This is a genomic window from Bacillus basilensis (genome assembly GCF_050630465.1).
GTDB lineage: Bacteria > Bacillota > Bacilli > Bacillales > Bacillaceae_G > Bacillus_A > Bacillus_A basilensis.
Genome location: NZ_JBNTQO010000004.1, coordinates 1 through 56,870 on the forward strand (window position 1 = coordinate 1; position 56,870 = coordinate 56,870).

Genomic DNA, 56,870 nt, shown 5'->3' on the forward strand with positions numbered 1-56,870 from the left:
GCGGAAGTAGTTCAGTGGTAGAATACAACCTTGCCAAGGTTGGGGTCGCGGGTTCGAATCCCGTCTTCCGCTCCAATTTTCAATATGACATGCCGGGGTGGCGGAACAGGCAGACGCACAGGACTTAAAATCCTGCGGTGGGTGACCACCGTGCGGGTTCGACCCCCGCCCTCGGCACCATATGCGCCCGTAGCTCAATTGGATAGAGCGTTTGACTACGGATCAAGAGGTTAGGGGTTCGACTCCTCTCGGGCGCGCTTTTATTAACGGGAAGTGGCTCAGCTTGGTAGAGCACCTGGTTTGGGACCAGGGGGTCGCAGGTTCAAATCCTGTCTTCCCGATATTCCCAAAAACATGGGGCCTTAGCTCAGCTGGGAGAGCGCCTGCCTTGCACGCAGGAGGTCAGCGGTTCGATCCCGCTAGGCTCCACTTTATTTATTATATGTCTCGGAGGTATACCCAAGTTCGGCTGAAGGGATCGGTCTTGAAAACCGACAGGCGGTGAGAATCGCGCGGGGGTTCGAATCCCTCTACCTCCTCCATTTTCTTTAATGGTTTAGACATAAATAATAAAATATTTCTTTTTTCCTTCATGGAGGTATACCCAAGTTCGGCTGAAGGGATCGGTCTTGAAAACCGACAGGCGGCGAGAGTCGCGCGGGGGTTCGAATCCCTCTACCTCCTCCATTTTTTTAAAAAATATTATATTGTCGCGGGGTGGAGCAGCACGGTAGCTCGTCGGGCTCATAACCCGAAGGTCGCAGGTTCAAATCCTGTCCCCGCAACCAAATGGTCCCGTGGTGTAGTGGTTAACATGCCTGCCTGTCACGCAGGAGATCGCCGGTTCGACCCCGGTCGGGACCGCCATTTATGTTGGCTCGGTAGCTCAGTCGGTAGAGCAGAGGACTGAAAATCCTCGTGTCGGCGGTTCGATTCCGTCCCGAGCCACCATTTTTTTTATGCCGACTTAGCTCAATTGGTAGAGCAACTGACTTGTAATCAGTAGGTTGGGGGTTCAAGTCCTCTAGTCGGCATCCTTTAGGGGCATAGTTTAAAGGTAGAACTGAGGTCTCCAAAACCTCCAGTGTGGGTTCGATTCCTACTGCCCCTGTAAAGTATATGGGCCTATAGCTCAGCTGGTTAGAGCGCACGCCTGATAAGCGTGAGGTCGATGGTTCGAGTCCATTTAGGCCCACCATATATTATTCCGCAGTAGCTCAGTGGTAGAGCTATCGGCTGTTAACCGATCGGTCGTAGGTTCGAGTCCTACCTGCGGAGCCATGGCCCGTTGGTCAAGTGGTTAAGACACCGCCCTTTCACGGCGGTAACACGGGTTCGAATCCCGTACGGGTCATAAAAAAAGAGTCAGCACATTGCTGACTCTTTTTTATTGTGTGTTAATCCTCTTTTATCTACTGATTTTCCTGAAATAAATAAAGGGATTTAGGAAAAACTATGGTATGTATAAAAAGGAGGAGACAAAAATGACACGAGTGAGAGACCTTATGAGTACTCATATTGTACATTGTACACCGCTAGACAACGTATACGAGGCTGCTGTAAAGATGAAAGAAGAATCGATTGGATTGATTCCGGTTGTTGAAAATGAGCAAGTTGTTGGGCTTGTTACAGACCGAGATTTAGTGGTTAGAGGCATTGCTGAGAAACATCCTGGATCTAATAAAATTACAAATGTAATGACAACAAATATTGTTTCAGTTTCTCCAGATGATTCCATTGAAAAAGCTACAGAGTTAATGGCACAGTATCAAATTAGACGATTACCAGTAGTTGAGAGTGGTCAACTTGTTGGAATGCTAGCATTAGGTGATTTAGCTACAAGAGAATCGGCAGATGATCAAGCGGGATTTGCTTTAAGTGAAATCTCGGAGCATACGGAATGAAGAGAGACTTTAATTAGTGGGATAAGTTACGTATAAAAATCAGATGCATTATTCTAGTATATATGGATTAAGCTAATATGTTAGCATGATGTATCTGAGACATTATATAATAAGTATACGGTTAGTAATTTCGACAGTTTATTTAAATTTGTCATTCCTAATTTTAAATAAGAGAAAAAATGATATACTGATAGATATAAGCGTTATGATAGATTTCGAATATAACAATATTTATTATTAACGATGTAATAATGGATTAATATTTCCTATGTAGACAAAAGGGAAGGGGAATTATATGAGGGCTGTACAGCGCGATCCGAATTGGAATTTGGTTACAGATACATATATAGAACCAAATAATTTCGCTGAATTATTTTCTTTGCTTGTACCTTGTCATCCAAAAGGTGAAGGGAAAGAACGAACTATATTAGTGTGGAAAGAAAAAGAATTTTATAAAGAAGAAAATTTAGCGGCATTTATCGTATATGGAATGAATAAAGCAAAGAATTTACCGCAGTTTCATAAAGATGAAATTCCAACTTTAGTACGTATTCTTCGCTTATGTCAAGAGATTGGTTGGTATGAAGAAGCAAATACTTTTATGGTAAATCAAGGACTAGCTGAGTTTGTTTACACTTCATTGGAATATGAAACGTGGGATCTTTTGACGCAAGCGGTTGCTTTAAACTATTTAATTATTAAATATCGTATTGGTGAATTGACTGATGGGGATGTAGAAATTTGGGATAGAGTTAAATTTAATGAGAAATGTATAAAGGATTGTAAACATCTATTATCCCATAAAGAAGTATTGGAATTTACATTCTTTTATATGTGTAAGAGAGCTAAATTCCTATCAAAGGAACAATTAAATAGTGATATGATGAGTCTAGCGATGTATTGTAATACTTTTGTGTATGATTTATATACACATGACTTATTACGGAAATATCGTAAGTGTACAGACTTCCTAGCATATTATGGACCTAGTCAAGCGGTATTAGCTTGTCAAAGAGCTGTACTTTCTCAAATTTCAGATCGATTAGACCCATTAAAGACTACTCATGTAGATGATTATTTATATGTAATGAAAGATATGATGGAGCATATGACGATAGGAATAATGGATCGATATGATCATTTTATCGGAAAGTTATTATCATATGTGCCATTTTTCGAAATGATTCAAGTTCCACAGCATGCATATTATTGTGAAGAATTACTGTATATTTGTAAGGGCATTGAATATAAAGAAGAAATATTACGCAATTATATATTTATACAATTACATGATTGTCTGCCATCATTCTTTAAACTATTTCTTAAAAATAAGCGTTATGCAACGATTCATGATATTCTGTTCTATTGGTGCGATGATGAACAAAGGATGAGCTTGGAGAAAAAATATAATCTTAGCTTTATTTATGAAAAATATGCTTGTGGGTAAAGAGCATTTTCTATATAAATTAAAAAGGATCTCACATAAACGTGAGATCCTTTTTTTGTTAGTAAAGCAAGGAGAATGTGATTAAGACGAGAAATAACATTCCATAAAGGAAAACTTGTGCCGTATTGCTTCCTTGTATACCAAAAAAAGTATTTATTTTTTTATATAAATTCAATATATATTTTAGCGGATTATCTTTGAAAGATTGGTACACAGTGTCTCCTCTTTCTAAGCTTCTTGTTCGTGTTTTTTGTTATTAGGGACATGAATGTATCTAGCTATGAATAGTAAAACAGCCATAAAGAACACAGGAAATACGGTAGATAAATAAAAACCATTACTAATAATATTTGTTATTAGGGCACTTAATAGAAAGATGGCATTATAAATATGTGCAATTTTTTGTTTTAGTTTAACTTGAAAGGATTCCATCATAATTTCTAAAGCGACAAAAGCAATGATAATAGATAAAAATACAGTATTTGTATTGTAAATGATTAAACAACAGATTAAACCTAAAAAGGCTAAGTATTCAATTATGAGAGGTATATTGATATTGCGTGGCATACAATTTACCTAACTAAATATGGCAGTGGGTTTACTGCATTTGTTTTTTCAAAATTCCATTCTCCATTGTGTAATTCAAAATGAAGATGTTGCCCGTATGAATGACCTGTGTTTCCCATATGACCTACTAATTGTCCAGCCTGTACTTGATCACCAGCTTGTACAGTGCGATCTTTCATATGAGCATAGACTGTTGTATATAGTTTCCCGTTTAGTTGATGAGCGATGAACACAACATTGCCATAGCTAGCTGAATAATATGATTTCACAACTTTACCTGCAGCCGCAGCTTGGATAGAGACATTACCCTGAGCTGCAATATCTATCCCATAATGCATTTGTTCCCAGCGCATATCAAAGGTTGAGCTAATTCTTCCTTGAGTAGGGAATTTGAAAACTGCTGGAATGGAAGTAGGTTGAGCTGTTTGATTTTGTGATTGCGTTTGATTTTGCACCACATAATGCTTTGCTACATATCCGTATCCTGTGCCAAAACGAATTTTATACCAAGTTCCGACAGTTTCCACTACTTGTATTTGTGTACCATTTTGTAATGAACCAAGTAGTGCACTACTTGTACTAGCATTGCTACGTACATTAAGTTTAGGTGTTGCAACTGTGTATTTCGTATTATTTTGAACTGTGATGCCTTTTACTAAAGGCTGTGAACCATTAGACACGAACGCCTTTTGTACGTAACCTGTTTTGCCATTATGTAAAATTTTATACCACTCACCTTGTTCTTCTTGAATGGTAACGAATTTCCCATTTGGTAATACATCTAAAATTGAAGATTCTAAATTAGGTTCAGAACGAACGTTTAATGCATTGGCATTAACAATGTATTGATTATTAGATTGAAGTTTGTTTTTTAGTAGAATAGCATCTTTTTGTACGTAACCTACTTTATTATTAACAGATACTTTATACCAGCTATTAGTTGTTTCGAGTATGTTTACTTTCGTATTAAAGCGAATTGTATCAATTGATGAGCTATTTGCGTTATCTTGTGTATGTAAGGCTACTTGATCGACTTTGACATATCCAGTTTTCACGTTAGATAATTGTTCAGCGTTGGCTGTTTGTACAGTTGTTTCTCCCATAGAAGGAAGTAAAGAGGCAATTGCGACAGTAGTTGCTGTTAAAGCAGTAGCTTTCATATTCATATAATAGAGACCTCCTCTAGTTGTATAGTTGTAATTTTATTATAGTATAAAGATATAATATAGTGGGTGTATTCACATAAATGTAATATGAAATCAATAAAAAAATAAATTTTTTGAGGATAATGATTCCTTATTATCCAATTAATTGGGATGATAATTTCTAAGATAGAATATAAATATTGTATAGTTTTATTATTTTGTTGACAATTGAGAAAATTAAAACAGTTGATGATGTCTTATTACGGTGTTATACTGACAGTGATAATTTCATAGTTTGCTAGGAGAGCTGGTGTTGCCAGCTGAGAGTAGGCCGTAAGCCTTTGATCCTTTTCATTACCTGATCTAGATTATGCTAGCGTAGGGAAGCAATTCGGACACTAATAATGAGTCCCCGTTTCTTTGCGTATAGAAACGGGGCTTTTTTATTTGAAAATTTCATATTGAAACCACTAGGGGTGCTTGTTGTGCTGAGAGAGGAATAATCCTTAACCCTTACAGACCTGATCTAGGTAATACTAGCGAAGGGAAGTGGAGCAACGAATAAATTATAATTTTATTTGCTGTAACCACTTCTTATTTAGAAGTGGTTTTTTATTTAGATATATAGATTGAAAGGGGATAGAGAAATGAAATTTTGCGATAGATTATTAGAAACTGTACAACCAGTTTGGGAGATGAGTCATAATCATCCGTTTGTAGTAGGTATGGGAGATGGCACGTTAGAAAAAGATAAGTTTCAGTATTATATTATTCAAGATTATTTATATTTGTTAGATTATGCAAAGCTATATGCGATTGGTGTTGTAAAAGCAACGAATCCACAAGTAATGGGGAAATTTGCTGAACAAATTGATGGCATATTAAATGGAGAAATGACAATCCATAAACAATATGCAAAAAGACTTGATATTTCTATAGAGGAGATAGAATCTGCCAAACCATCTGCTAAAAATTTAGCCTATACAAATTACATGATGTCTGTATCTCAAAATGGCACACTTGCGGAATTAATAGCAGCACTTCTTCCATGTATGTGGAGCTACTGGGAAATTGGAAAGCGTTTAAACGATATTCCTGGAGCAAGAGATCATGAGTTCTTTGGTGAGTGGATTCAAGGATATAGTTCGGAAGAATACGGTAACCTTTGTATTTGGTTAATAGATTTATTAAATGAAATGGCAGTTGGAAAGTCTGACAAAGAGCTAGATCGATTAGAGGAGATTTTCCTATATTCCAGTCGATTTGAATATTTATTCTGGGATATGTCCTATCGTAAGGAGATGTGGGGATTTGAGGAGCAAGAACATACTACAGTTTCATAATGTTTCTTTTCATTATGATGAGAAACCAATCATCAATGAATTAAATGCTTCTATACGAGATAAAGAGTTTGTAAGTATTATCGGACCGAGTGGATGCGGGAAAAGTACTTTATTTCGCCTTATTACAGGTTTAGAAGAAGCAAGTACGGGACAGATAGAGCTGACAGAAACAAAGAGCCATCCTGTAGGATATATGCCCCAAAAAGATATGCTCCTGCCATGGAGAACGATTATTGAGAATGCTGCCCTGCCGCTAGAGTGCCAAGGTGTACAGAAGAAAGAAGCACAAATAAAGGCAAAGGAACTGTTACATAAATTTGGCTTACAAGGGTATGAGACAAAATATCCGAAAGATTTATCTGGCGGTATGAGACAACGCGTATCTTTTATTCGAACTTTATTAACAGGCGGGGAGATATTGCTGTTAGATGAACCGTTTAGCGCGTTGGATGCTTTAACGAAGGCATCTTTGCAAGAATGGCTGTTTGAACAATGGAAAGAGTGGGAAAAAACAATTTTATTTATTACTCATGATGTGGAAGAAGCATTATTTCTTTCTAATCGAATTTTCGTTGTAGAAAATCAACCGATAACTACTTTAACCGAGAAGATTGTACCGCTTGATTGTAATCGGACAAGAAAAGATTTATATAAGCCTGAAGTGTTAGCGCTTAAAGATGAGCTTCTTAGTATGTTACAAAGGCAGGTACTCGTATGATGAACCGGTTGAAGGAACTATTACCTGCCCTTACACTTTCTAGTATTTTACTTGTCATGTGGGAAATAGGCGCAAGAGTTGTAGATGAGATGTACATTTTACCGTCACCGTCTGCAATTGTAATGAAGATATGGAAACTAAAAGATATATTATTTACGGTTCATTTGCCGGCAACATTAAATGTCGTTTTAATAGGGGTGGCTATTTCTATCGTACTTGGGGTAGGGCTAGCGATGTTAATGAATGCGAGTAATTGGATGGAGAGAGCATTTTATCCATTATTAGTTGCCTCACAAACGATTCCGATTACAGCGCTTGCTCCACTCTTCGTTTTATGGTTTGGATATACGATTTGGAGTAAGGTTGTTGTTACGGTTTTAATTACGTTTTTTCCAATTGCGGTCAATACGTATGATGGACTACGTAGTACAAAAATAGAATGGGAGGAGCTCTTAGTTACGTATGGAGCAACGAAAAAAGATGTTTTTCTTAAATTAAAGTTACCATCTGCTCTTCCTTATTTTTTCTCAGCTTTAAAAATTGCAGTTCCGCTTAGTGTGATTGGGGCAGCAATTGGTGAATGGCTCGGTGCACAAGCCGGGTTAGGATATTTCAGTAAAAGGATGATGACGCAATTAGACGGAGCGGGTGTATTTGCACCCATTGTATTGTTATCATTATTAGCTATTTCCTTTGTCATCCTTATTTCGATTTTAGAAAAGAAATTTATTAGTTGGAGGAAGCATTCATGAAATTTTTAAAACGCATCTTTGTGTTTACATTATTAGTTGCAATGATTGCTGGATGTTCTAGTAATTCAGCATCAGATAAGGGTAAGAAAGAAAAAGAAATAACGGTCATGCTTGATTGGTACCCAAATGCGGTACATAGCTTTATTTATGCGGCAATTGAAAAAGGCTACTTTAAAGAAGAAGGAGTAAAGGTGAATATTAAATTCCCTTCCAATCCGACTGATCCATTAACTTTAGCAGCGGCAGGAAAAGTAACGGTTGGCTTGTATTATCAACCAGATGTTGTTATGGCAAGAGCAAATGAACAAATTCCAGTGAAATCAATTGGAGCTGTCGTACGTTCCCCGTTAAATCATGTTGTATCACTGAAATCAGCAGGCATTCAATCACCGAAAGATTTAGAAGGAAAAACAGTAGGATATTCGGGGACACCTTTAAGTGAGATGTATTTAAAAACGATGGTAAAAGAAGCTGGTGGTAATCCAGATACAGTGAAAGTAGTCGATGTTGGCTTTGATTTAGTACCAGCGTTAATTACGAAAAAAGTAGATGCAGTAACAGGAGCATACATTAACCATGAAGTACCTGTTATGCGACATGAAGGCCATGAACCAGCGTACTTTAATCCAGCTGATTATGGTGTGCCAAACTATCATGAGCTTGTATTTGTAACAGGTGATAAAACGTTGAAAAAAGATAAGGAAGCGTTGCAAGCTTTCTTACGTGGTACGAAAAAAGGTTATGAATTCATGAAGAAAAATCCAGATGAAGCATTAAATATTTTATTAAATCATCAAGAAAAAGAAAACTTCCCGCTTGTACCAGAAGTTGAAAAAGAAAGTATGAAAATTTTATTAGAGAAGATGGAAACGAAAGATGAGCCATTCCTATCGGATTCAAAAGAGTCATGGGAGAAACAAAATAAATGGCTGAAAGATAAAGGGATGACGAAAGAAATCGTTCCAGCTGAGGAATTATTCGAAAACATTTTAAAGTAGGCGAATGAATATGAAAAATGAGCTTCATGTAATCTCAAATGGTCACATGTCATTCGAAGAGCTAGTGAATGTAGCAATGCAAATTGAGAGTGAGATTGATTATTTACATGTTCGTGAGCGTGAGAAAAGTACGAAGGAATTGTATGAAGGTGTGGAAAGTCTTTTGAAGAAAGGCTTTCCCGCATCGAAGATAGTAATAAATGATCGAATTGATATTGCTATTTTATTAAATATTCCGCGTGTGCAGCTAGGATATCGAAGCGCAGATGTAAGGTCAGTGAAAGAAAAGTTTTCTTATTTGCATGTCGGTTATTCTGTGCATTCTTTAGAAGAGGCGATCGATGCATTTAAGAATGGAGCGGATTCACTCGTCTATGGTCATGTATTTCCGACAGATTGTAAAAAAGGTGTGCCAGCGAGAGGGCTTGAAGAAGTTTCAGCCATTGCAAAGTGTTTATCCATACCGATTACAGCAATTGGAGGAATCACCACGGAAAACACAGGGGATGTTCTTACTAATGGTGTCAGTGGTATTGCTGTTATGTCTGGAATTATAAGTAGTAGTAACCCATATAGCAAAGCGAAATCTTATAAGGAATCAATAAGAAAGTGGGCGGAAAAACATGTGTAAGAAGTATGATGTAGCGATAATTGGCGGAGGTGTAATAGGTAGTTCAGTTGCACATTTTCTAGCAGAACGAGGGCATAAAGTAGCGATTGTAGAGAAGCAACAGATTGCATCTGAAGCCTCGAAAGCAGCTGCTGGTTTACTTGGGGTTCAGGCAGAATGGGATGCGTATGATCCGTTATTTGAACTTGCTAGAGAAAGCCGTGCTATATTTCCACAACTTGCAGCAGTTTTACGTGAAAAAACAGGCATCGATATTGGGTATGAAGAAAAAGGCATTTATCGCATTGCTCAAAATGAAGATGAGAAGGAAAGAATTCTTCATATTATGGATTGGCAGCAGAAAACAGGTGAAGATTCCTATTTTCTAACGGGAGAAAAATTGCGGGAAAAAGAGCCATTTCTATCTGAATCCATTATAGGTGCGGTATATTATCCGAAAGATGGTCATGTTATTGCACCAGAGCTTACAAAAGCATTTGCACACTCTGCAGCAATTTCCGGTACTGATATATATGAACAAACAGAAGTATTTGATATTCGTATTGAAAATGATAACGTAACAGGAATTGTTACAAGCGAAGGTATTATTGCGTGCGAGAAAGTTGTGATTGCAGGTGGTTCATGGAGCACGAAGTTACTAGGTTATTTTCACCGCGAATGGGGTACATATCCAGTTAAAGGAGAAGTAGTAGCGGTAAGAAGTAGAAAATCACTTTTAAATGCGCCTATTTTCCAAGAAAGATTTTATATTGCACCAAAGCGCGGTGGACGGTACGTAATTGGAGCAACGATGAAGTCTCATACGTTTAATAAAACTGTGCAACCAGAAAGTATTACTTCTATATTAGAGCGTGCTTATACAATATTGCCGGCTTTAAAAGAAGCGGAATGGGAAAGTGCATGGGCAGGATTAAGGCCACAATCAAATCACGAAGCTCCTTATATGGGAGAGCATGAAGAAATAAAAGGTTTATATGCTTGCACGGGCCATTATCGAAACGGCATTTTATTAAGTCCTGTTTCTGGTCAATATATGGCGGATTTAATAGAAGGAAAGCAGGAGAATCACTTGTTAGATTCATTGCTTTCTAAAAGAGTTTAGAAAGGGGATGGAAGTTTGAATTTAAAAATTAATGGTAATCAAATTGAAGTGCCAGCGAGTGTGAAAACAGTAGCTGAACTACTTACACATTTAGAGTTAGATAACAGAATTGTTGTAGTTGAGCGTAATAAAGATATTTTACAAAAAGATAATCATACAGATACATCTGTTTTTGATGGAGACCAAATTGAGATTGTAACTTTCGTAGGAGGCGGTTGATTATGTTAAACATTGGACCATTGTCATTTCAGTCTAGACTTTTATTAGGAACAGGGAAATTCCCTGATTTTGACGTACAGCAAAAAGCAATTGACGTTTCTGAAGCTGAAATTTTAACGTTTGCAGTACGTCGTATGGATATATTTGATGCAAAGCAACCTAATTTATTAGAGAAGCTTGATGTGAAAAAATATACGTTATTACCGAATACAGCCGGAGCGAAAAATGCTGAAGAAGCTGTTCGTATTGCAAAATTAGCGAAAGCTTCAGGACTTTGTGACATGATCAAAGTAGAGGTTATTGGTGATGATAGAACGTTATTACCTGATCCAATAGAAACATTAAAGGCATCTGAAATGTTACTAGAAGAAGGATTTATCGTACTTCCTTACACATCTGATGATGTTGTATTAGCCCGCAAATTACAAGAACTTGGCGTGCATGCGATTATGCCAGGAGCATCACCAATCGGATCAGGGCTTGGTATTGTAAATCCGTTAAATTTAAGCTTCATTATTGAACAAGCGACAGTACCAGTTATCGTTGACGCTGGTATCGGTAGCCCAGCTGACGCGGCATTCGCGATGGAATTAGGAGCGGATGGTGTGTTATTAAATACGGCTGTATCAGGAGCAAAAGATCCTATTAAAATGGCATACGCAATGAAATTAGGTATCAAAGCAGGTCGCATAGGCTTTGAAGCAGGTCGTATCGCACGTAAACGCTGTGCAACTGCAAGTAGTCCTTTAGAAGGAATGAGTGTAGTTGAATAATCGATATTCTCGCCAAGAACTATTTTCTCCCATTGGGGAAGAAGGACAGCAAAAGATAAGAGAAAAGCATGTGCTTATTATTGGCGCAGGCGCATTAGGTAGTGCAAATGCAGAAATGTTTGTAAGAGCTGGTGTTGGGAAGGTAACAATTGTTGACCGTGATTATGTCGATTGGAGTAATTTACAAAGGCAGCAATTGTATGCAGAGAGTGATGTGAAAAATAATCTTCCGAAGGCTGTAGCGGCGAAGAAACGTCTAGAAGAGATTAATAGTGAAGTAAGAGTAGAAGCACTCGTTCAAGATGTAACAGCTGAGGAATTAGAAGAGCTTGTTACAAATGTTGATGTAATCATTGATGCAACTGATAATTTCGAAACGCGTTTCATTGTAAATGATATAGCGCAAAAATATTCTATTCCATGGATTTACGGGGCTTGTGTAGGGAGTTACGGACTTTCTTACACAATTCTTCCTAGTAAAACACCATGTTTATCATGTTTATTACAATCGATTCCGCTTGGCGGTGCGACATGTGATACAGCGGGCATTATATCACCTGCTGTATCTCTCGTCGTTTCTCATCAAGTAACGGAAGCTCTTAAACTATTAGTGGAAGATTACGAATCACTTCGAGAGGGACTTGCGTCGTTTGATGTATGGAAGAATGAATATTCATGTATGAATGTGCAAAAGCTTCGTAAACACAATTGTCCTTCATGCGGGGAGAATGCATTATATCCGTATTTAAATAAAGAAAATACATCGAAAACAGCAGTTTTATGCGGACGAAATACAGTTCAAATTAGACCACCTCATAAAGGGGAAATGGATTTTGAACAATATAAGGGGCTGCTGGAAGGTCGCGTTACGGATTTAAATGTAAATCCATATTTACTATCATTTTCTGTTGAAGAAAAGAGATTAGTTGCCTTCAAAGATGGTCGTGTACTTGTACATGGAACGAAAGATATAAGCGAAGCAAAGACGATTTATCATCGCTATTTTGGTTAGAAAAGGATGAGTGGGATGAAAGTGAATAAAGCTTTAACAATTGCAGGATCTGATAGCGGAGGCGGTGCTGGCATTCAAGCGGATTTAAAAACATTCCAAGAGCTTGGTGTATATGGGATGACGGCTATTACGGTAATTACTGCTCAAAACACGCTTGGCGTTCAAGGGGTATATCCTGTTCCATTAGAAGGTATTACGGAACAGCTGAATTCAATTGGTACGGATTTAACACCAGATGCTGTGAAACTAGGAATGTTATTTAGTAGCGAAATCATTCAAATTGTAGCAGAACATATTAATAAATTTGGCTGGAATAATATTGTGCTAGACCCTGTTATGATTGCTAAGGGTGGAGCATCATTATTACAACAAGAAGCAGTACAAGCATTAAAGGAATATTTATTACCAGTAGCAACTGTTATAACACCGAATGTTCCGGAAGCAGAAGTGTTAACTGGGCTGGAAATTCATAACGTTGAAGATAGTAAAGAGGCTGCAAAAGTACTTCATGAATTAGGTGCGAAATATGTACTCATGAAGGGCGGACATGCAGAATATCAAGGTAATGAAGTAATTGATTTACTCTTTGATGGAGAAGATTTTATTGAATTTAGAAGTGAGCGAATTCCTTCAAAGCAAACACACGGAAGCGGCTGTACATTTGCGTCAGCAGTTACAGCTGGACTTGCGAAAGGATACTCGATGGAAGAGGCAGTTCAAGAGGCTAAACAATTTATTAGTATAGCAATTGAAGAACCGTTGAATATTGGAAGTGGTCATGGACCGACGAATCACTTTGCATACAAATTGAATAAAGCATAAGCATGAATAATAGAAAAGTCAGTTTTATAACTGGCTTTTTTTCTGTTTACTTTTTCCAAATACAGGAGTAATATATCAGCCAGAATACATTTTTGTAATACGCTGAGTCCAATTCTATGGAGCGGAGGAACCAATTTGTGCAGTGTCACTAGGGGTGAATCTTTCAATTTTGAAAGTAGGGCTACTCTCAAAGTCCGAATCCGACAGCTAACTTCGTAAGCGTCTTGAGAGAGGACGGTGCCATGATGGATACATCACTTCATCGATCTGATTAGTATAGGGGAATATCAATCTATGTTTGAGTTCTTTTATGCTAAGGAGGATGAGGTATATGGAACTAACACTTATTTGTGTTGGAGAAGAAAGCAAGGTAAATAGTTTAATAGATTTAGTAGCTTTTCAACATGAGTTAATTATTTTTACAGCAAATGAAGAGATAGCGGCTGAAGTTAGGAATTGTGGATTTGATTGGACGTATAGTTGTAGTAAGAAGCAGGATTTTACTAGTATTTGTGAGTGTATTAAGAAGGTGATTCTGCTAGGGGATGAGCTTCCAATCGTTAGCTTCTTTACAGAACACATTCGTTTTTCTTTCCAAGCGCCTATTACTGTTGTTACAAAAAATAAACGATATCCAGCGAGGCTCTATGAAACAATTGGAGCTACATTTGTCGTGTTTACGAATTGTGATAATATTTCTTTTTTATGTTTTGAATAAGGCGGGGGAGAAGAAAATGAAGGTGTTATTATTAGGAGATATAGCGAATCGTTGGGCAGTATCGGTAGAGCGAGTTCAAGAATTGGTGGTGCTCGATCCTATTTTTCCAAGGCCCTATATCATATTACCATCAAAAGACGCTTTATATTTAAAATCAGATGTTATCGAATATGAGCAGCTACATGCAGAATTGTCACAAGTTTATATTCGCGGGAGAAATTTACGTGCTTTTTTACGAGGGGAATAAATAGTGTATAAAAAAAGAGCGAATGCGAAGTGCAACAAGCTATGCACTTCATGTCATTCGCTCTTTTTATTTCGTATTTAAAAGGTTATTTCTGTGAAAAAGAAAGAAAAGACGAGAAAACAGATGAAAGAATATTAATAACACTAAATGTAAGCGTTTAAACAGATGGATATTTTCTTATTTTCAGTAATTTGCCTCTTTACAAGTTAAATATAGAGGAGTATATTTACTCTCATAAATCATTCATAAAATTTCCAAAAAAACCTAAAATCGCTGAGTTCCAGAAATGGAGCGGGGGAACCAATTTTGTGCATCGTCACTTGGGGTGAATCTTTCAGTTTTGAAAGTAGGGCTACTCTTTAGGCCCGAATCCGACAGCTAACCTCGTAAGCGTTTAGAGAGGAGGTTTACTTTGTGTTGTTCATTTCGAACACTAAGTAGAGCTTAGTGTTCTTTTTTTGATAATCTAATGGTAAATTTTTACAATGGGAAGAGGGATAGCTATGTTAGATGTTGTAATGATCGGGATTTTTGTTGTGTTAGTCGCATCGATGGCAAGTCTTGCAAGTTGGTCAGATAAAGTTGTGAAAGAAGGGAAGCAATCATGACGATTGCCTTATCGGTTATTGTTGCAGTAATTACGTTGTACTTAGTGTATGCATTATTAAATCCGGAAAAGTTTTAATTAGGGGGAGTCATTCATTATGATCTGGGTCGCAGTTGTTATTACAATGCTATTGTTTATTCTTGTGGCAAAGCCAACGGGAATTTATTTAGAGAAAGCCTTTCAAGGTAGTAAAAAGCTAGATAAAGTATTCGGGCCTTTTGAAAAACTTATTTTTAAAATTGCGGGTGTAAAAGAATACAATCAAACGTGGAAACAGTACGCATTATCATTAGTTTTATTAAATGGATTTATGATTGTTGTAGTATATTTCATTTTCAGATTACAAGGAGTATTGCCATTAAATCCAGCACACATTGAAGGAATGGAGCCTACGCTCGCTTTTAATACAGCAATTAGTTTTATGGCTGATACAAACTTACAGCATTATAGCGGTGAAAATGGTTTATCTTATTTATCACAATTAATCGGAATTACATTCTTAATGTTTGCAGCACCGGCAACGACTTTAGCGCTCGTTATGGCATTTATAAGAGGACTGGCTGGAAAAGAACTCGGTAACTTTTTCGTTGATTTTACGAGAGCGTTAACGAGAGTTTTTCTTCCTATCGCATGTATTGCGGCACTAGCGTTTGTTGCACTTGGCGTACCACAAACGTTAGACGGAGCAGTTACGGCACAAACGATTGATGGCGCGAAGCAAAGTATTTTACGTGGGCCAGTTGCATCATTCGTTTCAATTAAGGAACTTGGGAATAACGGTGGTGGATTTTTCGGGGCAAACTCTACACATCCTTTTGAAAACCCAGGACAAATGAGTAATATTTTGCAAATGATGCTTATGATGTTATTGCCAACAGCACTACCATTCACGTACGGACGAATGGTAGGAAATAAAAAACAAGGACGTATTCTTTTCGTTTCACTATTCATGGTGTTTTTACTAGGGTTTATAACGATTACGACATCTGAACTAAACGGGAATCCGGCATTAAATGGAATGGGTATTGAACACGTACAAGGAAGTACAGAAGGAAAAGAAGTAAGGTTCGGAACAGTATTTTCTTCCCTTTATGCGACTGTAACGACAGCTGCTGAAACAGGGGCTGTTAATACGATGCATGATACGTTAACACCAATTGGTGGGTTAGTTCCACTTGTAAATATGATGTTAAATACAGTATATGGCGGCGTTGGAGCAGGTTTTGTGAACATTATTATGTATGCGATTATCGCAGTCTTTATATCTGGATTGATGGTCGGACGGACACCAGAGTTTTTAGGTAAGAAAATTGAAGGTAAGGAAATGAAGTTAATTGCGGTAACGATACTATTTCATCCACTGCTTATTTTAGGATTTTCAGCATTAGCTCTTTCAACAAGTTTAGGAACGGATGCTATTTCTCATTCCGGTTTCCACGGTTTGACGCAAGTGGTATATGAATATACATCGTCAGCTGCGAATAACGGATCTGGATTTGAAGGATTAGCGGATAATACACCGTTTTGGAATATTACAACTGGTTTAGTTATGTTTTTAGGTCGCTATTTCAGTTTAATTACGATGCTAGCTGTCGCAGCTTCATTGAAAGAAAAGACGGTTGTACCAGAAACAGTCGGAACGTTCCGTACGGATAATAGTTTATTTGGCGGCATTTTCATCGGAACAATTGTAATTGTCGGTGCATTAACATTCTTCCCGATGTTAGTACTCGGTCCAATTGCAGAATTTCTTACATTGAAGTAATGGAGGGTAAATGATGAGACTGGTAGTAGTAAAAGAAAAAAGAGTAAATCAGTCACAAATACATGCTGTAGAAGATGAGGTTAGACAAGTGAAAGCGATGGATCGTGATATCGTGACACATGCGATGAAACAATCCTTTGCGAAATTGAGTCCGAAAGTCATGATAAAGAATCCAATTATGTTTGTTGTGGAAATTGGATTTATCATTACGTTCATTTTATCGTTTCTTCCAAGTGGTTCTAGTAGTGTACCAGGATGGTTTAATATAACAGTTTCTCTCATTCTATTATTTACAGTTTTATTTGCTAACTTTGCAGAAGCTTTAGCGGAAGGTCGGGGGAAAGCGCAAGCCGATTCCTTAAAACAGTCGAAGAAAGATGTATTTGCAAATGTTGTAAAAGAAAATGGAGACACCGTTCAAGTTTCAGCAACTGATCTTAGAAAAGGTGACGTTGTTATTGTAAAACAAGGAGAAATGATTCCAAGTGATGGGGAAGTAATAAAAGGATTAGCGTCTGTCGATGAATCTGCGATTACAGGGGAATCAGCTCCTGTAATAAAAGAAGCCGGAGGTGATTTTTGCTCCGTAACAGGCGGTACGATGGTTGTAAGTGATGAGATTACGATTGTCATTACGAGTAATCCTGGGGAATCATTTATTGATAAAATGATTTCGTTAGTAGAAGGGGCTTCTCGTCAAAAAACGCCGAATGAGATTGCTTTAAATACAGTATTAACGAGTTTAACGCTTATTTTCTTAATCGTTGTTGTGACGCTGCCGATTTTTACAAATTACTTAGGATTTCAAATTGATACAGCTGTACTTGTAGCGTTGTTAGTTTGTTTAATTCCAACGACAATTGGTGGATTATTATCGGCAATTGGTATTGCCGGGATGGACCGCGTGACAAAGTTTAATGTGTTAGCGATGTCGGGTAAAGCAGTGGAAGCTGCGGGTGATATTAATACAATTATTTTAGATAAAACGGGTACGATTACTTTCGGGAACCGAATGGCTCATACATTATTACCTGTAGGAAATGAAACGATTGAGCAAGTTGGAAAGTGGGCTGCTATTAGCTCAGTTTTAGATGAAACACCAGAAGGTCGATCAGTTATAGAATATGTAAAAACGAAGTCTATATCATATAATCGAGAAATTGCAGAAAAAGGTGAATTTGTTCCATTTAAAGCAGAAACGAGAATGAGTGGTGTTGATTTACAGGACGGAACGAAAGTGAGAAAAGGTGCTGTAGGTAGCGTAATTGAATGGGTTCAGTCACAAGGTGGCACGATTCCGAAAGATGTAAATCAAAAAGCAGATTTCATTTCAAAAGAGGGCGGAACACCACTTGTAGTTGCAGTAAATAATCGTATTTACGGTTTAATCTATTTAAAAGATACAGTAAAACCTGGCATGCGTGAACGTTTTGAACAGTTGCGTCAAATGGGGATTAAAACGGTTATGTGTACAGGGGATAACCCATTAACAGCAGCAACAATTGCAAAAGAAGCAGGGGTAGATGAATTCGTTGCCGAGTGTAAACCAGAAGATAAAATTTCTGTTATTAAAGCAGAGCAAGATAAAGGGAAACTTGTAGCGATGACAGGTGATGGTACAAATGATGCGCCGGCATTAGCGCAGGCTGACGTTGGATTAGCAATGAATAGCGGAACGACAGCTGCAAAAGAAGCAGCAAATATGATTGATTTAGATTCGAACCCAACAAAAATTATTGAGGTTGTAGGAATCGGTAAGCAATTGTTAATGACACGTGGTGCGTTAACGACGTTTAGTATTGCAAATGATATCGCGAAATATTTCGCTATTATTCCAGCGATGTTTACACTTGCAATTCCGCAAATGGAAGCATTGAACATTATGAAATTAACATCACCACTGTCAGCGATTTTATCAGCATTAATATTTAATGCAGTTATTATTCCATTACTCATTCCATTGGCGATGAAAGGTATCGCATATAAACCGATGAGTTCGAATGCACTACTTGGCCGAAACCTACTTATTTATGGGCTGGGCGGAGTGATTGTACCGTTTATTGGAATTAAAGTAATTGATATGATTGTCGGTTTGTTCATATAAGGAAGAGGGGAAAAAGATGGCGAAGAAACAAAGTATACTATCACCGATTATACGTATTACTTTTACATTTTTAGTGTTGTGCGGCCTTGTATATCCGCTTATTGTTACTGGTATTGCGCAAGCAGTAATGAAGGATAATGCGGATGGAAGTCTAATATATAATGATAAAAATGAAGTGATTGGTTCTAAATTAATCGGTCAAAATTTCACAGATCCACGTTATTTTCATGGACGTGTCTCTAGTATTGAATATAAAGCAGAAGCGTCTGGTTCAAATAACTATGCACCGTCTAATCCAGATTTAGAGAAACGAGTAGAGAAAAGTATTGAAGATTGGAAGAAACAAAATCCCACTGTTCCGGTTACAGAAGTGCCAATCGATTTAGTGACAAATTCAGGTTCAGGGCTTGATCCTGACATTAGTCCGAAGGCAGCTTCCGTACAGGTAGAGCGCATCTCGAAATTAACGAATATTTCGAAAGAAATGCTGGATCAATTGATTAAAGATCAAACGGAAGATGCGGCACTTGGCTTATTTGGAGAAAACCGCGTGAACGTTTTAAAGTTAAATTTAGAATTACAGAAATTAATGAAATAGTAACAGTGCTACCTCAATCTAACGGATTGAGGTAGCGTTGTTTCGAAAGAAAGGTTGTGAATGTTTTGTATGCGGATGACTATAAACCAACTTTTCAAAGGCGAACACCAGAAGAGTATTTAGAATATATTCGTCAGCAAAATCGCGGGAAGTTAAAGTTATATGTGGGGGCTGCTCCAGGAGTAGGGAAAAGTTATAAAATGCTCTTTGATGCAAGAGAGATGAAAAAAGATGGTATGGATATTGTAATTGGTTTAATTGAAACGCACGGAAGAAAAGAGACGGAAGAAGCAATTGCAGATTTAGAAAAGGTTTCTTTAAAAGAAATACAGTATAAAGGAAAAATATTTTATGAACTTGATGTGGAAGAAATTATAAAACGTGCACCGCAAGTAGTCGTAGTTGATGAACTGGCACATAGTAATATACCAGGTTCCAAACATAAAAAACGTTACATGGATGTGCAAGAATTGCTAGAGGCTGGTATATCCGTATTATCAGCGTTTAATATTCAGCATTTAGAAAGTGTTCATGATATTGTAGCTCAAATTACGAATATAAAAGTACGAGAACGAATTCCAGATTTTATTTTGCAAAAGGCGAATGAAATTCAGCTCGTTGATGCAACACCTGAGGTATTAAGGAAGAGATTAATAGATGGAAAGATATATAAGGAAGAAAAAATTCAGCAAAGCTTACAAAATTTCTTTACGCTTAATAATCTAGGGGCACTCAGAGAGTTATCGCTTCGTGAAGTTGCTGATGATATGGAAGAGAAAATTAGCCAAACAGTAATAGAACCGAATGGCGTAAAAGAAAAAATTCTTGTTTGTGTACAATATAGCTCAACAGCGGAGAAATTAATAAGACGAGGATGGCGCATGGCTGATCGGTTAAACGCTGAATTGTATGTATTAAATGTTGAAAGAGAAAATATAGACTCTCTTTCAGCTGGTAAAAAGCAAACAATTGAAGAATGGAAGGCGCTCACGAATCAATTTGATGCGAGTTTTGTGTTAGAAGAGGCAAAAGGGAGAAAGCCAGCGGATGTTATTATTGAAGTCGCGAAAAGATTACAAGTAACGCAAATTTTACTGGGGCAATCGGCAAGAACAAGGTGGGAAGAAATAAGAAAAGGCTCGATTGTAAATGAGATTATGAGACAAACGAAGTATATTGATATTCATATTGTTGCGGATCAACGAGCGTAAAATAGAGACCATCTTAGGTCTCTATTTTACTTTTTGTGTGGCGGGGAAGCGTAGCATTTTCATTGCATATAAGATTATGATTAGAAACATAATTGCACCTAGGAAGAAAATCCAAAAGTAATTTTGATTAAATAAAAGAAATCCACCTACAAGTGGCCCTGTGCTCATACCGAAATAGCGGATGAAGTTGTACATACCGATAGCAGTTGCGCGTTCTTGTACGAATTCTTCCGTTAATAAAGTAGTGTGAGTTGGCATAGACAGTCCCATACTAAAACCGTATAAAGAGGTAACGATAATGATGAATGGGATGTTGAAGCTATATGTGAAAGAGAATAAAGTGACACATATAATATTGAAGAAACTAGTAATGAATAAAGCTTGCTTTGTTGTGAGAAGTTTTTGCAAAAGTTTATAGCAATAACTTCCTAACATGATGGAAAGGGACATTGGTATAAACATAAGACCGATTTCACTTGCAGTTAGGTGAAATGAATTTGTTAAAATGCTTGGTAAAAAAACGAGAAAGCAAAAGTAAATACAAAATTGAATAAAGCCAATAAGAGTAATAGAAAATCCAGTTGTATTTTTTAAGATAAGCCAGTAATTCTTTTTTGCTTGCGGTTGCTTCATTACAGTTGGTTTTGTTTCTGGAAGTAGTGAAATGTTTATAATTAATAAGAGAATGCCAAGTATAGATAAAAACAGAAATACGGATAAGTGGCCATTTATACTGCCGAGATAACCACCAATTAGAGGGCCAACCGCAGGTGCGAGAGCAAGTAACATTTGATAGAGGCTCATTGCTTCTCCGCGTTCTTTTCCTTCAAATAAATCACCAATAATCGTTGCTGCGACTACAGGTATAGCTGCTATTCCTATAGCTTGAACAGCTCTAAAAAATAGAAATAAATAAACGTTCGCCGAAAAAGCACATCCAATTGAACCAATTGTACTAATGACTAAACTAGGGATAAGGACAGATTTTCTCCCTTTTGTATCAATTAAAGGTCCATAGAAGAGCTGCATAATCGCAAGAACGAATGTGAAAATTGAAACTGTTACATTTACAAGATAAAGAGAAGTGTGAAAAGAAGCTTGAATCATAGGCAAGATAGGTGTGTAAATATTTTGAGCGAAGGAACCGAGTAAGGCACTAATACAGATAACATATAAAATGAAATTTAGTTTGGATTTTTTCATTGTGTTAACCTCCTTTTTATTTTGTTTCCTTGGAAACTAAATTTATTTTAACATGTTTTTCTCACTTGTAAATATGAAAAAATGATTTTAAAATGGTATATAGTGAAATTGTTTCTTTGGAAACTTAGGGGGCGAACGGATTGGATTATGCAACGAAGCAAATGGAAATACTTTCGGACATTCGTACACTTTTGCATAAAAAAGAAGAACATTTGAAAGGACAAAATGAGAAGTTTCTTCGTGAGACAGGTGTAAGTGGTATGTCTTTATCTGAGTTACATGTGATCGAGTGTATCGGGAAAAATGGTCTGATGAATGTAACGGCAATTACGACAGAAATGGGAATAACGAAGGGCGCAATCTCTAAAATTTGTACAAAGTTGTTTCAAAAGCAATTCGTTGAGAAGATACAAATGTTAGATAATCAAAAAGAAATTTTTTTCCGCTTAACGGAAAGCGGAAATGAAATATATAAAGCTCATGATAAATTGCATAAACAAGCTGAAGAAAAGTGGCTGTTACTTTTAGATGGATATACGAAAGAAGAGCAAGACTTTATTCAAAGGTTTATAAAGGATGTCTCCGATCATTTGGAAATATAATTGGAAGAAAAAACTCCTTCATTTCAAGCCGTTTGAATATAATTTCTAAAAGAACTCATATATAATAGAAAAAGATACTTAACATAGTGAATAATTAAAGAGTCAATATATAAAGAGGAGAGAATAACATGCTTGAAAATACGGGGTTAGTATTAGAAGGCGGCGGTATGCGTGGTGTATATACGGGCGGGATACTAGAATACTTTATGGAACAAGATTTATATTTTCCATATGTAGTCGGTGTATCAGCTGGTGCTTGTCATGCAGCGTCGTATCTTTCCAGACAAAGAAATAGAAATAAAACGGTCAATATTGACTATGTATCACATCCGAAGTATTTATCGTATAAAAACTTATGGAGAAAACGTCAGTTATTTGATATGGATTTCATTTTTCATGAAATACCAGAAAAGCATGTGCCGTTTGATTTTGAAACATATTTTAATAGTCCCGAACGCTTTCTTGTAGGAACAACGGATTGTGAAACAGGACAGTCTGTTTATTTTGAAAAAGAGGGAACGAATGATGATGCGCTAAATTTATTACAAGCGTCTAGCTCATTACCTTTCATTGCACCAGTAGTAAATTACCGTGGTAAGCAATTATTAGATGGCGGGATTTCTGATCCAATTCCAGTTCGAAAAGCACAGGAGGATGGATTTAAAAAATCAGTCGTTATTTTGACGAGAAATCATGGTTATGCAAAAAAGAAATCAAAATTTGGCTGGGTTGCAGCGAAAGCATATAAAAAATATCCGAACCTTGTTAACACGATGCTGAGTCGTTATGAAGTGTATAATGAAACACTTCACTACATTGAAAAAGAAGAGCAAGCGGGTAATTTATTTGTTATTCGTCCAGAAGTGCCGCTTCAAGTAGATCGTATGGAAAAAGATGCGATAAAACTACAAAGTTTATATGAGCAAGGCTATGAAGATGCAAAGAGACAGTTTGCAGATTTGCAGGCGTTTTTGCAAAAATAATAAAAAGGCTGTGGAGAAGAATTTCTCTGCAGTCTTTTTATTATTGGTTTTAATTATAAATATTGGTTATGCGCGTTTTTGTTATGGTATATTATGGATAAAAGTATGTGGAGAGGTGATACATATGGAAAATGTATATAAAGGACTTAGATATACTGGATTTACTATATTGCTTATTTTTGGTGGGGTATTTTTACTACGCTGGTTCGTTCACGATGAAATGCTACTGGATCAGCTTATTGGGTGTAGTGTAGGGATGATAATGGTTATTTCATCAGTTTTTATTCAAAAGTATAGTAATGAATTACAGGTGAATGAGAAGTGTTAAAAGTAATTCGTGTGATTATTGTAAAAGGAAAGTAGAGCATCGAAATTCGATGCTCTATTTTTTTATGTATAAAAAAATCCCTCAAAAAGAGGAATTTTAATGTGGTAAGAAAATCAATTGATAAGCAAACAAAATTCCAAATACATATACAAGTGGGTGAACAGAACGGAATTTACCTTTTGCCACTTTCATAAGTGGGTATGAAATAAATCCAAGTGCGATACCTGTTGCGATACTTGATGTAAGTGGCATGCTTAAGATTACTAAGAATGCTGGGAATGCTTCATCAAATGCGTCCCAATCGATGTGGCGAACTGAACCCATCATAAGACTACCAACGATAATTAATGATGGTGCAGTAATAGCTGATACACCAGAAACGGCACTTACTAATGGTCCGAAGAATGCTGCTAGTGCGAATAGAACAGCTACTGTAACTGTTGTTAAACCAGTACGACCACCAGCTGCAACACCAGCAGAAGATTCAATGTAAGCTGTTGATGGTGTTGTTCCGAACATAGAACCGATTGTTGCTGAGAATGAGTCAGATAGAAGAGCACGTCCAGCTTTTGGAAGCTTTCCGTCTTTCATAAATCCACCTTGTTGAGCAACGCCAAGTAATGTACCTGTTGTATCGAATAGTGTAACAAGGAAGAATGAGAATACAACGCCGTATAATCCGTAGTTAATTACGTCAGATACAGCAGTGATTGGATTTGAAACGATAATTCCTTCTGGTAATCCTGGCATTGATGTAACACCGTTTGAGAATGTTAATTGTCCTGTGAAGAAAGCAATAACACCAGTTAATAGCATACCGATAAATAGTGCGCCATTTACATTTAAAGACATAAGGACAATTGTAATTCCAAGTCCAGCTAATGCTAGTAGTACTGGAGCAGAGTGAAGGTCACCAAGCCCAACTAAGTTTGCTTCATTTTTTGTAACGATACCTGTTAAACGTAAACCGATAAAGGCGATGAAAAGACCGATACCAGCAGTAATTGCATGTTTTAAGTTTTCAGGAATTGCTTCCATTAATTTTGTACGGAAAGATGTGAATGATAACAAAATTAAAATCATACCTGCTACGAATACAGCAGAGAATGCAATTGCGAAAGTCATGCCTTCATGAGCTTTTACAACAGAGTAAGAGAAGTAAGCATTTAATCCCATACCTGGTGCAATTGCGATTGGTAAGTTTGTAAAGATTGCCATAAATAATGTTCCGACAACAGCAGCGATAATTGTTGCTGTAAATGCTTGTTCAAATGGAACACCTGCATCCCCAAGGATAACAGGGTTTACCACAATGATATATGCCATTGTTAAGAAGGTAATAATACCTGCCATAATTTCAGTTTTAATAGAAGTTTTATGTTTTGAAAGGTTAAACATATAAACATCCTTTCTGTTTACGAATAATTTTCACAACAGTTATATATAATATTCGCTTTTTAACTATTTTGCAATAGTTTTACATAAAAAGTTTACAACAATTCATATTTTGTGTCTTAAATTCGAATATTAATCGTAACATGATGTGTGAATTTCAGGTTTTATTATGCACATGATAAGGAAAAGGAGTTGAAAGAAGCTATGCCGCAGCAAAAAAACTTTGTAACAATGCCTGCACAACATCAAAATAAACAGCCTGGCATTGAATCATTAATGAATCCTCTACCACAGTTTGAAGATCCCAATTATAAAGGAAGCGAAAAGTTAAAAGGAAAGAACGTATTAATTACAGGTGGAGATAGTGGAATTGGACGAGCTGTTTCCATTGCTTTTGCGAAAGAGGGGGCAAATATTGCGATTGCGTATTTAGATGAGGAGGGAGATGCAAATGAGACGAAACAATATGTTGAGAAAGAAGGCGTAAAGTGTGTATTGTTGCCAGGTGATTTAAGTAATGAACAGCATTGTAAAGATATTGTGCAAGAGACCATACAGCAGTTAGGCAGCTTAAATGTTTTAGTAAATAATGTCGCGCAGCAATATCCGCAGCAAGGATTAGAATATATTACAGCGGAACAGTTAGAAAAAACGTTTCGTATTAATATTTTTTCTTATTTTCACGTTGCGAAAGCAGCACTTTCTCATTTAAAGCAAGGGGATGTCATTATAAATACGGCATCTATCGTTGCGTATGAAGGAAATGAAACGTTAATTGATTATTCCGCAACGAAAGGAGCGATCGTAGCTTTTACAAGATCACTTTCTCAATCGTTAGTGCAAAAAGGGATTCGTGTAAATGGTGTTGCGCCGGGGCCAATTTGGACACCACTTATCCCATCAAGCTTTGATGAGAAGAAAGTATCACAGTTCGGGAGCAATGTTCCGATGCAGAGGCCTGGTCAACCATATGAATTAGCGCCAGCATACGTATACTTAGCGTCTGGGGATTCATCCTATGTTACGGGGCAGATGATACATGTAAATGGGGGAGTTATTGTAAATGGATAGTTTTCATTTATAAGAGCAAAGTAAAGTTAATTCCACTTATTATAGTGAGCGCTAGGGGGGATATAGATGAAAAAGTTATGTTTCGTCATACTATTATTTTTCATCCTACCGGTTAGTGCTTTTGCTGATACAGATCATTTAATATTAGTGAATCTTACGACAAACCAGTTGTCTTTTTTTGAAAATGGAAATTATACAAAAACATTCCCCGTAACAACTGGAAGAGATCGTACACCTACGCCTGAAGGTAATTTTTGTATTATAACTAAATATAAAAATAAAGAATACCATCGAAAAAAAATAGCTGGGGGTGCACCAAATAACCCTCTTGGTACGAGATGGCTTGGGCTAGATAAGAATGAATATGCGATTCATGGGACAAATCGGGAATGGACGATTGGAAGTAGGGAATCAAATGGGTGTATTCGCATGCATGACAGGGATATACAGTGGTTATATGATCGAGTCCAATTACAAACAAAAGTAATCATTTCTCGTTTTCATACGAGCCCTGAATATGAAGCAAATAAGCTTGGTTACCGCGTTGTGAGTTGGAGTGGTCGTAAAGTAAAAGAAGAGCAAATTGGCATGCTTACGTTAGTAGACCGTGCCGATATATATTGGCAAGAACCAAATGGGCAGCTAACGAAAGTGAAAACAGTATTACCAAACGAAAGATATGCAGTGTACTCAAAACGAAAAGATGGAATATATTATATAGGAAACAATTTGTATATTGTGGATGAAACAGGAGGAAAAATTCGTTATGAACAAATTCCTTCTTCGACTTTAAGTAATATATATAAACGGAAATATAATGTTCCGTAATGGCTACCGTATTATAGACGGTAGCTTATTTCTACTTTGAGTTTAACTGCAACTATTGTATTTTGCTGAATATAATACAGTACAGATAGGGGGCGGTTACATTATGAAAAGTGAATTTGCGTTTAAAGTTTTCTTAGTAACGACCTGTTTATTTATCGTGTATTTGTATGCGTTTCTCGTATTTTCGTTTTATGTTCCATATGTTGATTTAATATTGTTCTTCGGATTTATTTGGGCGTTTGTTAAGGCAAGGGAAGGGGAGAAGAGTATATATCGGCGTATTACCTTATGCGGGACGGCCGTTCTCGTTATTTTGTACTTTTTTATTATGCATGATTTTTGGAGGGGAATGTAAAAAGCATACGATTACTCGTATGCTTTTACATCTGTTAATGATGGAAGAGAGGAAATGGCTCCGTAATTTGTACATGTGAGAGCACCTACTTTATTTGCAAAGGAGATAAACGTTGTTAAATCTTCAAAATTATGAAGAAACATTTGTTCACTTTTAGCAATTTGGTATAACATTGCTCCAACGAAAGCATCACCAGCGCCAGTAGTATCAACTTGTTGAATAGAGATAGAAGGTACAATAGTTTGCTTATCCTTTGTTGCAAGAAGAGTACCGTCTTTTCCGAGTGTAATAGCTACGGCTTTCGCACCATGATTTAATAATTTGAGTGCAGATTGTTGTAAATCACTCTCTTTAGAAAGCATAATCGCTTCTTCTTGACTTACTTTTACAAAATGAGCATGTTTTATAAAAGTTAAGCAATCTTGAATAAATTGTTCGGTATTTGTAATGAGCGCATTTCGGTAATTTGGATCAAAAGAAATAAACTGGCCACTTTCTTTTGCATGTTGTAGAAGTTGAAAATATGTGTCTTTTAACGGGCTGGACAATAAAGCTGTCGCTGAACCAAAATGGATTAAATCATTCGTTTTTATTTTTGATAAATCAATGCTATTGAAATGATATTCACCGTCTGCGCCACGCATAAAGGTAAAATCACGCTCACCATTTTGATCGATAGATACGAATGCAAGTGTGGTTTGTTTATCCTTGATGAGCATGGAAGTGTCCACATATGCATGTTGTAAAGTTTGTTCAAGAAATTCACCAAATGGATCGTTTCCTACTTGTCCCATAAATGTAGCGTGTCCACCTAATTTTGTAATAGCAGCAGCAACGTTAGCAGGTGCTCCACCAGCCTTTTTTTCGAAATTTGAACCGTTTACTAAAGAAACATTGGTATTTCGGCAAACGAAATCAATTAATAGTTCACCGATACAAAAGACATTTCTCATACAATCCCTCTTTTCAGCTTATATTGTGTAATGATAAAGTTTAGTTTTGCATCTGAAAAGATTGCTATATGATGTTTCAAGTCTTTTCGAGGAAAAACTCGGGACGTAAAGACTGTTGAACCATCGCATAAGAAAATTTCCACGATGCTTTTATCTACAAATATTTGTAGTTCTATCGTATCTTGAATATTAATTTTTTTATAGCGTTCATAACCATATTCTCCGCCAAATTGATGGCAGAAGTTGCTCCTGTCTATAGAAACAGTACCTTCTTTCCGATTAAATGTAATTGGAAAACATTCCTCCTCATTGTGGAAGAGAGAAAGCCCAAAACGCTTTGCATCTTCTGTTTTAAGGGTAACAATTAATTCATAGGATCCTTCATTATCAAGCGTTGATAATACGTTTAATCCAGCTGTTATATCTCCTGAAATTTCTTTTTTTGTTGTTCGTAGTTTTGTTAATTCTGAAACTGGTTTTTGTTTTAAGATATTATCTTCTAATGTTAATTCACGTGGAAGTGTTAAACAATGAGCCCACATATAATCATCAGAAGGATATGTGATTTCACTTGATCCTGCCCAAGCAAACAATAGGCGACGACTAGTAGAGTCTTCTAAAGTTTGAGGGGCATAAAAATCGAATCCTTTATCAACCTCGTAATAGGAATCAACATGGAAATGTAAATTTTCAATATCGAAATGGCCTATAGCATAAACAACATTGTATACATTTTGGAAATTTTCTTCTTCTTTTTCAATTCCTTGAGGTGAAAAGAGAAGTACATCTTTCCCCGATAATTGGAAGTAATCGGGGCATTCCCACATGAATCCAAATTCTTTTAAGTTTGTTGTAATTTCACCTTGGAAATTCCAATTGTATAGGTCTTGTGACTTATATAGTAAAAGAGTTCCAGTTTTATTTTTGCGTTGTGCACCGAGTAACATATAGTATATATCGTTATGTTTCCATACTTTTGGATCACGCACATGTTTTGTATATCCGTCAGGGATTACATCAATAATAGGATTATTACTATATTTCGTCATCTTATATTGAGAATCCATTATTACCATACAGTGTTTTGCATCACGGGAATTATCAGATTTTTTTATATTTCCTGTATACAGTAAGTGAAGAAGTCCGTCTTTTACGATAGCGCTCCCAGAATATGCACCGTGCGATTCATAGCTTTCAGTAGGTATGATAGCTACAGGCATACGCTCCCAGTTAATAAGATCTTTTGATTTCACATGCCCCCAATGCTTCATTCCGTGAATGGGACCAAATGGATACCACTGATAAAAAACATGATATTCATCATTGTAGTATGATACACCGTTAGGATCATTCATTAGTCCAAAGGATGGGTGGATATGATAAATTGGTTTCCATGAATCTTGGTTTGCAATTTCATATAAAGAATGTAATTCGTCTTTATCAGATTGCAATATTGTTTTATATTTTGACATAGGTTTTCTCCTCGCTATTGTTTACTTTCTTTATATAAAATGAATGTGGCAACAAAAGCAGTGATAACTGCAATAGCGAAGCCAATTATATAGTGAATCATGTTCATCATGCCAAGAGGTGCAACAATTGTAAGCATCGGAATACCTGTTAAACCGTATGCGTTAGCTGCTACTTGCATCCAGACAACGTAAGCGCCTCCAATTGCGCCGCCAATAGCTGCTGCAATAAATGGTTTACCCAGTTTTAAATTGACACCAAAAATAGCTGGTTCCGTAATTCCTAAAAATGCTGAAGCTGCTGCTGGAATTGCAATTTCTTTCGTTTTTTTGTTTTTTGTTTTGAAATAAACTGCTAAAGTAGCCCCACCTTGAGCAACGTTCGCCATTGACCAAATAGGGAGTAAGAAATTGACACCGATATCTTTATTTGCAAGTAAGCCCGCTTCAATAGCGTGGAAGCTATGATGTAAGCCAGTAAGAACGATTGTTGAATACAATCCGCCGAATATAAGTCCAGCTACTGGTCCTGCAAATTGATAAATTGTATTTAAAAGGTACGTAATGCCGTCACCGATTTTATATCCAATTGGTCCGATAATAATAAGTGATAAAAAGCCAGTTATAATAATTGTTAAGAATGGTGTAACTAATAAATCTAAAGAGTTCGGAACACGTTTTCGAAGTTCTTTTTCAATTGTACTCATAACATATACGCATAATAAAATAGGTAAAACAGTACCTTGATAGCCAATCATATCAATATCCATACCAAGGAAATGTAAAACAGTTGGTTTTGCATTTGAAAGAGTCCAAGGATTTGTTAAGCTTGGGTGAGTTAATATACCACCAATAACTGCACCTAAGAAAATATTTCCACCAAATTCTTTAGCGGCACTCACTCCAATTAAAATAGGTAAAATAATGAAAGCTGCACTTGAGAACATATCAAGTAATTGGATAAGTGAGTGATCTCCAGCAACTAATTTAAACGCTTTCAACATTCCGAGTAGACCCATAAGTAAACCGCTTGCGACGATAGCTGGAATAATTGGAACAAAAATATTGGATAGTGTCTTTGCTAGGCGGGCGATAGGATTCATTTTTTTCTTAGGTATATCGTTTGATGTTGTAGAATCTAGTTCGGCTATCCCAATTAGTTTTGAGAATTCATCATATACTTTGTTTACTATGCCAGTTCCAAAAATAATTTGGTATTGTTCAGTCGTTGCAAAAGCACCTTTCACTTCATCGATGTTTTCGATTTCGGAGGCGTTTATTTTGGTTTCATCTTTTAGTACAAGACGAAGGCGAGTAGCGCAATGTGTAGCGCGAACAATGTTTTCCTTTCCACCGATGTTTTGTAATACTTGTGTTGCAATTTGTTTCATATTCATAAAAATTCCCCCTTACTATATTTTTATGGAACCGGTTCCGTAAGTAGTTAAAATAAAAAAACAGGGAATTGATGTGAAGAATCCTGTTTTTTTATGTGGAACCGGTTTTATTTTTATTATAGAGTGCCTTTAAATTTTGTCAACGCTTTCTTGGATTTTTAATGTATAACGAGAGTGTAATATTTTTGGTATAGTTTTGTTTTCGACAAGCTGTGAAAGAGAAGTGGCAGCAAGCTTTCCGGCATACTCATAGTCAAACGCAATTGTCGTTAAGCTAGGGTGTACCATTTCTGAAATATCATATCCCCCAAATCCTGTTACAGAAATATCATTTGGTACAGAAAGAGAATGGGAGTGAATGACTTTCATTGCCCCAAGTGCGATGTTATCTGTAGCACATACGATAAGCGTTGGACGGTTATTACTTAAAATATGTTGTACTTGTTTCATGGCATCTTCTATTTGGAAAGATGTTTCGTAATAACAAACACTGCAAGTTGGTTCTAAATTTTCAATGGCTTTTTGAAAACCGTTTTTTCGATTTATACCAACAGAAATATCATCTTTTTCTACTCCTAAATAGGCGATATTTCTATGCCCTTGTGATAACACGTATGCTCCTAACTCATAAGCTGCATCATAATCATCATGAACGAGGCAATATTGATCTTTATATTCTTGCCCAACGAATAAAATAGGGATATTTGAATTAGCAATAATTTGTTGATGCTTATTTGTTAAAGTTTTGGTTAATAAAATAATGCCAGCTACTCTTTGTTTTATAAAGTTTTCCATTGCTTGTATTTCAGTTTCAATTGTTTGATTTGCATTTGCTACAAGCATTTGATAGTTATTTTCCTGTAACGTATTATCAATCCCAATAAGTGTTTTCATTGTAGCGAAGGAGTCTAATCGGGGGATAATAACACCAATTAAATTTGTTGTTTTTGCTTTTAAGCTTTGAGCAAATGTATTGGGAGAAAAATTTGTTTCTTGAATAATACTTTCGATTTTAAGTTTTGTTTTATCACTTACGTATCCACCGTTTAAGTAACGAGAAACTGTGCTTTTTGCAACTCCAGCCAATTTGGCGATATCTGCAATTGTTTTAGTCATATTATTTCACCTTCGTATTCATAAAAATATTAATTTTATTATAGGGAGAATTGGGGAGGACGTAAACAAGAAGAGGAAAAGAAAAAACCACCTCACGTATATGAGGTGGAGTATGTGTTAATATCTTGGCTTAAAAGTATGACAACAAGTTTCTACACTCGTTGCTACAGAACTTTCTAGCGTCTCGTTTGTTAAAACTGCACTTGTATACGAATCATTTTCAGTTTGACCCGATTCATCTGCATCTGGCTGAACGATAATCGCACTGGCTTGACAAAAGTTACCTTGTCCCCAAAATGAGCAATTGGAAACAGAGCATCTTACTTCTGGCATAAAACCCCCTCCTTATACATTAGTTTGGGAATTTACGCCCATTTCATGTGTAGAAGGAGTTTCCTTTTCTCGTTATTTCTTCGTTTGTTCAAACCATTCTTTGAATTTTTCTTTTGATTGTTCTCCGCTAATACGGCTTACTTCTTTACCATCTTTAAAATGAATAATTGTCGGTGTTCCTTGGATATTGTATTTATCCCAAGGCTCGTTTAAATTTTCAATATCAATTACCTTCATATCAACATTTAAATCTTTCGCTAAAGGTACAACAATAGGAGAGACCTTTTGACAATGAACGCAAGAGGTTTGATAAAAGTAAATCGTTTGTTCTTTTTTATCTTCTATATTTTTATTGAGATCCTCAAGAGAAATTTTATTTGAGTAGTAACCTTTTTCATCTGTCGATGCGTTTTTCTTTTCCATTTGTGTTACAGCAAAGATTGCCGCAAATAAGACGATAATAATACCGCCAAATATAAGCATTTTTTTCATTCTTTCATCTCCTTATTTGTTTTTGATGACAATAAAGCTACAAACAGCGATTGTAATAAAGCCGATAAGTGCTAAAAACGGGATTGTCACAAAGCCGAACCAGTTTATGTATTCTCCCGTACATGGTACACGACCGCAAGCGGCCCCAGCAGCTGAAAATGCTGCGATTTTTTGAATCGCATAGTGATATAAAGAAATACAAGCACCAATACTTGCAATTGGTAAAGAATAACTTGCGATGCGATAGTCTTTTTTTACTACAGCGATACCGAGCCATAACACGAATGGATACATAAAAATACGTTGATACCAACAAAGGACACAAGGCTCAAATTTCATGATTTCGGAAAAGTATAAACTTCCTAGTGTAGCGATAAAAGAAGCTCCCCAAGCGGTAAGTAAAGCATATTCTTGCTTTTTTTCTCGTCCCATATTTTATACCTCACTTATAATAGTTACATACTAAATTATAGTATGAAGTGGCACAGAAAAGAAAGAAAAAATATGTTTATCAATAAAAGTTTTATAAGGGAAAACTTTTATTGATATAAACATTTTAAAAAAGCGCTATTCTCCAGAAGAGAATAGCGCTATATTTTACATTTGAATTTGCTCTACTTCTTCTACATGTGACTTTTGGGATGCGTGGTCAATATATTGAAATAGGAGCTGCAATTGTTTATCAACTTCTGGCAGTTCTTTACTGTATTGATAAGCGTGTAAAAAATGCTCAATACGCTTAGAAAATAATTGATCGTTCGTTTGAACCATGAGAACGAGTAATTTATCCCAATTACAGCAATACGTGTAATAGAGAGCTTTATCATAATCGTTATATGTTTGCACTGTGTACCCTCCTTACCGAGAGTTATATATAGTGTGTGATAAGTAAGGAGAAATACACTTGAAAGAATTTGTTAAGAAAAAAAGTGAATGAAAAAAAACGAGGTGTGTCCTCGTTTTTTAAGCTTTTGGCATTGGCGTAGGTGTTGGTTTGCCATAACCTTCTTTGTATTTATTATCGATATAGTTACGAATTTCAAGCGTTGATTTTCCTTTTTGTTTCATCGAAGCAGATTCAACAGCGATTTCTAAGCAATTGACGCAAGTCGTTGCATGGGAATCCCAAACAACTTCACCATTCTTTTTAATTTCACGAATAAAGCAATTTTTATTATTTTTATGTCCTACACTTTCACCGCAACCACAGTAACATGGAATCCAATTTAATAGCTCTGCATTTTGTCCAGCGACAGTGTAGATATCTTTCATTTGTGGATCAAGCTTGTCTAGGAAGGTAGGAAGTGTGTCGACTCCTTTTGTTTTCTCTTGAATGTCAGCTTGCTGAGTGTGCGATGCATGGTCGTGCTCTTCTTTTGATTCAGATGATTTTTTTTCATTTGTACCACTGCTTCCGCATCCAGCAAGAATTAAACTCAGTACTGCAAGTAAAGAAAATACATATTTCTTCATACGCTTGTCCCCTTTACAAATGTATTAATCAAATTGTATCAGAGATTATGGTGTGTCGGGTGAAGATTTTTTTGACCGATTTTTGAAATGCCATCGTAGTGAATGGAATAGAAATAAAATCGGGATATAAGCGTATACAATATATAAGCCAGCTTGAGATAGTATTGTATTTAATGTGTTTATACTTTCACGGTTTTTAAAAAATAAAGAAGCTATAAAAACGATGAAAATAAAAAACGGTAATGTAAATTTAAATGAAATATGAAATGAACGCTTCATCGTTTGACATGATGACCAAATAGTTAAACAAAGGTTCGGCAAAATAATTAAAAACCAAACAAAAATAATAATATATTCAAACCGTTGAATGAAAGGAACTTTAATTATTTTCAACATTGTTAAAGTAGGCCAAATAGTATGATTTAATTGTCCTTCACTATAATACATAAAAGATACAATAGCTAAAACTACATAAATTAAAGTGCTAAAAACAATTCCTGCATGAGCCCATCTTTTTAAAGATTTTCCTTTTTCAATAAGTGGATAGAAGATAAGAATTGTTTCAAAGCCAAGAAACTCTAATGCAGATTGTTTTGCAGATATAAGTATGTCAACAGGTGAATGTGTAAAAATAGGTAAAATATTACGAAAATGAGCATATTTCATTGGATAGATTAAAAAGAATACAACGAAAATAGGAAGTACAATACCCCAAAAGCATATCCCTGTCACAGAGCGGAAGCCGCCTTTTATAATGTAGTAAGTGACTAATAAAAACATAAGTGTAAGTTTCCATAATTTAATAGTAGGGAAAATCCAAACTTGTATTACTTCCATATATGTACGAAGAACAGTAAGGCAGAATAATAAGCAATAAAGAGTAAAAATCATGGAAAATATAGAACCAATCCATTTTCCAAAAGTTGTTGTGTGAATGCTAATTAAATCTCCATCTTTTTCTAACATTTTTAACATACAAAACAGCACAATATGAGTTGCAATTCCCGCAATAATGAGAGAAATCCAGGCATCATAACCAGCGTTTTTTAAAATTACACGTTGATATCCGAGAACTCCTATTCCGATTTGAAGAGAATGTAATAAGATAAATGCAAAGTATGGAGAGACTGTCTTTGCTTTACTCATTGTATTCATTGCTTATTTCACCTCACTATTCCCCGATTCCAGATTGTACAATATTAAGATCTAAATTTATATCCACTGCTACATTTTTATACATATTTCGAATTTGTTTTATATTCCATTTTCTCGTATGGCTTCTAATTTCATCTCGTATTCCTAAAGGATCAATTTCCTTTTCTTGAAATTGTTTTATTAAATCTTCGCAGTCTTTTTCAACATTTCGTTCAATTTGTTTTTTTATATAATTGATATTTGTTTTTTTTCTTAAATCAATCCAATCAGGAGAGTTTTTAATTAATCCATTTAATTTTAAATGGATTTTTACCTTAGGTATGTCGCCAGTTTGATCTATATCATATTTATTTTTCCCAGCTAAGTTTTGTATAACAACCATACCTTTATGCTTATCCTTTGTTATCGCTGCCTCGTAACGTCCATTTTTCGTAGGATTAATAAGTAATTTTGCTAAAACAGAATGTCTTTTATCCGTATACATAACGACTTTATCGCCTTTTAAAAAAGCAAGTCCTTTGACAGCGACAGAATGATTATCGCCCATTCTAATATAGGGGACGTAGGCATCACATACAGAAGAGTAGTAATTATATAAAAAAATGTTTAATGAGGTTTGTGGAATGTTCTCATTTCTTATATTTTGCTCGAGTAAATCAGCAATATATAACGATCCATTTTTTTTTCCGTAATTTAAAAGTTCTTCAGCCGATCCATCTACAATTGCTAGTTGTACATCACGCCCGATATTTGGGTCACGTTGTAAGTTAGTAATAATTTCTCCCATTCCGCGTTCTCCTAGAGCCTTTCCAAATAGGACGACACGCATTTGACCTACAACAACATTGTGAGGAGATTTCGCATTTAGTCGTGAGGCGATCGTCTCAAGTGAACGGGCAGATGTTGATTGAGTTTCTGGTTTAGACTTTACACCATGTGTGTACTCTGGGAATAAGATAGTCCCTTGGAATCTTTTGTTTTTTGTGATGTCGAATCCAACAATATGAATAATACGCTGTGCATCCACTATATACGTTTGTGTACAGCCAGTTTGTAGAATGAAAAAGATAATAATAAGGTACAATAAAAGTTTTTTCATTCATTATCACCATCACGTTTCTGTTTTGCTTTATTCGGATTATAACGCCATTTTGATTTTGGTCTAAGGAAAGAAGGTCTTTGTGCCGTTTGACTAAATGGTAATCGAAGAAAACCTTCTGCTGTACCTAAACCACGAAATGGATATAAAGGTAATAAATAAGGTGATCCAAGTGATTTTAATTTAATTAAATGAGCTAAAATAAATACAAATCCGACAATAAGGCCTAATCCTCCGAATGCGCCAGCTAAAAGAATAAGCGGAAAGCGTAACAAACGGATAGTAGAAGACATCTTCACAGTCGGTGTTGTGAAAGATGCAAGGGCGGATAAAGCAACTGCAATTAATAGAATTGTACTCGTTAAAGCTGCTTCAACAGATGCTTGTCCAATTACAATCCCACCAACAATCCCAATTGTTTGTCCGACTTTTGTCGGTAAACGCGCTCCCGCTTCACGAAGCAATTCGATTGTAATTTCTAAAAAGAGTGCTTCTAGAATAGGAGGGAAAGGTACGTTAGCCCTTGAGAAAATAATAGGACCTAGTAAATCGGCAGGAATCATTTGATAATGATATGTTAAAGCCGCTGTATAAATAGCGGAGGAAAAAAGAGAAAATATAGCTCCGAAAAAACGAATAATACGAAAGAAAGATCCAATCATCCACGGTAAATAATAATCTTCTGGTGAAATGAAAAAATCCAGTAACGTTGTTGGTCCTGATAAAGCATATGGAGAGCCATCTGTTAAAATTAAAACTTCTCCGTTAATTAAAGCAAATACAGCTCGATCTAATCGTTCTGTAGGTAATAGAACAGGGAAAGGTGAATTGCTATTATCACTAATAAATTGCTCAATCATAGTTGCATCAAATGGGACATCAAAGTCAATGTCCTCTAGCCGTTGTATTGCAGTATTGATAAATTGTTCATTTGTAACTCCGTCTATATAAGCAACTGCTACTTTCGTTTTTGACATAGACCCCACGGTAACTTCTTTAAAAATGAGTTGCTCAGTTACAATGTTTCGGCGTAATAAGTGTATATTTGTATCAAGGTTTTCAACGAAACCGATTTTAGGTCCGATTACGCTATACTCATTTTCTGTATCGTTATATAATCGTGTTCCTAAAACAGTACTCTCGGCACGAATTAAAGCATATTGATCGGGATTCAAATTGTTTTTTAAGCGTATTAAAATATATCCACCTAATAATTTCTCACGAATATCATCAATAGAAGGGGAGGTAATAATATCTTCAATAGAGACGATATTACATAAATCAGAGATGTTTTGGATTTGTTCCGATTCCTTTTTTATAGGAGTTAAAATGAATTGTTTAATAATAAGTGCTTCCACGACAGATTTATAATAAAACAAGCATAACGTTTCATCTTCAAGTACGTTATAAGAGACAAAATCGCTAGATTCTGTCAGGGTTTGTATAAATTCTGGAATAGAACAAAGTGTTTTTGTATTAGTCTTTTTAGATTTCTTAGATGATAAACCGAACATTTTCCCACCCCCTAACATATATCATTTACTTGTGTTAGTTTTTGGGAAAGACGGGAATTTATACTTGAAAATTGAAAGTTCATAAAGAAAAGGAAGAGTATTGAAAATCTCTTCCTTTTTGGCGTGTTAATTTGTTTTCTTTTCCTTAATCGACTTTACTAATTTAATCATTTCTGCGCGTATATCTTCTTTGTTTACATTTAATTTTTCTGCAATTTGTTTAATATCCATTCCGTCTTTTTTCATTTTTAGTACATCATTAAGGGGAGTATTACTTTTTTGAGAGATGATTGTTAATACCGTGAGCTGACGTAATCCGATATTATATTCTTTCATTTTTTGTTTTAGTCCATCTGGTGTAGATTTTTGCATATTTGCTAATTCTTGCAGTAGTGCTTTTTTTGTTTCTTTATTCATATGATGCTTTTTCAATTTATTTGGATCTACACCGAAATATTCGGCTGTTTTCTCCCAAGATTTATTTTGTTTATAGTAAGCTAAAACGTCTTTTATTTCTTTTTTACTAATTCTTGCAATGTGGGCAGCTTTCCAAATTTCATGTTTGTTATAGCCGAGTTTTTCGAGTGACTGCATTTCTTCTTCTGAAATAGGCTTATGGTGATGCAATGTTACTTCTTTTGGCGTAGCAGCGAAGGTAGGGAAGACGGTTGCCCCAAATAATAACGCTGCCATAGTCATACTTACTGCGATTTTTTTGTACATATAAACTCCTCCTAGATGGATAATGTGGAAAACTTTATACATATCATTTCCATAAAATGTGAAAAACTTGTGAACAAGCTAAGTTTTTTTATTCACAGGATGATGGAATGATGTTTTGAAAGTTTTCCAACATAAAACATTGATTAATAGTAAAAAACTAAGGTATAATCGAAATTGAAAATCAATATCAATACTAAAAATAATCTTATACATATAGATAAAAATAAGGGAGAGAAAAATATGACTACATATACTTCCATCGCAAATGTGATTAAAGAAAGACGTTCTGTTCGTACATTTACAGATAAAGCAGTAGACAAAGAGTTATTAATTGAATTATTAAACGACGCAACATGGGCACCGAATCATAAACACCGTGAACCATGGAATTGTAAATTATACATTGGAGAAGGCCGTCAGAAATTAGTAGATGCAGTATTAAACTCTTTCACAGAAGAAGAAAGAGCGAAACGGGGTAAAATTTTATCTGATCGTTTCTTAAGCACACCTGCACAAATCGTTGTATATATAAATGAAGATCCACGTCAAATTCAACGTGACGAAGATTACGCTGCAACATGCGCATTTATGCAAAACTTCCAACTTCTTGCTTGGGAGCGTGGATTAGGTTGTGTTTGGAAATCAGGCGGATTGAACTACAACCCATTATTTATAGAAGGACTCGGTTTAACAAGAGGCCAACGTATTGTTGGAATTCTTCATCTTGGCTATTTCGATAAAGCACCAGAAGGAAAAGCTCGTACACCGATTACGGAGAAGATGGAGATTATTGAGGGTTAATAGATGAGACATTCTCGTTTTTACGAGGGTGTCTTTTTATTATGCAATCAATCCTCATGAAAGCTTGTTCTCAATCATACACTTTCTTAAGGGAAAGTGTAAGGAGGGAAAATAATGAGAGCAAGTGACGATAAAGCACTGCAATATGCGATTGCGGAAATTACGGAAATTGCGACTGGATTTGGGCTTGATTTTTATCCGATGCGTTATGAAATATGTCCAGCGGAAATTATTTATACATTTGGTGCATATGGGATGCCAACGCGGTTTTCACACTGGAGTTTTGGAAAACAGTTTTTCAGAATGAAATTACAATACGATTTAGGTCTTAGTAAAATATACGAACTCGTTATTAACTCTGATCCATGTTATGCCTTTTTACTAGATACGAACTCGTTAATTCAAAATAAATTAATTGTAGCGCACGTTTTAGCGCACTGTGATTTCTTTAAAAATAATATTCGTTTTTCAAATACGAAGCGAGATATGGTAGAAAGTATGTCAGCGACAGCTGAACGGGTGAAAGCATATGAGCATAAGTACGGAAAAGAAGAAGTAGAAACATTTTTAGATGCCGTACTTGCCATTCAAGAGCACATTGATCCTTCGCTCATGCGCCCAAAACTTGCGTGGAGTATTGATGATTTAGAAGAAGAAGTAGAAAAGAAAAAGGTATCACAATACGATGATCTATGGAATTTAGATGATCGAAACAAAAAGAGAGAACGATCCAATATACGCAAAAAGAAGAAGATTCCACCGCAACCAGAGAAAGACTTGCTCCTCTTTATTGAAGAATATAGCCGTGAGCTAGAAGATTGGCAGCGGGACATATTAACGATGATGCGCGAGGAAATGTTATATTTCTGGCCGCAGCTTGAAACGAAGATTATGAACGAAGGCTGGGCTTCCTACTGGCACCAGCGCATACTTCGTGAAATGGACTTAACATCTTCTGAAGCGATCGAATTTGCAAAGCTTAATGCGGGTGTCGTTCAGCCATCAAAAACAAGCATTAATCCATACTACCTCGGTATTAAAATGTTTGAAGATATTGAAGAACGCTATAACAACCCGACAGAAGAAATGAAACGCCGTGGTGTAAAACCAGGGTCTGGTCGTGACAAAATCTTTGAAGTACGCGAAATTGAATGGGATGTATCGTTCTTAAGAAACTATTTAAATAAAGACCTCGTAATGCGAGAAGATATGTACTTATTCCAGCGCCAAGGAAAAGAGTATAAAGTAATAGATAAAGAGTGGGAACATGTGCGTGATCAACTCGTAAATATGCGTACAAATGGCGGCTTCCCGTACCTAGTAGTAGAAGACGGAGACTACTTAAAGAACGGAGAATTATACATTAAACATAGTTACGAAGGAATCGAGCTTGATTTAAAATACTTAGAAAAGGTATTACCATATCTTCATCAGCTGTGGGGAAGAACAGTGCATATGGAGTCAATTGTGGAGAGTAAGGGCGTTGTGTTTTCTTATGATGGGAAGATGGTACATCGGAAGTATGTGTGAAGGAAAGAACGGACATAGAATGCTATGTTCGTTCTTTTTTATTTGGAACAAGGTCAAATATGCTATTCTTGAAAAAGGGAGTTACATAGAGAAATGGAGAGGTTCAAATGAGCAAAGTAGGGGTATGTAAGGTGGATATTACGCCGCCTATAGGTATTGATTTTGTCGGATATCATAGAGAGACAGGAATAAATAATATTGAAGAGCGTATTTATGGGACGGTTTTTGTATTTGAAAAAGGTGAAATGAAAACTGTATTTATAAGCATTGATAATATTGGGATGTTAGTAGAAGATACGAATATGATTCGTGAGCGAGTAGCGAGTGAGCTTCATGTACCATTTGAGCGAATAACGGTTGTTTATACTCATACGCACTCCGGTCCAGAGACAGTCGGTGATGATCCGCTAGTGCAATCGTATAAAACGATTTTAGTAAATAATGTAGTGCATGGTGCTGTTACTGCGAATAAAAACTTGAAGCGATGTGAAGTTGGCTGGGGTGTTACGACAGGTGGTATTGGGGTAAACAGAAGAGAGAGAACATCTGATGGAAGAGCAAAGATGGGAATAAATATAGAGGGTGTTGTAGATAAACGGATTGGGATGTTGGCAATAAGAGATGCTGAAACGAAAGAGTTATCTGGGATTATAGTGTTTTGTACGGCGCATCCGAATGTTTTAAAAGGTGATAGTGATGTATTATCAGCAGATTATCCCGGGATGGCGCGAGAGATTCTTGAGAGAATAGTAAACTGCCCTATTATTATTGTGCAAGGTGCTGCTGGAAATGTGAATGCGAAGTATCGTGGTTCTAGGGAAGCATTAACACAAATGGCTTACATGCTTAGTGGACATGTATTAACGATGTTATCGACAGTTACATATAACCCGATTGTAACTGTAAGAACGATTTCGAGTACGATGCAAATGAAGTTGAAGGATATTCCTGAAATTGATGAGATACGAAGCATGGCCCAGTTAGCTGAGAAGCAGTGGGGCGTGAATACGGATGAATGGCTTACTATCGTTTTAGAGAAATATAAGCAAGGTATGTGGCAGTTAAGTATTGATTTAGAAGTGCAACTGTTTCAAGTTAATGATGGTATGTTCTCCGGTATACCGATGGAACCTTTTTCGGAAATGTCATTAGAAGTGAAAGAGCGTCTTCAAAATGAACTAGTTTTCTTTGGTGGATATATGAACGGATATATTGGTTACTTGCCGACAACGGAAGAATTTGTATATGGTGGATATGAAGTAGAGTTGAATCCTATTGTGTATGGGGTAACTACGAATTTATTGATGCCACCGGAGGAGAACACAGCGGAGTTGGTTGTGAAGAGAGTTATGGAATTATATAACGCGTAAAAAATATATTCAGTAGAATAAAATTTAAAGAAATTAATGATTTTTAATATATCTGTAGAAAACGAATCCATTTTGAAAAAGATGAATCAAAGTGGATTCGTTTTTGTTTACCAGACAGGTCGTATATTTGATGATAACTTCTCTGTATTTTCTTTAGTAACGAATGTTGTTAAATCTTCTTTTAGCATTTGCATTCGTTCTGTACCTATATTTTCAATCCATCGCTGCTCTATTTCAGCTACTATTTCTTCTTTTGCTTTCATTACTGCTAAACCACGTTCGGTTAAAACAATGATTTTACCCCTTTTATCAGTAGGGTGTGTTTTACGTGTAACGTAGCCACTATTCTCAAGAGAATCCACCATTTTACTTATAGCTTGTTTGGAAACCCCTAAATATTCAGCTAGCTCTATACCAGTTGCCCCATTAGGAAGGATGCGTTTGAACATAAAACCATGTGCTGGTCTAATATCTTTAAATCCCAATTCACTTAATCTGTCATGTAGCTCAGTAATTAATGTGCTAAATGATAATGATAAAAGCGATGTAAGATCTAACTCGTTAAATGTTTGATCCATATATATAACCTCCGCGCTTGTAGTCAATTAAGTTGACTATATGTAATACCTATTGTACTATATACAATATAGTCAATCAAATTGACTATATTTTGTTGGTAGAACAAATAATGACTTATATAATATAGAATCAATGGAGGTTTCACATGGTTAATATTGTAAAAATTAGAGGGAGTGTCTTTGCACCATATGCATCGCTGGAACCTATTAAGGATCCTGCAACAGGAAGATCGTTTGAATATGCTGGAGATGCACGTGAGTTTACACCATACGCGGTGAACGCAAAGCGTTCAAGATTAGAACAAGAAGTGAATATTGATTTTTATAAAAGAGAAATTTTCACATATGCAGATGCTTGTATCGTCACAGTGAAGATTACAAATCCAGATGGCTCAACCGAGCATAAAAAAGGAGAAACAAGTACAGAAAACATTGTATGTACTAATATCGTATGGGGCGAGGATGAAGTTTCATTTGAAATGAGAGCAAGTGCCAGTAATCCGTTAAATGCGGCAGCACCTGCAGCTGATTATTTGTTGGCTATACGAGTTAATAAAAGTGGTACTGTGCATGTTGAAGGTGTACATGATGGTTTCCCTTGCTATGAGTTTTATAAACAAGTAGATTTTGGTTCATTTGAATTAATATATATACATGATTTTAGAGAAACAAATGATACTCCAGCAGCACTAGCTGGAGAGATGGAATATAACTTTAAAACGACAGTCTAAACATAAATATAGCGCTATTTTTAGAAGGAAGTAGAAAAGTAAAAGAGAAATTTATTGGTTTTAGCATTGAAATTATGGTCTATTTTACTCAATAGTATTCAGTATCTAAAATAAAATTATAGAGGTGTTTCTTATGACTAACATCGTGAAAATTAGAGCCAGTGTATTTATTCCAATGTCTTGGACTGAAGCCAAAAAGGATATGGAAACAGGAAAAGTAATTCAATTCGAAGGTGATTCGCGTGAATTTACCCCACATGCGGTAAATACGATGCGCTCTAGAGTTGAGCAAGAGGTAGTAGTTGATTTTTATAAAGAAGAAGTGTTTTCATATGCGAACACGGGTATTACGACCGAGAAGGTTACAAGTCCAGATGGTTCTGTGAGTAAAAGAACAGGGAAAGCAAGTACAGAAAATATTGTGTGTGCTGATATCACATGGAATTCTGACGGTGTACAATTCAAAATGAGTGCGAGTGCAAGTAATCCATTAAATGTATATGCACCTCCTGTGGATTATGTATTACATGTATGTGTGAAAAAGGACGGCAGTATTGATGTTCAAGGAGAGCATGATGGTTTCCCTTGTTTTGAATTTTATAAACAAGTAGATTTCGGTTCATTTGAAAAAATATATACACATGATTTTAGAGAAACTGGTGATACAGCGGCAGCGCTAGGTGGGAACATGGAGTATAGTTTTACAAAGAGATTGTAGAAAGTATGACAATGGAACGATTGATTGCTTCATTTGTAAAGAACTTGGAGATGTCTAAGTTCTTTTTTATTTGTTTCAAATTTGTGAAAGAAAGACATATTGATTGAAATTAAATTTTTTATACTCTATTATATACCCATACAGGTATAGGTTTTGAGTGTGTGATACATGAGGAAATTAAATAATAAATAATATGGAGGTTTGAAATGTGTCTAGAAAAATAGTTGTAGTAGGCGGAGTTGCGGGCGGAGCATCAGTGGCTGCAAGGCTTCGTCGTTTAAGTGAAGAAGATGAAATTATTATGGTGGAGCGCGGTGAGTATATTTCATTTGCAAATTGTGGATTACCATACTATATTGGCGGTGTCATTACAGAAAGACAAAAATTATTAGTACAAACTGTTAAAAGAATGTCGAAGCGTTTTAATTTAGATATACGTGTATTGAGTGAAGTAGTACAGATTAATAAAGAAGAGAAAACAATTACTATAAAGAATGTAACGACAAATGAAACATATAACGAGGAATATGATATTTTAATTCTTTCACCAGGGGCAAAACCAATTGTTCCACCTATTCCAGGTATTGAAGAAGCGAAGGCGTTATTTACGTTACGGAATGTACCTGATACAGATCGTATTAAAGTGTATATTGATGAGAAGAAACCACATCATGCGACGGTTATTGGTGGCGGATTTATTGGAGTGGAAATGGTTGAAAACTTAAGAGAACGAGGAATGGATGTTACTCTTGTAGAGATGGCGAATCAAGTGATGCCGCCAATCGACTATGAAATGGCAGCGTATGTGCATGAGCATATGAAAAATCACAATGTTGAGCTTGTTTTTGAAGATGGTGTAGATGCATTAGAAGAGGACGGGACTGTTGTACGTTTAAAAAGTGGTTCAATCATAGAGACAGATATGATTATTTTAGCAATTGGTGTACAACCAGAGAGTAGTTTAGCGAAAGATGCAGGATTAGCATTAGGAGTTAGAGGAACGATAAAAGTAAATGGAAAATTTCAAACATCGGATCCACATATATATGCAATTGGTGATGCGATTGAAGTGAAAGATTTTGTTACTGAAACAGAAACGATGATTCCTTTAGCGTGGCCGGCTAATCGTCAAGGTCGTATGTTAGCAGATATTATTCATGGACATACGGATTCTTTATATAAAGGTACGCTGGGAACTTCTGTAGCTAAAGTTTTTGATTTAACAGTTGCTTCGACGGGAGTAAATGAGAAAATATTAAAACGATTAAATATACCCTATGAGGTAGTACATGTACAGGCAAATTCGCATGCTGGATATTACCCGAATGCTACGCCAGTGCTAATAAAATTAATTTTTGATAAAGATGGCGGAAAAATTTATGGAGCGCAGGCGTTAGGACGTGACGGTGTAGATAAGCGTATCGATGTTATCGCAACGGCAATAAAAGCAAATTTAACTGTAATTGATTTGCCAGATTTGGAATTATCATATGCTCCGCCCTATTCTTCTGCAAAAGACCCAGTAAACATGGTAGGGTATGCGGCAAGTAATATAGTAGATGGTTTTGTGTACACAGTACAATGGCATGAGATAGATCGTATTGTTGAAAATGGTGGATATCTTATTGATGTTCGAGAGACTAATGAACTAAAACAAGGAATGATTAAAGGCTCTATTAATATTCCATTAGATGAATTACGTGATCGTTTAGATGAAGTGCCAGTGGATAAAGAAATATATATTACTTGTCAACTTGGTATGAGAGGGTATGTTGCAGCGCGCATGTTAATGGAAAAAGGATATAAGGTAAAGAATGTAGATGGTGGTTTTAAATTGTATGGGACAGTATTACCAGAACGTGTTGTATATTGATATTTTTTCATCTTCCACTTCAAAATTAGGTGGAAGATGAAAGCCTATAGATTAAGGTTTCATTTTGTGTTTTGTGAATATATAAGGTGGAAATTTAAAATAGGGGTTTACAAAATACCCTATAGGGTATAATATATTGTCATAAGTTATAAATGGTGACATAATGGTAATGAGGTGATTATACAATGGAATATAATCAAGATATGAAAAATAGATTGAAACGTATTGAAGGGCAAGTTCGTGGTGTGCTTCGTATGATGGAAGAAGGAAAAGATTGCCGAGAGGTTATTACACAGTTAACGGCATCTCGTTCTGCACTTGATCGTACAATTGGACTTGTTGTTGGAACGAACTTAGAGCAATGTTTGCGTGAACAGTTTGAAAGTGGTAATGGTTCAAATGAAGAGTTAATTAAAGAAGCTGTTCAATTACTTGTGAAAAGCCGATAATCTGTCAAACGTAAGTGTTGACAGATTTTCAAAAACATTTTATTATACCCCTACAGGTATGTGTATATAAGTTATGGAGGAATCGACTATGAGTATAAAAGTGGATATGAGTTTAGATTGTAAAGGTTTGGCTTGTCCGATGCCGATTGTGAAAACGAAGAAGGCGATGGAAGGGTTGACGCCAGGGCAAGTGATTGAAATTGAGGCAACAGATAAAGGGTCTACAGTAGACATACAAAGCTGGGCGAATAAAGTAGGGCATCAATATATCGGGACGAAACAAGAGGGTGATGTTTTGATGCATTATGTTAGGAAAGCACATGAGCATGAAGTGGATGAAGTAGTGAAGTATCCTCATACAATTACGAATGCGGAATTGCAAGATATAGTATTAAGTGGTGAAGAGTGTACTGTAGTAGATGTTCGTGAAGCGGCGGAATTCGCCTTTGGTCATATTCCATCGGCCATTTCGGTGCCATTAGGTGAACTAGCAAGCGCAGGATTAGATAAGACGAAACAAATTTATGTTGTTTGCCGAACTGGTAACCGTAGTGATGTAGCTTGCCAAATGTTGAAAGAGCAAGGTTATGCAAATGTGAAAAATGTCATTCCAGGTATGGTAGAGTGGCAAGGTAATATATAGAATTAAATTTTTTTAAATAAAAATATACCTCAGGGGGTAAGAAGATGAGCGTTAAATCATTACAAGCAAAAGATGTGGCAGAGAAAGTTTTATTCGGAGAGTTATTCATTTTAGATGTTCGTAATGAGAAGGATTATGAAGAATGGAAAATTGAAGGGAAACAAGTTTCTTCTATAAATAAACCATATTTTGATTTGTTAGATGGTGTAGATCATATTGTAAGTGAATTACCTAAAGATAAAGATGTTTTAGTAGTGTGTGCAAAAGAAGGGTCTTCTATATTTGTGGCAGAGCAATTAACAGAGGCTGGATTAGAAAATATTTATTATTTAGCTGGTGGTATGAAGGCTTGGAGTGAATATGTAAAGCCTATAAAAGTTGGAGATTTAAAAAATGGCGGAAGTATGTATCAGTTTAACCGCCTTGGAAAAGGCTGTTTATCTTATATGGTCGTTTCAAACGGTGAAGCAGCAGTTATTGATGCAGTAAGAACAGTTGAAGCATATGAAGAATTTGCGAAAGAGCATGATGTTACGATTACGAATGTAATGGATACACATTTACATGCAGACCATATTTCTGGAGGACGTAAGTTAGCGGAAAAAGTAGGTGGTACGTATTGGTTACCGCCAAAAGATGCGGAGGAAGTTGTTTTCGCATACGAACCGCTTGTAGAAGGATCTGTTATTACGGTGGGGGGTACTAAAATTGAAATTGACGCATTATACTCACCGGGTCATACGATTGGAAGTACATCATTTATTGTAGACGATTCCTATTTATTATCGGGCGATATTTTATTTGTAGATTCAATCGGGCGTCCAGATCTTGCTGGGAAGGCTGAAGATTGGGTAAGTGATTTACGTAATACTTTGTATAGCCGATATAAAGAACTATCTCAAAATTTAGTTGTGTTACCGGCTCATTATTCAAAAATAAGTGAAATGAACGAAAGTGGTATTGTTAGCGCAAAATTAAAAGATTTGTTTGCGTATAATGCAGGGTTAAATATTGAGGATGAGGTAGAGTTCCGTAAAACTGTAACAGAAAACTTACCACCTCAGCCAAATGCATATGAAGAAATCCGTCAAACAAATATGGGTAAAATTCATCCGAGTGTAGATGAAGAGCGTGAAATGGAGATTGGTCCAAATCGTTGTGCAGTGCACGAATAATGAAATAAATAAAAACTGGAGGAATAGATGATGAATGTAAAACAAGTATTAGATGCGAAAGATTTAGCATGTCCAATGCCGATTGTAAGAACGAAGAGAGCGATGGATACGTTACAAACTGGAGAAGTGTTAGAAGTACATGTAACGGATAAAGGGTCAGTTAAGGATATTCCAGCATGGGCAAATAAAAGTGGTCATGACATCGTAAAGCATGTAGAAGAAGCTGATGTGCTGAAGTTTTGGATTAAGAAGGCATAGTAGTTTTATAAATGTAGAGAGGTTGGTTATATGAACACAATATTAAGTACGCTTTTCATTGTACTTGCTGCATGGTTTGTTATTTCACGCTTTTTACCTGTGAAAGGTGTTCAAAATATAAACGGAAAAGAATTAAAAAGTATAGTAGGAAAACAAGGGAAGTACTTTATCGATGTTCGTACAGTAGGTGAATATACAGGAAATCATATGAAAGGATTTCAAAATATCCCGTTAAATGAGTTAGCTAGTAGAGCAAGTCAGTTAGATAAAAATAAGGAAGCAATCGTTATTTGTCAGAGCGGGATGAGAAGTAAGCAAGCAGCAAAAGTATTAAAGAAATTAGGATTTCAGCACGTTATTAATGTTTCAGGCGGGATGAATGGTTTGTGAGGAGAAAATTTAAAATGAAAGAAATGACAGCAAAAGAATTAGAAGAAAAATTGTTACGTAAAGAAGCAGTAAATATTATAGATGTACGTGAAGTAGAAGAAGTAGCTGAAGGGAAAATTCCAGAAGCATGTAATATTCCACTAGGGCTATTAGAATTTCGTATGCATGAGCTAAATAAAAAACAGGAATATATTATCGTTTGTCGTTCAGGCGGAAGAAGTGCAAGAGCCGTTCAGTTTTTAGAAAGTTATGGTTTTCAAGTGATCAATATGGTAGGTGGTATGTTAGCTTGGGAAGGTAAAGTCGTATAGTACAGAGGTAAATGATTTGAGCCTTTTTATAAACAATCAAATACCCCTATAGGTAATTGGAGGGAGAACAACATGGAACAACAGAAGAAAACAACAATCGTTTTATTTAGTGGAGATTATGATAAAGCGATGGCTGCTTATATTATTGCAAATGGTGCAGCTGCTTATGATCAAGAGGTTACTATTTTTCATACTTTCTGGGGATTAAATGCTTTAAGGAAAGATGAACATGTGAAGGTAAAGAAAACTTTTATCGAAAAAGTATTTGGAAAAATGATGCCGCGCGGAGCTGATAAGATGGGATTATCAAAAATGAATTTTGCCGGTATGGGACCAAAGATGATTAAAGGTATTATGAAAAAACATAATGCGATGCCTTTACCAGATTTAATGGATTTGGCGAAAGAACAGGGGATTAAACTTGTAGCTTGTCAAATGACAGTAGATTTATTAGGGTTAAAAGAGGAAGAGATTATGGAAGGGGTAGAGTTTGCAGGAGTAGGAGCTTATTTAGCAGATGCTTCAGATGGGAATGTGAACTTATTCATTTAAATCACCTTCTTTTTAGAAGGCGGGGGATATAAGGTGAGTTTAGTCGTATTACTTTTTATAATTGGGTTTATAGGATCATTTATATCGGGAATGGTTGGAATTGGCGGTGCGATTATTAATTACCCGATGATCCTATACATTCCGGTATTGCTAGGATTTACTGGTTATACGTCACATGAAGTGAGTGGTATTACAGCGGTGCAAGTATTCTTTGCAACTTTTGCAGGGGCATGGGCCTATCGAAAAAGTAATGATATGGATAAAACGCTAGTTGTGTATATGGGAGCTAGTATATTAATAGGAAGTTTCATAGGGAGTTTTGGTGCTAACGTATTGGAGGAACATACGGTAAATGTTGTTTATGCAGCATTAGCAACAATTGCTGCTATTATGATGTTCGTACCGAAACGTAATAATGGTAATGAAGTGAAATATAATAAATGGTTAGCAAGCTTGTTAGCTTTTATTGTAGGCGGAGCGTCAGGCATTATAGGTGCTGGAGGTTCGTTCCTTTTAGTTCCAATTATGCTAGTTATTTTAAAATTACCAATACGTACAACAATAGCGACATCTATTGCTATTACGTTTATTTCCTCAGTAGGGATTACAACTGGAAAAGTGATAACTGGGCAAGTAGTTGTAATTCCAGCTCTTATCATTGCGATTGCAAGTATCTTTGCTGCGCCGCTTGGAGCGCGAGTTGGGAAGAGGATCAATCAAAAAGCACTACAATATATGTTATCGATTTTGATTGTAGGCACTGCTGTTAAGATGTGGTTTGATATGATATCGAAATAAAAGGATGGCGCTGCTTGCAGCCCATCCTTTTATTTATCCCGCTATTTGAGGACAGGTTGATTATGCCCAAATAACTTTCATTAAGTTTTTATATTCGTCATTTGCTAATTTATATAGCATTCTCGTATGTTCAAAGACAAGTGCTGGATTAAAGTTTGGTTCTGAGAATGCAAGAGATGCTGAAATATCAATTGCATTTTGCTTGTTTAATGTGAATTTTGCAAATCGATAAGATGTGTTTAATTCATTGATAACGTGCAAAATATCATTTGTTGATGCTTCATTAGGTACGTGAGCAACATTGAAGCAGTATATATCTACAGTAGGATGTTCGTTTTGAAAAGCAGCGATAAGTTGAATTTTTGCTCCAGCTTCTGTCTCTAACCCTACTGAAAAATGAACAGAACCATCATTTTCATCTATATTTTCTTCCATGTATATATCGTTTGACTTTAAGTAGTCTTTAAAATCTGAGATGTTATGTTTTACTGCAGCTTTCATATGTATGAGCCCCCTGATAATTGGAATAGATTGCTACTATTTATTATAATTTAAAAATATTAAAAAAGATAGTTAGAAAGTTCTGATTTTTAATTATGGAGAAATAAAAAGAAGCAGTACTCTACCTCCATAGAGAACTGCTTCTTTTTTATTCATTGTCGTTAGACGATGTTTCTGTGTCTTCACTGCTATTTTTATTCTTATTTTTCACTTCATTGTTACTTGATTCGCGTTCACTTGAATTTTCAGACTTAGATTCTTTTGTTTTCTCTGTACTTGTTTTCTTCGAATCAGAGTCTGTTTTTGTATATGCAGGTAATCCAAGGTGAGTACGAAGTTGGTTTGTAACAGTTGCTAATTCTTTTTTATCTGGATTGTAGTAATACGTTCGGCCACCACCAGCAGATTTGCTACATGTATCGTCACCTTTTTCCATATAGCAGTCGTCACCTTGAATTTGTAATTTCTCAATTGAAGAATCAGCCCCATATTTATAGAATGAAAGCATATCATCGAATGTTAAGTTTGTAACGAATTGCCCGTTAATATCATCAATAATATTACCAACTTTTGTTACAGACCCAACGCTTGTTAGTTTCTTTAAAATTGCTTCAATAACGAGTTGTTGACGTTGTCCACGCATTGCATCACTATCGATGTGGCGCGTTCTAGCAAGAGCGAGAGCTTCTTCACTATTTAGCTTTTGAACACCTTTTTTCAGGTGAATTGCATCAGCATTATCATTACTATCTTGTTCAGTGAATTCAACTGGTACATCGACTTCAATACCGCCTAAATCATCTACAATTTTCATAAATGATTTGAAGTTAAACTTTACAAAGTAATCAACAGGAACATTTAGTAATTTTTCAACTGCATCAATACTTGCTTGTGGTCCACCATCTTTTCCGTTTTTAGTAGAACCGTATGCATGAGCGTGTGTAATTTTATCTTTTTTCTTTTCCACTGGAATATAAGTATATGTATCTCGTGGAATACTTAATAGTTTTACAGTTTTGCTATCTTTATTAAACGTTGCAAGTAATAGTGCATCCGTTCTTATAGCTTCACCGTATTCTTTCCCACGGACATCGCTTTCATCAACACCCATTACTAAGACAGAGACATTGTTCGTAATAGGTTTTACAGCTTTATCACGTAAATCAGATTTATCACCGCGTGCTAAATCGTGTGCGGCATTTCGAACAGCAGAAGATGCTTTATTTACTAAAAACCAAGTATAACCGCCACCTACTATTAAAAAGAATAGAATAACGCTTATAATAATTTTTATTTTTTTCTTACTATTTTTCGGTTTACTGCGTGTATTTTCTTGCAAAGATGGGTTTTGCTCCATTTCTTGTACTCCTTCATTTGAATTGAAATACGACACTCATATCCACTTATTATAATGAAATTTAGCGAAAAAAAACATTACAAATCATTTACATTTCGTAAAAATTCAATTTATTTATAAAAAGTCAGATTTTCTATATTTTATTTTTGAGATGTAGAATAAGTATAAGTTGTTTTAGTAGAAATGAAAATATGTATTATGAGAAAGTAATAGAGAAGTAAGATTTGTTGAAATATAGCCAAGAAGAAATGAGTAGCCGTATGTATATTTTCTATATAATAAAGAAGAATTTTACGGATAAAGGAGAAAGAGCATAATGAATCATACATCATTCCGAGCAATCGTTGTGAACGAAACAGAAAATAAGCAGTTTGTAAGAAACGTTGTCGAGAGAGAAGTAAGTAGTTTACCTGAGGGAGACGTATTAATACAGGTTCATTATTCTTCATTAAATTATAAAGATGCTCTTTCAGCCACAGGTAATAAAGGTGTTACGAGAACATATCCTCATACACCAGGAATTGATGCAGCAGGAGTAGTTGTGAGTAGTGAGGATGAAACTATTAAGCTAGGAGACCAAGTCATTGTAACGGGATATGATTTAGGTATGAATACTTCTGGTGGTTTCGGAGAGTATATTCGCGTGCCAGCATCTTGGATTATCTCTTTGCCAGAGGGAATGTCATTAAAGGAAAGTATGATGTACGGGACAGCAGGTTTTACAGCTGCTTTATCAGTATATAAGCTTATTAGAGCAGGAGTAACGCCTAGTATGGGCGATGTTTTAGTAACGGGGGCTACAGGCGGGGTAGGGAGTGTGGCTGTTAGTATTTTAAGTAGGTTAGGATATAACGTAGTAGGAGCGACAGGGAAAATGGAAGAGGAAGAGATGTTACTACGTTTAGGGGCGAAAAAGGTGATTCATCGCGCGGAATTGAATGATGAATCCGGAAGACCAATGCTTAAAGGAATATACGCCGGAGTTATCGATACTGTAGGTGGACATATGTTAGAAACAGCTTTGAAAACGGTAAAGTATGGTGGTTGTGTAACGACATGCGGTAATGTGGCCGGCCAGGAATTACAAACAACGGTATACCCGTTTATTTTGCGAGGTATAAGCCTTTTAGGGGTAGATTCTGTGCAATGCCCAGTGGATGTGAGAAGAGATGTATGGACACTCTTAGCAAGTGAATGGGAAAATAAAGAGTTACTATCTTATACAGAAGAATGTACATTAGAAGAGTTAGATGAGAAGTTTACACTTATATTGCAAGGAAAGTTAAAAGGAAGAACAATAGTAAATATGAAATGAAAAAGAGACGCTTACATTAGCGTCTCTTTCCTATTATAATGATTGTTTTAAATTGATTTTTCCTTGTTCACCTAAAACACCATCAGCAATATTTACAGCGTGATCACCGATACGCTCTAAGTTACTTACCATATCAACGAAGATGATACTTGCATCGCCAGAACAGCTACGTTCGTTTAGACGTAATACGTGACGTTTACGAAGAACACGTTCCATTTGATCGATTTTACGTTCTTTTGCAATAACCGTTTGTGCTAGTTCAGTATCGAAGTTTGTTAAAGCGTTGATTGCATCTTGTAATGTTGAAATTGTTAATTCAAGCATTTCATTTAATTCAGTTAGTGCTTCGTCTGATAGAGAAACACGATTTGAAATTTGGAAGTCTACAAGTTCTACAAGGTTTTCTACATGATCACCGACACGTTCAATATCTCCAACAACACCCGCTAGAACTGAATGCTTCTCAGAGTCTGTAGGTGAAAGCGGCTTTTCTGATAGTAAAACTAAATACTCGGTAATTTTTTTATCTAAATTGTTAATAGCTCCTTCTAATTGAGTAGCCATATCAGCGTGTTTTTTGTCTTGTGTGTTTAAAAATTGATTTGCTTCGTTTAATCCATGTAATGAAAACTCAGCCATACGGACAACTTCTTTTTGAACTTCTGTTAAAGCGATGGCTGGAGATTGTTCGATAAAGATTGGATTTAAATGTTGTGGTTTGAAATCAATAGCTGCATCTTCACCACGAATGATTTTTGTTACAATCCATGCTAATACAGCGATGAATGGGAACTGAATAATTGTATTCGTTACATTAAATGTTCCGTGTGCAAATGCGATTGTCATTTCTGGATTTAAGTTTAATGACGTTTGGAAATATTGAATTAAACTTGTAAAAGGTACTAATAAAATCGTAAAGATAATCGTACCGACGATATTAAAAATAACGTGAACTAATGCAGCACGTCTTGCAGCAATAGAAGTACCGATAGCTGCTAATACAGCTGTAATTGTCGTACCAATGTTATCACCAAATAATACAGGAAGAGAAGCTTGTAAATCGATTGCACCTTGACCGAATAGTTCTTGTAAAATACCGATTGTTGCGCTTGAACTTTGTACAATTAAAGTGAAAACTGTACCGACAACGATACCTAGAATTGGATTGTCACTCATGCTAACCATTAATTCTTGGAATGATTCTAAAGAGCGAAGAGGCTTCATACCTGTGCTCATTAATTCTAAACCGAAGAATAACATACCAAAACCGAATATAACTTGACCGAAAGAATGTACTTTTTTATTTTTAAAGAAGAATAATAAGATAGCTCCAACTGCCATAATTGGGAGAGCGTATTCTCCGATTTTAATTCCGATAATAAATGCAGTAACTGTCGTACCGATGTTCGCACCCATAATAACACCAATTGCTTGTCTTAATGTCATAAATCCGGCACTTACAAGTCCGACTGTTAAAGCGGTTGTTCCTGAACTTGATTGGATTAATACAGTAACTAACATACCTGCTAGTACACCCATAAGTGGGTTTGTTGTAAAGCGATCTAGAATATCGCGAAGACGATCTCCAGCTGCTTGTTGCAGTCCATCGCCCATGTATTTAATTCCGAATAAGAAAATACCTAATCCACCAATGAACTGGAAGATCATATCTTGAACATTGTATTCCACGCATTCCACTCCTTAAATTTCATGTACGATGTAATTATTAACTAAACCGTGAGCCACTGTAAACGATTTATCAGTAAAATTTACACTAAATTTACAAAGGGATGAAAAGTTTACAATTCTTTAAAGAAACAGCTGTATTTTATTGGTTTTTATCTTTTGTAAATCGTATTTTTGTAAAGAAATCACACTCTTTAGAATAGTGTTTTTCATTTGTATATGAAGGAAAGCGTCTGTGAGTTCATCGTATATTTTTTGATGAAAGGTAAAAAAATATGTAGGAAATGCATGTAGTTTTATAACAGCAAAATAAGGGAGAACCATTCTTTTGACACGATAAAAAAGCCGCTGAATTATCCAGCAGCTTTTTCCGTATTTTTATCACCATGCTTTTGTTTTCTTATACTTGTAATGTAAATGAAGAGGAAAGCAATAAGTAATAGAGAGGAATAGCGATATACCGTTGCGTAGTTTGTAAAATGTGCAATGAATCCAAAAATAATCGCGCCAGCACCAATTCCAAGGTCAAATGCTGAGAAGAATGTAGCTGTTGCAACGCCTCGTCGGTGCGGTGCTACTCGGTCGATCATCCATGCTTGTAGTGCAGGTTGAATCGCTCCGAAACCACTTCCGTAGCATGCTGCTGCAATAATTAAGCTTGG

The 56,870-nt window shown here is 36.0% G+C and carries 63 protein-coding genes, 15 tRNA genes and 4 riboswitches (1 of these 82 running past the window's edge); of the genes, 56 read left to right on the top strand and 22 right to left on the bottom strand.

All coding sequences use genetic code 11. From position 1 onward, the window contains the following. From ACQVV1_RS09270 to ACQVV1_RS09350, 17 genes are all read left to right on the top strand, one after another. Positions 1-75: transfer RNA gene (locus ACQVV1_RS09270), tRNA-Gly, on the top strand. A gap of 16 nt (positions 76-91) precedes the next feature. Continuing rightward, positions 92-180: transfer RNA gene (locus ACQVV1_RS09275), tRNA-Leu, on the top strand. Between the two features lie 3 nt (positions 181-183). Further along, positions 184-257, top strand: a tRNA-Arg gene (locus tag ACQVV1_RS09280). Positions 258-267: 10 nt separating this feature from the next. Further along, positions 268-341, top strand: a tRNA-Pro gene (locus tag ACQVV1_RS09285). 15 nt (positions 342-356) lie between these two features. Then, positions 357-429: transfer RNA gene (locus tag ACQVV1_RS09290), tRNA-Ala, on the top strand. A gap of 20 nt (positions 430-449) precedes the next feature. Continuing rightward, positions 450-542, top strand: a tRNA-Ser gene (locus ACQVV1_RS09295). A 52-nt stretch (positions 543-594) separates the two neighbouring features. Continuing rightward, positions 595-687 (top strand) — tRNA-Ser (locus tag ACQVV1_RS09300). A gap of 24 nt (positions 688-711) precedes the next feature. Then, positions 712-788 (top strand) — tRNA-Met (locus ACQVV1_RS09305). Positions 789-791: 3 nt separating this feature from the next. Next, a tRNA-Asp gene (locus ACQVV1_RS09310) sits at positions 792-867 on the top strand. An 8-nt stretch (positions 868-875) separates the two neighbouring features. Beyond that, positions 876-951, top strand: a tRNA-Phe gene (locus ACQVV1_RS09315). Positions 952-961: 10 nt separating this feature from the next. Beyond that, positions 962-1,034, top strand: a tRNA-Thr gene (locus ACQVV1_RS09320). A 6-nt stretch (positions 1,035-1,040) separates the two neighbouring features. Further along, positions 1,041-1,111 (top strand) — tRNA-Trp (locus ACQVV1_RS09325). Between the two features lie 10 nt (positions 1,112-1,121). Further along, a tRNA-Ile gene (locus tag ACQVV1_RS09330) sits at positions 1,122-1,198 on the top strand. 8 nt (positions 1,199-1,206) lie between these two features. Continuing rightward, positions 1,207-1,281, top strand: a tRNA-Asn gene (locus tag ACQVV1_RS09335). 1 nt (position 1,282) lies between these two features. After that, positions 1,283-1,354: transfer RNA gene (locus ACQVV1_RS09340), tRNA-Glu, on the top strand. 130 nt (positions 1,355-1,484) lie between these two features. Beyond that, positions 1,485-1,904: a CBS domain-containing protein gene (locus ACQVV1_RS09345; RefSeq protein ID WP_063223667.1), complete on the top strand. Its 420-nt coding sequence runs from the start codon at positions 1,485-1,487 to the stop codon at positions 1,902-1,904. 295 nt (positions 1,905-2,199) lie between these two features. Beyond that, on the top strand, positions 2,200-3,351 hold the full coding sequence (locus ACQVV1_RS09350; protein WP_309259723.1) for a DUF3965 domain-containing protein: 1,152 nt from the start codon (positions 2,200-2,202) through the stop codon (positions 3,349-3,351). 228 nt (positions 3,352-3,579) lie between these two features. Here ACQVV1_RS09350 and ACQVV1_RS09355 read toward each other — a convergent pair whose 3' ends face one another. Together ACQVV1_RS09355 and ACQVV1_RS09360 are read right to left on the bottom strand one after the other, a co-directional pair. After that, a complete protein-coding gene (locus tag ACQVV1_RS09355; RefSeq protein WP_242255762.1) occupies positions 3,580-3,918 on the bottom strand; it encodes a hypothetical protein in 339 nt (112 codons plus the stop codon). Positions 3,919-3,923: 5 nt separating this feature from the next. Continuing rightward, positions 3,924-5,084: an SH3 domain-containing protein gene (locus ACQVV1_RS09360; protein ID WP_242255764.1), complete on the bottom strand. Its 1,161-nt coding sequence runs from the start codon at positions 5,082-5,084 to the stop codon at positions 3,924-3,926. A gap of 269 nt (positions 5,085-5,353) precedes the next feature. Then, positions 5,354-5,465, top strand: a riboswitch (TPP riboswitch). 60 nt (positions 5,466-5,525) lie between these two features. After that, positions 5,526-5,628: riboswitch (TPP riboswitch) on the top strand. A gap of 82 nt (positions 5,629-5,710) precedes the next feature. Here ACQVV1_RS09360 and tenA point away from each other — a divergent pair. The 18 genes from tenA (at position 5,711) to kdpDN (ending at position 20,683) form a co-directional block, all read left to right on the top strand. After that, the gene (gene tenA / locus ACQVV1_RS09365; protein ID WP_063223671.1) at positions 5,711-6,406 is read left to right on the top strand and encodes a thiaminase II; all 696 of its coding nucleotides are present in this window, start codon (positions 5,711-5,713) and stop codon (positions 6,404-6,406) included. Beyond that, positions 6,375-7,124 (top strand): ABC transporter ATP-binding protein, encoded by a 750-nt coding sequence (locus ACQVV1_RS09370; RefSeq protein WP_309259725.1) that lies wholly within the window; start codon positions 6,375-6,377, stop codon positions 7,122-7,124. Before tenA ends, ACQVV1_RS09370 begins: the two co-directional genes overlap by 32 nt. Continuing rightward, positions 7,124-7,876: an ABC transporter permease gene (locus ACQVV1_RS09375; protein WP_063223837.1), complete on the top strand. Its 753-nt coding sequence runs from the start codon at positions 7,124-7,126 to the stop codon at positions 7,874-7,876. The genes ACQVV1_RS09370 and ACQVV1_RS09375 overlap by 1 nt, the downstream gene beginning before the upstream one ends. Continuing rightward, positions 7,873-8,874 (top strand): ABC transporter substrate-binding protein, encoded by a 1,002-nt coding sequence (locus ACQVV1_RS09380; RefSeq protein ID WP_431168795.1) that lies wholly within the window; start codon positions 7,873-7,875, stop codon positions 8,872-8,874. The genes ACQVV1_RS09375 and ACQVV1_RS09380 overlap by 4 nt, the downstream gene beginning before the upstream one ends. 10 nt (positions 8,875-8,884) lie before the next feature. Continuing rightward, positions 8,885-9,505, top strand: a complete 621-nt coding sequence (gene tenI / locus ACQVV1_RS09385; RefSeq protein ID WP_242255770.1) for a thiazole tautomerase TenI — start codon at positions 8,885-8,887, stop codon at positions 9,503-9,505. Further along, a complete protein-coding gene (gene thiO, locus ACQVV1_RS09390; protein WP_063223675.1) occupies positions 9,498-10,607 on the top strand; it encodes a glycine oxidase ThiO in 1,110 nt (369 codons plus the stop codon). The genes tenI and thiO overlap by 8 nt, the downstream gene beginning before the upstream one ends. Positions 10,608-10,622: 15 nt before the next feature. Next, positions 10,623-10,826, top strand: coding sequence for a sulfur carrier protein ThiS (gene thiS, locus ACQVV1_RS09395; protein ID WP_071740630.1), 204 nt, complete (start codon positions 10,623-10,625; stop codon positions 10,824-10,826). Positions 10,827-10,828: 2 nt separating this feature from the next. Then, positions 10,829-11,599, top strand: a complete 771-nt coding sequence (thiG, locus tag ACQVV1_RS09400) for a thiazole synthase (RefSeq protein WP_242255783.1) — start codon at positions 10,829-10,831, stop codon at positions 11,597-11,599. Beyond that, positions 11,592-12,611: a thiazole biosynthesis adenylyltransferase ThiF gene (thiF, locus tag ACQVV1_RS09405; RefSeq protein ID WP_242255785.1), complete on the top strand. Its 1,020-nt coding sequence runs from the start codon at positions 11,592-11,594 to the stop codon at positions 12,609-12,611. Before thiG ends, thiF begins: the two co-directional genes overlap by 8 nt. Before the next feature lie 6 nt (positions 12,612-12,617). After that, positions 12,618-13,433 carry a bifunctional hydroxymethylpyrimidine kinase/phosphomethylpyrimidine kinase gene (gene thiD / locus ACQVV1_RS09410; protein WP_431168796.1) on the top strand — a complete coding sequence of 272 codons (816 nt, stop codon included), beginning with the start codon at positions 12,618-12,620 and terminating at the stop codon, positions 13,431-13,433. Positions 13,434-13,523: 90 nt separating this feature from the next. Beyond that, positions 13,524-13,671: riboswitch (cyclic di-AMP (ydaO/yuaA leader) on the top strand. 93 nt (positions 13,672-13,764) lie between these two features. Continuing rightward, positions 13,765-14,151, top strand: a complete 387-nt coding sequence (locus ACQVV1_RS09415; protein WP_309259726.1) for a hypothetical protein — start codon at positions 13,765-13,767, stop codon at positions 14,149-14,151. A 16-nt stretch (positions 14,152-14,167) separates the two neighbouring features. Further along, entirely contained in the window at positions 14,168-14,398 is a 231-nt protein-coding gene (locus tag ACQVV1_RS09420) for a hypothetical protein (RefSeq protein ID WP_063223681.1), read from the top strand. Positions 14,399-14,659: 261 nt separating this feature from the next. Beyond that, positions 14,660-14,805, top strand: a riboswitch (cyclic di-AMP (ydaO/yuaA leader). Between the two features lie 96 nt (positions 14,806-14,901). Continuing rightward, positions 14,902-15,006, top strand: a complete 105-nt coding sequence (locus ACQVV1_RS09425) for a SipW-dependent-type signal peptide-containing protein (protein ID WP_000887889.1) — start codon at positions 14,902-14,904, stop codon at positions 15,004-15,006. Further along, positions 15,003-15,083: a potassium-transporting ATPase subunit F gene (locus ACQVV1_RS09430; RefSeq protein ID WP_309260253.1), complete on the top strand. Its 81-nt coding sequence runs from the start codon at positions 15,003-15,005 to the stop codon at positions 15,081-15,083. Before ACQVV1_RS09425 ends, ACQVV1_RS09430 begins: the two co-directional genes overlap by 4 nt. A gap of 19 nt (positions 15,084-15,102) precedes the next feature. Further along, positions 15,103-16,770 carry a potassium-transporting ATPase subunit KdpA gene (gene kdpA / locus ACQVV1_RS09435; protein WP_431168797.1) on the top strand — a complete coding sequence of 556 codons (1,668 nt, stop codon included), beginning with the start codon at positions 15,103-15,105 and terminating at the stop codon, positions 16,768-16,770. A 13-nt stretch (positions 16,771-16,783) separates the two neighbouring features. Beyond that, entirely contained in the window at positions 16,784-18,874 is a 2,091-nt protein-coding gene (gene kdpB, locus ACQVV1_RS09440) for a potassium-transporting ATPase subunit KdpB (protein ID WP_309259728.1), read from the top strand. Positions 18,875-18,890: 16 nt separating this feature from the next. Further along, positions 18,891-19,472, top strand: coding sequence for a K(+)-transporting ATPase subunit C (kdpC, locus tag ACQVV1_RS09445; protein WP_431168798.1), 582 nt, complete (start codon positions 18,891-18,893; stop codon positions 19,470-19,472). 56 nt (positions 19,473-19,528) lie between these two features. Next, positions 19,529-20,683: a KdpD-like non-kinase potassium sensor gene (gene kdpDN / locus ACQVV1_RS09450; RefSeq protein ID WP_431168799.1), complete on the top strand. Its 1,155-nt coding sequence runs from the start codon at positions 19,529-19,531 to the stop codon at positions 20,681-20,683. A 21-nt stretch (positions 20,684-20,704) separates the two neighbouring features. On the opposite strand, the gene ACQVV1_RS09455 is transcribed toward kdpDN, so the two are convergent. Beyond that, a complete protein-coding gene (locus ACQVV1_RS09455; RefSeq protein ID WP_242255801.1) occupies positions 20,705-21,886 on the bottom strand; it encodes an MFS transporter in 1,182 nt (393 codons plus the stop codon). 140 nt (positions 21,887-22,026) lie between these two features. Here ACQVV1_RS09455 and ACQVV1_RS09460 point away from each other — a divergent pair, with 140 nt between their 5' ends. From ACQVV1_RS09460 to ACQVV1_RS09470, 3 genes are all read left to right on the top strand, one after another. Then, positions 22,027-22,488 carry a MarR family transcriptional regulator gene (locus ACQVV1_RS09460; RefSeq protein WP_431168800.1) on the top strand — a complete coding sequence of 154 codons (462 nt, stop codon included), beginning with the start codon at positions 22,027-22,029 and terminating at the stop codon, positions 22,486-22,488. 128 nt (positions 22,489-22,616) lie between these two features. Then, positions 22,617-23,471: a patatin-like phospholipase family protein gene (locus ACQVV1_RS09465; protein WP_063223689.1), complete on the top strand. Its 855-nt coding sequence runs from the start codon at positions 22,617-22,619 to the stop codon at positions 23,469-23,471. Between the two features lie 124 nt (positions 23,472-23,595). Then, positions 23,596-23,799 (top strand): hypothetical protein, encoded by a 204-nt coding sequence (locus ACQVV1_RS09470; RefSeq protein WP_242255805.1) that lies wholly within the window; start codon positions 23,596-23,598, stop codon positions 23,797-23,799. A gap of 96 nt (positions 23,800-23,895) precedes the next feature. On the opposite strand, the gene ACQVV1_RS09475 is transcribed toward ACQVV1_RS09470, so the two are convergent. Beyond that, positions 23,896-25,197, bottom strand: a complete 1,302-nt coding sequence (locus ACQVV1_RS09475) for an NCS2 family permease (protein WP_242255806.1) — start codon at positions 25,195-25,197, stop codon at positions 23,896-23,898. Positions 25,198-25,398: 201 nt separating this feature from the next. On the opposite strand from ACQVV1_RS09475, the gene ACQVV1_RS09480 reads away from it, so the two are divergent. From ACQVV1_RS09480 to ACQVV1_RS09490, 3 genes are all read left to right on the top strand, one after another. Beyond that, positions 25,399-26,265, top strand: coding sequence for an SDR family oxidoreductase (locus tag ACQVV1_RS09480; protein ID WP_242255809.1), 867 nt, complete (start codon positions 25,399-25,401; stop codon positions 26,263-26,265). Positions 26,266-26,331: 66 nt separating this feature from the next. Then, entirely contained in the window at positions 26,332-27,093 is a 762-nt protein-coding gene (locus ACQVV1_RS09485) for a L,D-transpeptidase (protein WP_309259730.1), read from the top strand. 103 nt (positions 27,094-27,196) lie between these two features. Then, positions 27,197-27,448: a hypothetical protein gene (locus ACQVV1_RS09490; protein ID WP_000834195.1), complete on the top strand. Its 252-nt coding sequence runs from the start codon at positions 27,197-27,199 to the stop codon at positions 27,446-27,448. A gap of 11 nt (positions 27,449-27,459) precedes the next feature. On the opposite strand, the gene scrK is transcribed toward ACQVV1_RS09490, so the two are convergent. From scrK to ACQVV1_RS09555, 13 genes are all read right to left on the bottom strand, one after another. Beyond that, entirely contained in the window at positions 27,460-28,401 is a 942-nt protein-coding gene (gene scrK, locus ACQVV1_RS09495) for a fructokinase (protein WP_242255811.1), read from the bottom strand. Continuing rightward, a complete protein-coding gene (locus ACQVV1_RS09500; protein ID WP_309259731.1) occupies positions 28,398-29,873 on the bottom strand; it encodes a glycoside hydrolase family 32 protein in 1,476 nt (491 codons plus the stop codon). Before ACQVV1_RS09500 ends, scrK begins: the two co-directional genes overlap by 4 nt. A 14-nt stretch (positions 29,874-29,887) precedes the next feature. After that, positions 29,888-31,267, bottom strand: coding sequence for a sucrose-specific PTS transporter subunit IIBC (locus tag ACQVV1_RS09505; protein WP_242255816.1), 1,380 nt, complete (start codon positions 31,265-31,267; stop codon positions 29,888-29,890). Between the two features lie 129 nt (positions 31,268-31,396). After that, positions 31,397-32,383, bottom strand: a complete 987-nt coding sequence (locus tag ACQVV1_RS09510; protein ID WP_242255818.1) for a LacI family DNA-binding transcriptional regulator — start codon at positions 32,381-32,383, stop codon at positions 31,397-31,399. A 117-nt stretch (positions 32,384-32,500) separates the two neighbouring features. Beyond that, complete coding sequence (locus ACQVV1_RS09515; protein WP_063223698.1) at positions 32,501-32,716, bottom strand: DUF1540 domain-containing protein; 216 nt, start codon at positions 32,714-32,716, stop codon at positions 32,501-32,503. 72 nt (positions 32,717-32,788) lie between these two features. Next, positions 32,789-33,208: a thioredoxin family protein gene (locus ACQVV1_RS09520; protein ID WP_000738460.1), complete on the bottom strand. Its 420-nt coding sequence runs from the start codon at positions 33,206-33,208 to the stop codon at positions 32,789-32,791. 12 nt (positions 33,209-33,220) lie between these two features. Beyond that, positions 33,221-33,640: a disulfide formation protein C gene (locus ACQVV1_RS09525; RefSeq protein WP_000532269.1), complete on the bottom strand. Its 420-nt coding sequence runs from the start codon at positions 33,638-33,640 to the stop codon at positions 33,221-33,223. A 165-nt stretch (positions 33,641-33,805) separates the two neighbouring features. Beyond that, the gene (locus tag ACQVV1_RS09530; protein ID WP_001195459.1) at positions 33,806-34,054 is read right to left on the bottom strand and encodes a YhdB family protein; all 249 of its coding nucleotides are present in this window, start codon (positions 34,052-34,054) and stop codon (positions 33,806-33,808) included. A 117-nt stretch (positions 34,055-34,171) separates the two neighbouring features. Further along, positions 34,172-34,681: a PCYCGC domain-containing protein gene (locus ACQVV1_RS09535; RefSeq protein WP_242255820.1), complete on the bottom strand. Its 510-nt coding sequence runs from the start codon at positions 34,679-34,681 to the stop codon at positions 34,172-34,174. A gap of 45 nt (positions 34,682-34,726) precedes the next feature. Further along, complete coding sequence (locus ACQVV1_RS09540; RefSeq protein WP_063223699.1) at positions 34,727-35,836, bottom strand: GerAB/ArcD/ProY family transporter; 1,110 nt, start codon at positions 35,834-35,836, stop codon at positions 34,727-34,729. 16 nt (positions 35,837-35,852) lie between these two features. After that, a complete protein-coding gene (locus tag ACQVV1_RS09545) occupies positions 35,853-36,935 on the bottom strand; it encodes a Ger(x)C family spore germination protein (protein ID WP_063223700.1) in 1,083 nt (360 codons plus the stop codon). Beyond that, positions 36,932-38,449, bottom strand: coding sequence for a spore germination protein (locus tag ACQVV1_RS09550; RefSeq protein WP_431168801.1), 1,518 nt, complete (start codon positions 38,447-38,449; stop codon positions 36,932-36,934). Before ACQVV1_RS09550 ends, ACQVV1_RS09545 begins: the two co-directional genes overlap by 4 nt. A 126-nt stretch (positions 38,450-38,575) precedes the next feature. After that, complete coding sequence (locus tag ACQVV1_RS09555; RefSeq protein ID WP_242255826.1) at positions 38,576-39,172, bottom strand: hypothetical protein; 597 nt, start codon at positions 39,170-39,172, stop codon at positions 38,576-38,578. Positions 39,173-39,412: 240 nt separating this feature from the next. Between ACQVV1_RS09555 and ACQVV1_RS09560 the strand changes: the two genes are divergently transcribed. The 3 genes from ACQVV1_RS09560 to ACQVV1_RS09570 all read left to right on the top strand — a co-directional run bounded on the left by ACQVV1_RS09560 (position 39,413) and on the right by ACQVV1_RS09570 (position 42,873). Beyond that, positions 39,413-39,973: a nitroreductase family protein gene (locus ACQVV1_RS09560; RefSeq protein ID WP_000214810.1), complete on the top strand. Its 561-nt coding sequence runs from the start codon at positions 39,413-39,415 to the stop codon at positions 39,971-39,973. A gap of 114 nt (positions 39,974-40,087) precedes the next feature. Then, positions 40,088-41,503: a stage V sporulation protein SpoVR gene (gene spoVR, locus ACQVV1_RS09565; protein ID WP_063223703.1), complete on the top strand. Its 1,416-nt coding sequence runs from the start codon at positions 40,088-40,090 to the stop codon at positions 41,501-41,503. Between the two features lie 107 nt (positions 41,504-41,610). After that, positions 41,611-42,873 (top strand): neutral/alkaline non-lysosomal ceramidase N-terminal domain-containing protein, encoded by a 1,263-nt coding sequence (locus tag ACQVV1_RS09570; protein WP_242255828.1) that lies wholly within the window; start codon positions 41,611-41,613, stop codon positions 42,871-42,873. A gap of 107 nt (positions 42,874-42,980) precedes the next feature. Here the strand turns inward: ACQVV1_RS09570 and ACQVV1_RS09575 are convergent, their stop codons facing one another. Beyond that, entirely contained in the window at positions 42,981-43,451 is a 471-nt protein-coding gene (locus ACQVV1_RS09575; RefSeq protein WP_063223705.1) for a MarR family winged helix-turn-helix transcriptional regulator, read from the bottom strand. A gap of 146 nt (positions 43,452-43,597) precedes the next feature. Between ACQVV1_RS09575 and ACQVV1_RS09580 the strand changes: the two genes are divergently transcribed. From ACQVV1_RS09580 to ACQVV1_RS09630, 11 genes are all read left to right on the top strand, one after another. After that, on the top strand, positions 43,598-44,182 hold the full coding sequence (locus ACQVV1_RS09580) for a DUF3238 domain-containing protein (protein ID WP_242255830.1): 585 nt from the start codon (positions 43,598-43,600) through the stop codon (positions 44,180-44,182). 133 nt (positions 44,183-44,315) lie between these two features. After that, positions 44,316-44,900, top strand: a complete 585-nt coding sequence (locus tag ACQVV1_RS09585) for a DUF3238 domain-containing protein (RefSeq protein WP_242255832.1) — start codon at positions 44,316-44,318, stop codon at positions 44,898-44,900. 208 nt (positions 44,901-45,108) lie between these two features. Further along, positions 45,109-46,773 (top strand): CoA-disulfide reductase, encoded by a 1,665-nt coding sequence (gene cdr / locus ACQVV1_RS09590; protein ID WP_242255834.1) that lies wholly within the window; start codon positions 45,109-45,111, stop codon positions 46,771-46,773. 185 nt (positions 46,774-46,958) lie between these two features. Beyond that, complete coding sequence (locus ACQVV1_RS09595; protein ID WP_000456206.1) at positions 46,959-47,222, top strand: metal-sensitive transcriptional regulator; 264 nt, start codon at positions 46,959-46,961, stop codon at positions 47,220-47,222. An 88-nt stretch (positions 47,223-47,310) separates the two neighbouring features. Beyond that, entirely contained in the window at positions 47,311-47,865 is a 555-nt protein-coding gene (locus ACQVV1_RS09600; RefSeq protein ID WP_431168802.1) for a sulfurtransferase TusA family protein, read from the top strand. A gap of 44 nt (positions 47,866-47,909) precedes the next feature. Then, positions 47,910-49,040, top strand: coding sequence for an MBL fold metallo-hydrolase (locus tag ACQVV1_RS09605; protein ID WP_242255838.1), 1,131 nt, complete (start codon positions 47,910-47,912; stop codon positions 49,038-49,040). Positions 49,041-49,067: 27 nt separating this feature from the next. After that, positions 49,068-49,298 carry a sulfurtransferase TusA family protein gene (locus ACQVV1_RS09610; RefSeq protein WP_063223711.1) on the top strand — a complete coding sequence of 77 codons (231 nt, stop codon included), beginning with the start codon at positions 49,068-49,070 and terminating at the stop codon, positions 49,296-49,298. A gap of 30 nt (positions 49,299-49,328) precedes the next feature. Further along, a complete protein-coding gene (locus tag ACQVV1_RS09615; RefSeq protein ID WP_242255839.1) occupies positions 49,329-49,688 on the top strand; it encodes a rhodanese-like domain-containing protein in 360 nt (119 codons plus the stop codon). A 14-nt stretch (positions 49,689-49,702) separates the two neighbouring features. Continuing rightward, the gene (locus tag ACQVV1_RS09620; RefSeq protein WP_063223713.1) at positions 49,703-49,999 is read left to right on the top strand and encodes a rhodanese-like domain-containing protein; all 297 of its coding nucleotides are present in this window, start codon (positions 49,703-49,705) and stop codon (positions 49,997-49,999) included. A gap of 72 nt (positions 50,000-50,071) precedes the next feature. After that, the gene (locus ACQVV1_RS09625; RefSeq protein WP_000437730.1) at positions 50,072-50,551 is read left to right on the top strand and encodes a DsrE/DsrF/DrsH-like family protein; all 480 of its coding nucleotides are present in this window, start codon (positions 50,072-50,074) and stop codon (positions 50,549-50,551) included. 33 nt (positions 50,552-50,584) lie between these two features. Next, positions 50,585-51,349: a sulfite exporter TauE/SafE family protein gene (locus ACQVV1_RS09630; protein WP_242255840.1), complete on the top strand. Its 765-nt coding sequence runs from the start codon at positions 50,585-50,587 to the stop codon at positions 51,347-51,349. 60 nt (positions 51,350-51,409) lie between these two features. On the opposite strand, the gene ACQVV1_RS09635 is transcribed toward ACQVV1_RS09630, so the two are convergent. Beyond that, positions 51,410-51,850 (bottom strand): hypothetical protein, encoded by a 441-nt coding sequence (locus ACQVV1_RS09635; RefSeq protein ID WP_016089221.1) that lies wholly within the window; start codon positions 51,848-51,850, stop codon positions 51,410-51,412. Between the two features lie 148 nt (positions 51,851-51,998). Continuing rightward, positions 51,999-53,207, bottom strand: coding sequence for an LCP family protein (locus ACQVV1_RS09640; protein ID WP_242255842.1), 1,209 nt, complete (start codon positions 53,205-53,207; stop codon positions 51,999-52,001). Positions 53,208-53,523: 316 nt separating this feature from the next. On the opposite strand from ACQVV1_RS09640, the gene ACQVV1_RS09645 reads away from it, so the two are divergent. Beyond that, entirely contained in the window at positions 53,524-54,522 is a 999-nt protein-coding gene (locus tag ACQVV1_RS09645; protein ID WP_309259745.1) for a YhdH/YhfP family quinone oxidoreductase, read from the top strand. Positions 54,523-54,555: 33 nt separating this feature from the next. Here the strand turns inward: ACQVV1_RS09645 and ACQVV1_RS09650 are convergent, their stop codons facing one another. Together ACQVV1_RS09650 and ACQVV1_RS09655 are read right to left on the bottom strand one after the other, a co-directional pair. Then, a complete protein-coding gene (locus tag ACQVV1_RS09650; protein WP_242255844.1) occupies positions 54,556-56,211 on the bottom strand; it encodes a Na/Pi cotransporter family protein in 1,656 nt (551 codons plus the stop codon). Positions 56,212-56,561: 350 nt separating this feature from the next. Further along, positions 56,562-56,870, bottom strand: the end of a protein-coding gene (locus ACQVV1_RS09655; protein WP_242255846.1) for an MFS transporter. 894 nt of this gene lie beyond the right edge of the window; only the last 309 of its 1,203 coding nucleotides appear in the window; the start codon falls outside the window, past its right edge; the stop codon is at positions 56,562-56,564.

Coding starts and splice junctions, on each gene's coding strand:
- ACQVV1_RS09475 (WP_242255806.1), bottom strand. CDS start 25,197: ATGTTTAACCTTTCAAAACATAAAACTTCTATTAAAACTGAAATTATG.
- ACQVV1_RS09355 (WP_242255762.1), bottom strand. CDS start 3,918: ATGCCACGCAATATCAATATACCTCTCATAATTGAATACTTAGCCTTT.
- ACQVV1_RS09560 (WP_000214810.1), top strand. CDS start 39,413: ATGACTACATATACTTCCATCGCAAATGTGATTAAAGAAAGACGTTCT.
- ACQVV1_RS09415 (WP_309259726.1), top strand. CDS start 13,765: ATGGAACTAACACTTATTTGTGTTGGAGAAGAAAGCAAGGTAAATAGT.
- tenA (WP_063223671.1), top strand. CDS start 5,711: ATGAAATTTTGCGATAGATTATTAGAAACTGTACAACCAGTTTGGGAG.
- ACQVV1_RS09635 (WP_016089221.1), bottom strand. CDS start 51,850: ATGAAAGCTGCAGTAAAACATAACATCTCAGATTTTAAAGACTACTTA.
- ACQVV1_RS09470 (WP_242255805.1), top strand. CDS start 23,596: ATGGAAAATGTATATAAAGGACTTAGATATACTGGATTTACTATATTG.
- ACQVV1_RS09515 (WP_063223698.1), bottom strand. CDS start 32,716: ATGCCAGAAGTAAGATGCTCTGTTTCCAATTGCTCATTTTGGGGACAA.
- ACQVV1_RS09620 (WP_063223713.1), top strand. CDS start 49,703: ATGAAAGAAATGACAGCAAAAGAATTAGAAGAAAAATTGTTACGTAAA.
- ACQVV1_RS09545 (WP_063223700.1), bottom strand. CDS start 36,935: ATGAAAAAACTTTTATTGTACCTTATTATTATCTTTTTCATTCTACAA.
- thiG (WP_242255783.1), top strand. CDS start 10,829: ATGTTAAACATTGGACCATTGTCATTTCAGTCTAGACTTTTATTAGGA.
- ACQVV1_RS09600 (WP_431168802.1), top strand. CDS start 47,311: ATGAGTATAAAAGTGGATATGAGTTTAGATTGTAAAGGTTTGGCTTGT.
- ACQVV1_RS09430 (WP_309260253.1), top strand. CDS start 15,003: ATGACGATTGCCTTATCGGTTATTGTTGCAGTAATTACGTTGTACTTA.
- ACQVV1_RS09645 (WP_309259745.1), top strand. CDS start 53,524: ATGAATCATACATCATTCCGAGCAATCGTTGTGAACGAAACAGAAAAT.
- ACQVV1_RS09640 (WP_242255842.1), bottom strand. CDS start 53,207: ATGGAGCAAAACCCATCTTTGCAAGAAAATACACGCAGTAAACCGAAA.
- ACQVV1_RS09580 (WP_242255830.1), top strand. CDS start 43,598: ATGGTTAATATTGTAAAAATTAGAGGGAGTGTCTTTGCACCATATGCA.
- ACQVV1_RS09570 (WP_242255828.1), top strand. CDS start 41,611: ATGAGCAAAGTAGGGGTATGTAAGGTGGATATTACGCCGCCTATAGGT.
- ACQVV1_RS09610 (WP_063223711.1), top strand. CDS start 49,068: ATGATGAATGTAAAACAAGTATTAGATGCGAAAGATTTAGCATGTCCA.
- ACQVV1_RS09420 (WP_063223681.1), top strand. CDS start 14,168: ATGAAGGTGTTATTATTAGGAGATATAGCGAATCGTTGGGCAGTATCG.
- ACQVV1_RS09520 (WP_000738460.1), bottom strand. CDS start 33,208: ATGAAAAAAATGCTTATATTTGGCGGTATTATTATCGTCTTATTTGCG.
- ACQVV1_RS09625 (WP_000437730.1), top strand. CDS start 50,072: ATGGAACAACAGAAGAAAACAACAATCGTTTTATTTAGTGGAGATTAT.
- ACQVV1_RS09555 (WP_242255826.1), bottom strand. CDS start 39,172: ATGTACAAAAAAATCGCAGTAAGTATGACTATGGCAGCGTTATTATTT.
- ACQVV1_RS09380 (WP_431168795.1), top strand. CDS start 7,873: ATGAAATTTTTAAAACGCATCTTTGTGTTTACATTATTAGTTGCAATG.
- ACQVV1_RS09375 (WP_063223837.1), top strand. CDS start 7,124: ATGAACCGGTTGAAGGAACTATTACCTGCCCTTACACTTTCTAGTATT.
- spoVR (WP_063223703.1), top strand. CDS start 40,088: ATGAGAGCAAGTGACGATAAAGCACTGCAATATGCGATTGCGGAAATT.
- ACQVV1_RS09500 (WP_309259731.1), bottom strand. CDS start 29,873: ATGTCAAAATATAAAACAATATTGCAATCTGATAAAGACGAATTACAT.
- ACQVV1_RS09350 (WP_309259723.1), top strand. CDS start 2,200: ATGAGGGCTGTACAGCGCGATCCGAATTGGAATTTGGTTACAGATACA.
- ACQVV1_RS09490 (WP_000834195.1), top strand. CDS start 27,197: ATGAAAAGTGAATTTGCGTTTAAAGTTTTCTTAGTAACGACCTGTTTA.
- ACQVV1_RS09360 (WP_242255764.1), bottom strand. CDS start 5,084: ATGAATATGAAAGCTACTGCTTTAACAGCAACTACTGTCGCAATTGCC.
- ACQVV1_RS09455 (WP_242255801.1), bottom strand. CDS start 21,886: ATGAAAAAATCCAAACTAAATTTCATTTTATATGTTATCTGTATTAGT.
- kdpC (WP_431168798.1), top strand. CDS start 18,891: ATGGCGAAGAAACAAAGTATACTATCACCGATTATACGTATTACTTTT.
- ACQVV1_RS09575 (WP_063223705.1), bottom strand. CDS start 43,451: ATGGATCAAACATTTAACGAGTTAGATCTTACATCGCTTTTATCATTA.
- ACQVV1_RS09605 (WP_242255838.1), top strand. CDS start 47,910: ATGAGCGTTAAATCATTACAAGCAAAAGATGTGGCAGAGAAAGTTTTA.
- thiO (WP_063223675.1), top strand. CDS start 9,498: ATGTGTAAGAAGTATGATGTAGCGATAATTGGCGGAGGTGTAATAGGT.
- kdpA (WP_431168797.1), top strand. CDS start 15,103: ATGATCTGGGTCGCAGTTGTTATTACAATGCTATTGTTTATTCTTGTG.
- ACQVV1_RS09525 (WP_000532269.1), bottom strand. CDS start 33,640: ATGGGACGAGAAAAAAAGCAAGAATATGCTTTACTTACCGCTTGGGGA.
- thiD (WP_431168796.1), top strand. CDS start 12,618: ATGAGTGGGATGAAAGTGAATAAAGCTTTAACAATTGCAGGATCTGAT.
- ACQVV1_RS09585 (WP_242255832.1), top strand. CDS start 44,316: ATGACTAACATCGTGAAAATTAGAGCCAGTGTATTTATTCCAATGTCT.
- ACQVV1_RS09345 (WP_063223667.1), top strand. CDS start 1,485: ATGACACGAGTGAGAGACCTTATGAGTACTCATATTGTACATTGTACA.
- ACQVV1_RS09510 (WP_242255818.1), bottom strand. CDS start 32,383: ATGACTAAAACAATTGCAGATATCGCCAAATTGGCTGGAGTTGCAAAA.
- ACQVV1_RS09535 (WP_242255820.1), bottom strand. CDS start 34,681: ATGAAGAAATATGTATTTTCTTTACTTGCAGTACTGAGTTTAATTCTT.
- ACQVV1_RS09615 (WP_242255839.1), top strand. CDS start 49,329: ATGAACACAATATTAAGTACGCTTTTCATTGTACTTGCTGCATGGTTT.
- ACQVV1_RS09425 (WP_000887889.1), top strand. CDS start 14,902: ATGTTAGATGTTGTAATGATCGGGATTTTTGTTGTGTTAGTCGCATCG.
- ACQVV1_RS09540 (WP_063223699.1), bottom strand. CDS start 35,836: ATGAATACAATGAGTAAAGCAAAGACAGTCTCTCCATACTTTGCATTT.
- scrK (WP_242255811.1), bottom strand. CDS start 28,401: ATGAGAAATGTCTTTTGTATCGGTGAACTATTAATTGATTTCGTTTGC.
- tenI (WP_242255770.1), top strand. CDS start 8,885: ATGAAAAATGAGCTTCATGTAATCTCAAATGGTCACATGTCATTCGAA.
- ACQVV1_RS09550 (WP_431168801.1), bottom strand. CDS start 38,449: ATGTTCGGTTTATCATCTAAGAAATCTAAAAAGACTAATACAAAAACA.
- ACQVV1_RS09480 (WP_242255809.1), top strand. CDS start 25,399: ATGCCGCAGCAAAAAAACTTTGTAACAATGCCTGCACAACATCAAAAT.
- ACQVV1_RS09465 (WP_063223689.1), top strand. CDS start 22,617: ATGCTTGAAAATACGGGGTTAGTATTAGAAGGCGGCGGTATGCGTGGT.
- ACQVV1_RS09595 (WP_000456206.1), top strand. CDS start 46,959: ATGGAATATAATCAAGATATGAAAAATAGATTGAAACGTATTGAAGGG.
- kdpB (WP_309259728.1), top strand. CDS start 16,784: ATGAGACTGGTAGTAGTAAAAGAAAAAAGAGTAAATCAGTCACAAATA.
- ACQVV1_RS09505 (WP_242255816.1), bottom strand. CDS start 31,267: ATGAATATGAAACAAATTGCAACACAAGTATTACAAAACATCGGTGGA.
- ACQVV1_RS09485 (WP_309259730.1), top strand. CDS start 26,332: ATGAAAAAGTTATGTTTCGTCATACTATTATTTTTCATCCTACCGGTT.